This window comes from Salmonella sp. 741265116_PST (assembly GCF_046567715.1).
Lineage (GTDB): Bacteria > Pseudomonadota > Gammaproteobacteria > Enterobacterales > Enterobacteriaceae > Salmonella > Salmonella enterica.
In genome coordinates, this window is record NZ_JBKFPH010000001.1 from 57,672 (window position 1) to 114,530 (window position 56,859).

Genomic DNA, 56,859 nt, shown 5'->3' on the forward strand with positions numbered 1-56,859 from the left:
GTGCAACAACCGTTACACGTCGAGATCTGCGAGATCGCCTTTTTCCTGTAGCCAGTTGCGTCGATCTTCAGAACGTTTCTTCGCCAGCAGCATATCCATCATCGCGTTAGTACGCTGATCGTCTTCATCGCTAATGGTGAGCTGCACCAGGCGGCGAGTATTTGGATCAAGCGTGGTTTCGCGTAACTGCATCGGGTTCATTTCACCCAGGCCTTTGAAACGCTGTACGTTCGGCTTGCCTTTCTTACGCTTCAGTTGTTCCAGTACGCCCGCCTTCTCTTCTTCCGTCAGCGCGTAATAGACCTCTTTACCCAAATCGATACGGTATAGCGGCGGTAGCGCGACATAGACATGACCATTCTTCACCAGCGCGCGGAAATGTCTGACAAACAGCGCGCAAAGCAGAGTAGCGATATGCAAACCATCGGAGTCCGCATCCGCCAGGATACAGATCTTGCCGTAGCGCAGCTGACTCAGATCGTCGCTGTCCGGATCGATACCGATCGCCACGGAAATATCATGCACCTCTTGCGAGGCAAGCACTTCATCGGAAGAGACTTCCCAGGTGTTAAGGATCTTACCTTTGAGCGGCATGATCGCCTGATATTCGCGATCGCGCGCCTGCTTGGCGGAACCGCCTGCCGAATCCCCTTCCACAAGGAACAGCTCGGTCCGATTAAGATCCTGCGCGGTACAGTCCGCCAGTTTCCCCGGCAACGCCGGACCGCTGGTGAGCTTTTTGCGCACCACTTTTTTTGCGGCACGCAGTCGCCGCTGCGCGCTGGCAATCGCCATCTCTGCCAGTTGTTCCGCCGCCTGCACGTTCTGGTTCAGCCACAGGCTGAAAGCATCTTTCACCACGCCGGAAACAAATGCCGCACATTGACGCGACGACAGACGCTCTTTAGTCTGCCCGGCAAATTGCGGGTCCTGCATTTTCACGGAGAGCACATAAGCGCAGCGATCCCAGATATCTTCCGCCGACAGTTTGACGCCGCGCGGCAAAATATTGCGGTATTCGCAAAATTCGCGCATCGCGTCGAGCAGGCCCTGGCGCAGACCGTTGACGTGCGTCCCCCCCTGCATGGTCGGGATCAGGTTGACGTAGCTTTCCGTCAGTAATTCGCCGCCTTCCGGCAGCCACAATAGCGCCCAGTCAACCGCTTCCGTTTCACCGTTAAAATTACCGATAAACGGCTTTTCCGGCAGCGTCGGCAGGCCGTTTACCGCTTCGCCCAGATAGTCGTTCAGGCCATCCTGGTAGCACCAGCGCTGCTCGCTGTTATTCACTTCATCTTTAAAAGTGATTTCTACGCCGGGACACAACACCGCTTTTGCTTTCAGTACGTGCATTAAGCGAGAGACAGAAAAACGCGGGCTGTCGAAGAAACTTTCGTCCGGCCAGAAATGCACGCTGGTGCCAGTATTACGTTTACCGCAGGTGCCGACAACCTGCAAATCCTGCACTTTTTCGCCGTTTTCAAACGCGATGTTATAGACCTGACCGTCGCGGCGCACGGTCACTTCCACGCGCTTTGACAGGGCATTCACTACCGAAATCCCCACCCCATGCAGACCACCAGAGAACTGATAGTTCTTATTGGAGAATTTACCGCCGGCATGAAGTCGACAGAGGATCAGTTCTACCGCCGGAACCCCCTCTTCCGGATGGATATCCACCGGCATCCCGCGTCCGTCGTCAATCACTTCCAGCGATTGATCGGCATGTAAAATGACATCCACGCGTTTGGCGTGACCTGCCAGTGCTTCATCCACACTATTATCAATCACTTCCTGACCCAAATGGTTGGGACGGGTCGTATCGGTGTACATTCCCGGGCGGCGGCGTACCGGCTCAAGCCCAGTGAGTACCTCAATGGCATCAGCGTTATAAGTTTGCGTCATGGTTTAATTAGCAATTCGAATTGATTGTCAGCAACTGTGCAGTCCAAGAAAATCGACAATCTGGTTGAAATAATCTTCGAAGCCCGTGAATGCGTGATTACCACCCTCGGTCACTGTCTGACGGCAGGAGGCGTAATATGCCACCGCCTGGCGGTAATCCAGCACTTCATCGCCCGTCTGTTGCAGTAGCCAGATCAGGTCCGGCGCTTCCAGCGGGTCAATCTGCATGACTTTAAGATCATAAATATGGCGAGACTCTAGCACATATTGCTGCCCGGTGTAGGGGTTCTCGTTCTGACCGAGATAGTCGGTTAGTAATTCAAAGGGCCGCACGGCGGGATTCACCACCACAGCCGGCAGCATAAAACATTGCGACAGCCAGGTGGCGTAATAACCACCCAGCGACGATCCTACCAGCCCTAATGGCGCACCGCCATGCTCAAGCACGAGAGATTCCAGCAACTCCGCCGCATCGGCAGGATACGGCGGCAGCTGAGGGACGATCATCTCAACATGCGGATGACGCTCCGCCAGCCAGTTTTTTAGCTGGCACGCTTTTGCCGAGCGAGGGGAACTGTTGAATCCGTGCAAATAGAGAAGCGTAGACATCAGTATCCTTCCGAAGCGGTATCGGGTCGGAACCGGGTATCCTGCAGGCGATGCACTTCCGTCTCCAGGACGCCGTTCGCCCGGAGCTCCAGCGTACGCCAGCCCGGCGCGATAGTATCCAGCGTAAAGTTCGCGCAGTGTGGTTTGAACTGTACGCAGGTTGACGGCGACGCCAGCAGACGGCGACCGTTCCAGTCAAGATCCAGCTCCTGGTGAATATGTCCGCATAACAGATATTTTACACGCGGGAAATTCGCCAGCACGCTATCCAGCTCACCGGCATTACGCAAGCTGTGCTGATCCAACCAACTGCACCCTGCCGGCAACGGATGGTGGTGCAAAAGGAGCAATGTCTGTCTCTCTGGCGCATCGGCGAGCTTACGCTCAAGCCATTCCAGTTGGAACTCGCTCAGTTCGCCATGCGGTACGCCAAACACCTGGCTATCCAGCAACAAAATCTGCCATTGTTCACCGATTAACACGCGTTTAGCCGGGGAAATCCCCGCCTCTTGCAGCGCGCTGTACATTGCCGGCTGAAAATCATGATTGCCCGGTAGCCAAACGCAAGGCGCGCGAAAGCTTGCGATACCCTCAGCAAAATGCTGATAAGCCGCAGCGGATTGATCCTGCGCCAGATCGCCGGTCGCCACGATCAGATCATATTCATACTGTTGCGCCCGAATAGCCTCCAGCACGGCCTGGTAACTTTCCCAGGTATTGACGCCTAACAGCGTTTCATGCTTTTCGGCAAACAGGTGAGTATCTGTAATTTGTAAAATCCTGACTCGGGCCTCACCAGCCAGAGGTAGGGTTAACAGGCTTTCCAAATGGTGTCCTTAGGTTTCACGACGCTAATAAACCGGAATCGCCATCGCTCCATGTGCTAAACAGAATCGTAGCCAGTCGGCCAGAAACTGATTAATTTGATGCTTTTCGTCGCGTTGATGCAACTTTTTATTTGGATAATCATACCGCGCTTTGAAGCGAAAGATCTGCTGGCTTGAACACACTTCAGCCACCATCGCATCATGGTAGAGGCGCACCGTCAGCGACGGCAGGCTCCAGTAGGTGATGGCTGGCGCCGTTTGCTCGATCGTTACAAGCGTAGTGTATCGGGTCGATTCCACAATCGTTAACCGATATTGTACGTTGCCCACCTGATAGCTCACCATTTCACCGGGGGCGTCATTGCGCGGCAGCAGGCGGCGCAATTGCGAAAAATTGGTTTCGCACAAACGCATCATTTCTGGGAAGTCAGGTGTATAACGCTTCATTTTTTCCACTCGTTTTTTAACTCTTGATGATGCAACTGAAGCCATTGCAAAGCGATGACTGCGGCTGCGTTGTCGATTTTCCCCTCTTCTACCCACTGGTATGCCTGTTCCCGGCTTACCACATGAACCCGAATATCTTCGTTTTCATCCGCCAGACCATGAATACCTGCCGCGGTCGTGGCGTCCACTTCACCCACCAGAATAGATGAGCGCTCGCTGGTTCCTCCTGGACTCGCCAGGTAACTGATGACCGGTCGGGTGCGGCCTACGGTCAGCCCCGCTTCTTCCATCGCCTCCCGCCGAGCGACCGCCTCAATGGTTTCGCTTTCTTCTATCATGCCAGCGACCATCTCCAGCAGCCACGGCGTAACGCTTGTGTCATACGCGGCAATACGAATCTGTTCGACCAGCACCACCTCGTCGCGTTCAGGGTCAAAGGGTAGCAAGACGGCGGCGTGCCCGCGCTCAAAAATTTCGCGCTTTACCTCGCCACTCATTTCTCCGTTGAATAAACGATGGCGGAATCGATACATATCCAATGAAAAAAAACCGCGATAGCGCGTTTCCCGTGCAATAATTTCTACATCGCTTTTGGTGAAAGTAACTGGCAAGTTGTCTGATTTACGCATTGTGCTGCCCTGCTAGCAATAATGATTAAATGATGAATTTCAAGGGTGGTTGACTGCTGTTTTATCACCCTTGTGGTAAATTGGTGCCAATTAAGGCTCGTATGGCACGTAACGCCAACTTTTTGCAGTGGCAGATTCTGCTAGAATCAGCAATTATTTTTACAAATTGATCAGCGCTAAATACTGCTTCACAACAAGGAATGCAAATGAAGAAATTGCTCCCCATCCTTATCGGCCTGAGCCTGTCGGGGTTCAGCACACTAAGCCAGGCAGAGAACCTGATGCAAGTTTATCAGCAAGCACGCCTGAGCAACCCGGAATTGCGTAAATCCGCTGCCGATCGCGATGCTGCATTCGAAAAAATTAACGAAGCGCGTAGTCCTTTACTGCCGCAACTGGGTTTAGGTGCCGACTACACCTACAGCAACGGTTATCGCGATGCGAACGGTATCAACTCCAATGAAACCAGCGCTTCTCTGCAATTAACGCAAACGCTATTTGATATGTCGAAATGGCGTGGGCTCACCCTGCAAGAAAAAGCAGCAGGCATTCAGGATGTTACCTATCAAACCGATCAGCAGACGCTGATCCTCAATACCGCGAACGCATATTTTAAGGTATTGAACGCTATTGATGTGCTTTCCTATACCCAGGCGCAAAAAGAGGCTATCTACCGTCAGTTAGATCAAACGACGCAACGTTTTAACGTGGGTCTGGTCGCCATTACCGACGTGCAAAACGCCCGTGCGCAATATGATACCGTACTGGCGAATGAAGTGACCGCCCGCAACAACCTAGATAACGCGGTAGAAGAGCTGCGCCAGGTAACCGGCAATTATTACCCGGAGCTGGCGTCGCTTAACGTCGAGCATTTTAAAACCGACAAACCTAAAGCTGTGAATGCGCTGCTGAAGGAAGCGGAAAACCGTAACCTGTCGCTGTTGCAGGCGCGTTTAAGTCAGGATCTGGCGCGCGAGCAAATCCGTCAGGCGCAGGATGGTCATCTGCCGACGCTGAATTTAACGGCCTCAACCGGCGTTTCTGATACCTCTTATAGCGGTTCTAAAACCAACTCCGCCCAGTACGACGATAGCAACATGGGGCAGAATAAAATCGGCCTGAACTTCTCCCTGCCGCTGTATCAAGGCGGAATGGTTAACTCGCAGGTAAAACAGGCGCAGTATAACTTCGTCGGCGCAAGCGAACAGCTGGAAAGCGCGCATCGTAGCGTGGTGCAGACCGTACGTTCTTCCTTTAACAATATTAACGCCTCCATCAGCAGCATCAACGCGTATAAACAGGCGGTCGTTTCCGCGCAAAGTTCTTTGGATGCAATGGAAGCCGGTTACTCGGTCGGTACACGTACCATTGTTGACGTACTGGATGCCACCACCACTCTGTATGATGCCAAGCAGCAACTGGCCAACGCGCGTTATACCTATTTGATTAATCAGTTAAATATCAAATATGCGCTCGGTACGCTGAACGAGCAGGATCTGCTCGCGCTTAACAGTACGTTGGGTAAACCTATCCCGACGTCGCCGGAAAGCGTAGCGCCGGAAACGCCAGAGCAGGATGCTGCCGCAGACGGTTATAATGCCCATAGCGCCGCGCCGGCAGTACAGCCGACCGCCGCTCGCGCCAACAGCAATAACGGCAATCCATTCCGGCATTGATAAGTTATTCGCTGGCGCTGTGCTTATCAGACCTGTGCCCTTGTAGGTCTGGTAAGCGCGGCGCTACCTGCCATAAAGCCGCACCTGAACGTAAGACAACGTAAAGATCCTGCTATTCCGCCGCATTCTCGCCTTTTCTCGCTTCAATTTCGACCAGTCATCCTCTATTCTGAACGCATGTTGTATTTACCACTGGGTCCTGGAAGACAAATATGAAACGGACAAAATCTATACATCACGCCTCGTTCCGCAAAAGCTGGAGCGCGCGGCATTTAACGCCGGTCGCCCTGGCGGTTACGGCTGTTTTTATGCTGGCTGGCTGTGAAAAAAGCGATGAAACCGTATCGCTGTATCAAAACGCTGATGACTGTTCAGCGGCGAATCCGGGCAAAAGCGCGGAGTGTACAACCGCGTATAACAATGCGCTGAAAGAAGCTGAACGTACCGCACCAAAATACGCCACTCGTGAAGACTGTATCGCTGAATTCGGCGAAGGCCAGTGCCAGCAGGCTCCTGCGCAAGCGGGAATGGCACCGACCGGTGAAGGCCAGGCTCAGGCGCAGAATCAAAGCAGCGGCAGCTTCTGGATGCCGCTGATGGCGGGCTACATGATGGGCCGACTGATGGGCGGCGGAATGGGCGCTCAGCAACCGCTGTTTAGCTCGAAAAACCCGGCCAGCCCTGCATACGGCAAATATACCGATGCAGCAGGTAAAAACTACGGCGCGGCGCAACCGGGCCGGACAATGACCGTACCGAAAACCGCGATGGCGCCGAAACCAGCCACCACCACAACCGTTACCCGCGGCGGTTTTGGCGAATCCGTCGCCAAACAGAGCACCATGCAGCGTAGCGCTGCCGGTACTTCAACACGTTCGATGGGCGGCTGATACGCATGGAAAGAGTCAGTATTACCGAGCGCCCGGACTGGCGCGATAAAGCGACTGAATACGGGTTTAATTTTCACACTATGTATGGTGAACCGTACTGGTGTGAAGACGCTTATTACAAGTTAACGCTCGCCCAGGTGGAAAAACTGGAAGACGTTACCGCCGAGCTGCACCAGATGTGCCTCAAGGTAGTAGAACGCGTCATCGCCAGCGATGAGCTGATGACGAAGTTTCGTATTCCAAAACATACCTGGGGTTTTGTTCGTCAGTCCTGGCAAACGCAACAACCGTCGCTCTATTCCCGCCTCGATCTGGCCTGGGACGGTATCGGCGAGCCTAAGCTACTCGAAAATAATGCCGACACGCCAACATCGCTGTATGAAGCGGCGTTTTTTCAGTGGATTTGGCTGGAAGATCAGATCAACGCGGGCAATCTGCCGGAAGGCAGCGATCAGTTTAATAGCCTGCAGGAAAAGCTGATTGAACGCTTTGCTGAACTTCGCGAGCAATACGGTTTTCAGTTGCTGCATCTCACCTGCTGTCGCGATACGATTGAGGATCGCGGCACCATTCAGTATTTACAGGATTGCGCGGCCGAAGCGGAAATCGCCACCGAGTTTCTCTATATCGACGATATTGGTCTGGGGGAAAAAGGCCAATTTACGGATCTGCAGGATCAGGTCATTGCGAACCTGTTCAAGCTCTATCCGTGGGAATTTATGCTGCGCGAGATGTTTTCCACCAAGCTGGAAGATGCCGGCGTGCGCTGGCTGGAACCGGCCTGGAAAAGCATTATCTCCAATAAAGCGTTATTGCCGCTGTTGTGGGAGATGTTCCCGGACCATCCGAATCTGTTGCCTGCGTATTTCGCCGAAGACGAACATCCGCAAATGGATAAATATGTTGTGAAACCGATCTTCTCCCGCGAAGGGGCGAACGTATCGATTATTGAGAACGGTAAAACGATCGAATCCGTGGAAGGCCCGTATGGCGAAGAGGGTATGATCGTGCAACAGTTCTATCCGCTGCCAAAATTCGGCGACAGTTACACCCTGATTGGTAGCTGGCTGATTAACGATCAGCCCGCCGGAATTGGTATCCGTGAAGATCGGGCGCTGATCACCCAGGATCTCTCCCGCTTCTATCCGCATATTTTTGTCGAAGGATAGATTTTCCTGTAAGCCCGATGCGCGTAGCGCCATCGGGCAATCATTCAGCGCCTTATCCGGCCTACCCCACCTGCACCGACAACATACTTATACTGCCCATCTCAATACCGTCGACCGGGATGGTGATAGGTTCTTTGCCATCCCAGGCGCCAAGTACATACAGCAAAGGCAAAAAGTGCTCCGGCGTCGGGTTTGATAAGGCCCCCCCTTCATGTTGCAGATAATTCACCAGCGGGTGCTGTTCTACCTGCCCCTGCCACGTCAGATTGGCTTTCACAAAGTCATTAAATGACGCCGCCCAGGGATACGGTATATTGTCACCGTGCCAACGCACAGTCCGCAGGTTATGAACTACATTCCCGCTGGCCACCAGCATCACGCCTTCGTCACGCAGCGTCGCCAGCTTACGACCCACCTCAAAATGCCATGCCGCCGGTTTGGTACTATCAACACTAAGCTGCACCATCGGGATATCCGCATTCGGGTACATCTTGATCAATACGCCCCAGGAGCCGTGATCAAATCCCCACGCCTCTTTATCGAGCGCGACGGGAACGGGAGCCAACAGTTCAACCAGACGCTGCGCCAACGCAGGCGATCCAGGGGCCGGATAATGCGTGTCATACAGCGCCTGCGGAAAACCGCCAAAATCATGGAGAGTTTGCGGCCTTTCCATCGCTGTGACGCCCGTCCCGCGGGTATACCAGTGCGCCGACACCACCACTATCGCCTGTGGTCGCGGCAGGGCTTCCCCCAATCGCCGCCAGGCGCGGGTATAATCGTTATCATCCAGCACGTTCATCGGGCTGCCATGCCCCAAAAACAATGCTGGCATACACGTTAAAGACATGATGTTATCCTTACAGGAAAGACATTTTGTTAACATCACCATACGCTTTCTTCACAGAGGAAGAACTCAGATAACTATGATGAAGATCATCAGTTATTTTGAAGGTCAGGTTCGGACGGCAAATTGATAAGGAGTAATGGATGTCAGTACCACTTATTCTGACCTTAGTGGCGGGCGCCGCCACCTTTATTGGCGCGTTTCTTGGCGTTCTCGGCCAAAAACCGTCTAACCGCGTGCTGGCTTTTTCGCTGGGCTTCGCCGCAGGGATCATGCTGCTCATCTCGCTGATGGAGATGCTGCCCGCCGCGCTTGATACCGAGGGAATGTCGCCCGTACTGGGCTACGGGATGTTTATTATCGGCCTGTTGGGCTACTTCGGGCTGGACCGCCTGCTTCCTCACGCTCATCCGCAGGATCTGGTGCAAAAAAGGCAGCAGCCGCTTCCCGGCTCGATAAAACGCACTGCGATTTTATTGACGCTCGGCATTAGCCTGCACAACTTTCCGGAAGGGATCGCCACCTTTGTCACTGCCAGCAGCAATCTTGAACTGGGCTTCGGCATCGCACTGGCGGTGGCGTTGCACAATATTCCTGAAGGTCTGGCGGTCGCCGGCCCGGTTTATGCCGCGACGGGCTCAAAACGTACCGCGATTTTTTGGGCCGGTATCTCCGGCATGGCGGAAATTCTTGGCGGCGTGCTGGCGTGGCTGATTTTGGGCAGTCTGGTTTCGCCGATCGTTATGGCGGCTATCATGGCGGCAGTCGCCGGCATTATGGTGGCGCTCTCCGTCGATGAACTGATGCCGCTGGCAAAAGAGATCGATCCTAACAATAACCCCAGTTATGGCGTGCTTTGCGGTATGTCCATCATGGGGCTCAGCCTCGTCATTTTGCAGACGATAGGTATCGGTTAAGAGAAACGTCGCGCCGGATGCAGGCCTTTAGCCAGGCAACATCCGGCTGCCCGGCAAGGATATGCGCTATTTCTGCTCATTCATCACGCTGTCGCCTTCGTTCGTCTGGCGAAAACGTTTCGTTCGCGCTTCAAGTAATGCATCTCTGTCTTGCCGAAACGCTCTGCAATAACGCTTCATATGGCAAATATACCCTACCGCCACCAGAACGATTAATATTATCCAATACCAGGCAATAAACATCCTTTTTACCCTTAAAATTTAACATCACTAAACATTTAACGTTAAAATTTTACATACCCTTATTTTGACGTATTCATATACTGGCATATTTGTGGAACAAATAAATGATTTTGATCATATAAATCAGTGGTGAAACCCAATAATGAAAGAGGTATTAAGCAGAAAACAATGTCGATAAGATCACACTTCGTACTAATTTATATTGTTCTTAAAATATCACCCTCCTACTATCGACTTATTAAGGTAATTAAAAAATATTGATGCAGAGTATATTTTAAAATAAGCAATAACATCATTAGTTATATTTAAAGACCAATCATTTACCTCATTTATCATTCATAAAAACATAGTATATTCAGAAGTATTATATTTAGAAGTTGTATATAAGGAGATATATCCATGTTTAATCAATACCGGAAAACAATACTTGCCGGCGCTGTCGCACTGACATGCGGACTCACCGCAGCCAGTACGTTTGCCGCAGGTTTTCAACCGGCACAGCCCGCAGGGAAATTAGGCGCAGTCGTTGTCGATCCTTACGGAAACGCCCCTCTCACCGCACTGGTGGAATTAGATAGCCATATTATTTCAGACGTTAAAGTTACTGTACATGGCAAAGGGGAAAAAGGCGTTCCTGTTACTTATACCGTTGGGAAAGAGTCTTTAGAAACCTATGACGGTATTCCGATTTTTGGCCTTTATCAGAAATTTGCCAACAACGTCACGGTAGAATATAAAGAAAACGGCAAAGCCATGAAGGATGACTATGTGGTGCAGACGTCCGCCATCGTCAACCATTATATGGATAACCGTTCTATTTCAGATCTCCAGCAAACGAAAGTTATTAAAGTCGCGCCAGGATTTGAAGATCGCCTTTATCTGGTAAATACCCATACTTTTACGCCGCAGGGCGCTGAATTTCACTGGCACGGCGAAAAAGATAAAAATGCGGGCATTCTTGATGCCGGTCCGGCGGGTGGGGCTTTGCCTTTCGATATCGCCCCTTATACGTTTGTGGTCGACACCCAGGGTGAATACCGCTGGTGGCTGGATCAAGATACCTTCTACGACGGCCACGATATGAATATCAACAAACGCGGCTACCTGATGGGTATTCGTGAAACGCCTCGCGGCACCTTTACCGCGGTGCAGGGCCAACACTGGTACGAGTTTGATATGATGGGGCAAATTCTTGCCGATCATAAACTGCCGCGCGGGTTCCTGGATGCGTCTCATGAATCCATCGAAACCGTGAACGGCACCGTACTGCTGCGCGTCGGCAAACGCGATTACCGCAAAGAAGATGGCATACATGTTCACACTATTCGCGACCAAATCATTGAGGTCGATAAGTCTGGCCGCGTAGTGGACGTTTGGGATTTAACCAAAATCCTCGACCCTATGCGTGATGCGCTGCTCGGCGCTCTGGATGCGGGCGCAGTATGTGTGAACGTCGATCTGGCCCATGCCGGACAGCAGGCGAAACTCGAACCGGATACGCCGTATGGCGATGCGCTTGGTGTCGGTGCTGGCCGTAACTGGGCGCACGTCAACTCTATCGCTTATGACGCGAAAGATGACTCCATTATCCTTTCTTCCCGCCATCAGGGTATTGTAAAAATTGGTCGCGATAAGCAGGTGAAATGGATACTGGCGCCGTCTAAAGGCTGGAATAAACAACTAGCCAGTAAATTGCTGAAACCAGTAGACGATCATGGTAAGCCGTTGACCTGTGACGAAAACGGCAAGTGTCAGAACACCGATTTCGATTTCACCTATACCCAACATACGGCATGGCTTTCCAGCAAAGGCACGTTAACGGTCTTTGATAACGGCGATGGTCGCGGCCTGGAGCAACCGGCCCTACCGACCATGAAATATTCCCGTTTTGTCGAATATAAGATCGATGAGAAGAAAGGCACCGTACAACAAGTTTGGGAATACGGTAAAGAGCGTGGATATGATTTCTATAGTCCTATCACCTCGGTTGTTGAATACCAAAAAGACCGCGACACCATGTTCGGCTTTGGCGGTTCTATTAATCTGTTCGACGTTGGTCAACCAACAGTCGGCAAACTTAATGAGATTGACTATAAAACGAAAGAAGTGAAAGTTGAAATTGATGTGCTGTCGGATAAACCCAACCAGACTCACTATCGTGCGTTACTGGTTCATCCAACGCAAATGTTTAAATAAATCACGAGAAGGAATTAATATGTCATCTAAATGGATTACCTCTTTATTTAAAAGCGTAGTATTAACCGCGGCATTGGTCACTCCTTTTGCGGCCTCGGCTTTTACCGAGGGCACAGATTATATGGTTCTGGAGAAACCGATTCCTAATGCGGATAAAACGCTGATTAAGGTATTTAGCTACGACTGCCCTTTCTGCTACAAATATGACAAAGCCGTAACAGGTCCGGTTTCTGATAAAGTAGCCGATCTCGTTACGTTCACTCCGTTCCACCTGGAAACAAAAGGCAAATATGGCAAACAGGCCAGCGAAGTATTTGCAGTCCTGATCGCCAAAGATAAAGCTGCCGGGATTTCGTTGTTTGATGCTAAATCACAATTCAAAAAAGCGAAGTTCGCCTGGTACACGGCTTACCATGATAAGAAAGAGCGCTGGTCAGATGGGAAAGATCCGGCGGCATTTATTAAAACCGGGCTGGACGCCGCAGGCATGAGCCAGGCTGATTTTGAAGCGGCGCTGAAAGATCCTGCCGTTCAGGAGACTCTGGAAAAATGGAAAGCCGCCTATGACGTTGCCAAAATTCAGGGTGTTCCGGCTTACGTCGTCAACGGCAAGTACCTTATCTACACCAAAAACATCAAATCCATCGATTCTATGGCTGAACTCGTTCGGGAACTGGCCACTAAAAAATAAGCAGGAAAACGATTATGGATTTTATTAAGGGATTATGGCGAGACCTACGCGCAAGACCAGTAGATACGCTGGTGAGATGGCAGGAACAGCGCTTTCTGTGGCTGTTAATGGCCGTCGCGATGGGAGGGTTGATTATCCTGGCGCACTCGTTCTTCCAAATCTACCTCTACATGGCACCGTGCGAGCAGTGTGTTTACATCCGTTACGCGATGTTTGTGATGGTAATTGGCGGGGTGATTGCGGCGATAAATCCCAAAAATATCGTGCTGAAGCTGATTGGCTGCATCGCGGCGTTTTATGGCAGCATTATAGGCATTAAGTTTTCTATTAAGCTTAATGGTATCCATCATGCGGTACATAATGCGGACCCCGATTCACTTTTTGGCGTGCAAGGATGTTCGACTGACCCGACCTTTCCTTTCAACTTACCGTTGGCGGAATGGGCACCGGAGTGGTTTAAACCTACCGGAGACTGCGGTTATGACGCACCTATCGTCCCTGATGGCGTGACGCTCAGTAACGTACAGCAGTGGTTTGTCGATCTCTACCAGCAGTCCGAAGGCTGGTATCTGCTTCCGCCCTGGCATTTTATGAACATGGCGCAGGCATGTCTGTTGGCCTTTGGGCTGTGCCTGGTTCTGCTGCTGGTCATGAGCGGTGCCTGGGCATTGAAACTGGCCAGAGGCAAATAACCTGAATAGATAAACCAAAGCAGAGGTCTGCATTCAGACCACTGCTTTTCTCACAATAATTCTACCATTCAGCTTATTCGTCGTTCTTTGAAACTGAACAATATGACACCAGAGGTGACTAGTCCTGATATAGGTTGACAGTTTTTTGTCTGTAAAACGCCTGATGAACATCATCGGCTTTTTTCAACCATGATCCGTTCGATCAGCTGGCTTTGCGCTCATGCGCCTGGCGGTAAGCCACCAGATCTTCAATCGTGACCACCGCCATATTATGCTGGCCTGCAAACGCGATACACTCCGGCGCGCGCGCCATCGTCCCATCGTCGTTAGTCAACTCGCACAGTACACCTGCAGGTTTAAAACCGGCCAGCGTCATCAGATCGATGGTCGCCTCCGTATGACCGCCGCGCGTCAGCACGCCGCCCGCCTGAGCGCGCAGTGGGAAAACGTGCCCCGGACGGTTAAGATCGGACGGTTTTGCGCCATCCTTAATTGCCGCACGCACCGTAGTGACACGGTCAGCGGCGGAAACGCCGGTGGTCACGCCTTCTGCGGCTTCAATGGTCACGGTAAAACCGGTGCCGTAGGCGCTGGTGTTGTTTTCCACCATCATTGGCAAGTCGAGCTGCTTACGACGGTCTTCAGTAATGCACAGGCAAACAATACCGCTACCGTGACGAATGGTTAACGCCATCTGTTCTACGGTCATCGTCTCTGCGGGGAAAATCATATCGCCTTCGTTTTCACGATCTTCATCATCAAGCACCATCACACCGCGTCCTTCACGCAGCGCATCCAGTGCAAGTTCAACACGTTCAAAAGGCGTACCAAAAGAGGAAAGTAGCGTCTGATTCATGGTAAAAAAACCTCATTAACATTATGGTTACCAGAATCAGGGCAGTCTTAGGAGTGCCGACAAGCGGCAAAAAAATAACGTGAGCGGGTCCATGCCCGACTGGATCGTTACCCTCTCCCATCCGGACTTTAACCGTCGGCCCCGGAATTACACCGGATCTGCTGACCTTTTCGCTATGGCAAAAAGCGCTCGCGGGCTTTCAACCTGCTCTCCGCGTTCCGTCACGGCGCGCCGTGATGAGAAATGCGTTAAACATCGCTGATTTACCGCCGGTGGGGAATTTCGCCCCGCCCTGAGAATAAGCGGGTTAACTATAACGCTATTGATTACCTTCATCAACGCCTTTACTCCGTATGACGTCACACAATTCTGGTTTATGGCGTCCACATATCGCACTACAATAAGAGCTAACACTTACCAGTTCAGGGAAACCACAATGATTGACCCGAAAAAAATTGAGCAAATCGCACGCCAGGTTCATGAGTCAATGCCGAAAGGTATTCGCGAGTTCGGGGAAGATATCGAGAAAAAAATCCGTCAAACGCTGCAATCTCAGCTAACGCGTCTCGATCTGGTGAGCCGCGAAGAGTTTGATGTCCAGACTCAGGTCTTGCTGCGCACCCGGGAAAAACTGGCGCTGCTGGAGCAACGCCTCAGCGAACTGGAAGCTCGCGACAAACCTGAAGGAGTAAAACCTGCGCCCGCCATCCCGCCAGTCGATCCACAAGAGTAAAAACGTGAACGGGCCTGACGGCCCGCTCATATAAGATCTGAATAATGTCCTGCACCTGTAAAGGGAGCCTGCATTAGTGTTCTAATTCTAACCTTTTCGCCTGAGTCGCCTGCTGGCAGTAAAGCGCGTAACGCTTGCAAAACCAGTCGCGGTGCTCCTCGTCCATATTGCCGGTTACCGCCTGGATATCAACAGGACGCCCCTCCGCCTGCATTCTGGCAAAACTGCGCGCCAGAAAATCGAAATTATTTAATGAATAGACGTTATTGTTGTTCATCAGCATACCCTCCAGTTATTGAATTCTGTTAAGGCTATATGCTTTTTCTAATTTCAGTATTTCCCTATATGTACGGCGGCTTTATACATAACGTGCGCAAATTTAATGCGCAAAATCACAATATTAACCAAAGATAACGACGGATAAATCGCTTTTCGGACTTAAGGAGATATGGGTCACATGATATTGTAACGCAATGAAATAACAAGCATGAAAATTATCACGAGAACACTCTTCTGAAGGCGGCGACAAGGATAGAAAATATGACCTTATTTGCGGAGTATAACAGCCCCTATCTGTTTGCCATCGCGTTCGTTTTCTTTATCGGCGTGCTGGAGATGATTTCTCTGATTTTTGGCCACTTTCTTTCAGGCGCGCTCGACGCCCATCTCGATCATTATGACGCCCTGTCATCCGGCCCTGCGGGCCAGGCGCTTCATTATCTGAATATTGGACGCGTTCCCGCACTGGTCGTCCTCTGTCTATTGGCCGGTTATTTCGGCCTCTTCGGTATCCTCATCCAGCATGGCGGGATCATGCTCTGGCAAGCGCCGCTCAGCAATCTGCTGCTGGTCCCGTTGAGCATTGTCCTGTCGGTCTTTGCCGTGCATTACAGCGGAAAAATCCTCGCGCCGTGGCTACCCAGAGATGAAAGCTCCGCCCTCAGGGAAGAGGAATTTATCGGCGGCATGGCGATTATTACCGGCCACGCCGCCGTTGCCGGTACACCTTGCGAAGGAAAATTTACCGATAAGTTCGGCCAGATTCACTATTTACTGCTGGAACCCGAAACGGGAAAAGAATTTAAAAAAGGAGACAAAGTGCTGATTGTCTGCCGACTTTCCGCAACGCGTTATTTGGCTGAGCGTACCTTCTATGTCTAATTGAGAGGAACTTACATAATGGATGATGTTTTTGGCATATTGCCATCATGGATGTTTACCGCCATCGTGGCGGTTATCGTCTTACTAATTATCGGGATCATTTTTGCTCGCCTTTATCGCCGCGCATCTGCGGAACAGGCGTTTGTCCGTACCGGGCTTGGCGGGCAAAAAGTGGTGATGAGCGGCGGCGCTATTGTGATGCCAATCTTTCACGAAATTATTCCGATCAATATGAATACCCTAAAACTTGAAGTCAGCCGTGCTACCGTCGACAGCCTGATCACCAAAGATCGTATGCGCGTTGACGTGGTCGTTGCTTTCTTCGTGCGTGTAAAACCCTCTGTTGAAGGTATTGCCACCGCCGCACAAACGCTTGGTCAGCGAACGCTGTCGCCGGAAGATCTGCGTATGCTGGTTGAGGATAAATTCGTTGACGCCTTACGCGCTACCGCAGCCCAGATGACGATGCATGAGCTACAGGATACGCGTGAAAACTTCGTTCAGGGCGTACAAAACACCGTTGCGGAAGATTTGTCGAAAAACGGCCTGGAGCTGGAAAGCGTCTCCTTAACCAACTTTAACCAAACGTCCAAAGAGCATTTCAACCCAAACAATGCCTTTGATGCCGAAGGTCTGACGAAACTGACGCAGGAAACCGAACGCCGCCGTCGTGAACGTAATGAAGTGGAACAGGATGTGGAAGTAGCGGTGCGCGAAAAGAACCGCGACGCGCTTGAGCGCAAGCTGGAAATCGAGCAGCAAGAAGCCTTTATGACTCTGGAGCAGGAGCAACAGGTTAAAACCCGCACCGCCGAACAAAACGCCAAAATTGCCGCTTTTGAGGCCGAGCGCCATCGCGAAGCAGAACAGACGCGCATTCTTGCTGAGCGGCAGATCCAGGAGACGGAGATCGAACGTGAGCAAGCAGTACGGTCCAGGAAAGTTGAGGCCGAGCGTGAAGTACGTATTAAAGAGATCGAACAGCAGCAGGTGACAGAAATCGCCAACCAGACGAAATCTATCGCCATTGCCGCCAAATCCGAGCAACAATCGCAAGCGGAAGCACGCGCCAACGACGCGCTGGCCGATGCGGTTCGCGCCCAGCAAAACGTAGAAACCACCCGCCAGACCGCCGAAGCGGATCGCGCCAAGCAGGTCGCTCTGATCGCCGCAGCGCAGGATGCGGAAACCAAAGCGGTCGAACTGACCGTTCGGGCAAAAGCAGAGAAAGAAGCGGCAGAATTGCAAGCCGCCGCCATCATCGAACTGGCGGAAGCAGCGCGTAAAAAAGGTCTGGCGGAAGCCGAAGCACAACGGGCGCTGAATGACGCTATCAACGTGCTTTCTGACGAACAAACCAGCCTCAAATTTAAACTAGCGCTCTTACAATCGTTGCCTGCTGTTATTGAGAAGTCTGTTGAACCGATGAAATCCATCGACGGCATTAAGATTATTCAGGTCGATGGCCTCAATCGCGGCGCGACGGCGGGCGACGTCGCCGCTGGCGGCGCTAACGGGGGAAACCTGGCGGAACAAGCGTTATCTGCCGCGCTCACCTATCGTACCCAGGCGCCGCTGATCGATTCGTTGTTAAACGAGATTGGCATCGCTGGCGGCTCGCTAAAGGCGCTGACCACACCGTTGGTTTCATCGGCAACGGATGAGATTAATCACGAAGCAACGGTAAAAGAGCAATAACCCCCGCCATATCTCCTGTCCCTGGTCATAAGACCGGGGATTTTTTATCTTTTTTCCACCTTGTCTGTACAAAGCGTTATGACCAGCAGGCCATTTTGCGTGGGCGATCCAGTAACGCAAAATCGGCGGGAGAAAGCCCTTGCGCCAGACAGGCCACCCACCAACAATCGCGATGTCAGCAAGGAGCTGAAACGGGAAAGCCCCTCCCGAGGAAGGGGCTTTAATAAGGAAAGGGTTATGATGCAACAGGTCATCATACTGATTGTTCTGTTACTGATAAGTTTCCCAGCTTACTAACAGCCAATCAGAGGGGGGAGAGATCCCCTCTCACCCTTATTCCTTTACTTTAGGTCGAAAAAAAAGCAGCGTCAACCGCGAGATACGCGTCGAAACAAAATGTCCGACGCGCCTTCAAAATCGGCGCCCGCAGCGTCTGTAACGCCTGATGTCGCGGTTTTACTTCTCGCTCTCGGTCTGGATCTTTTTGATGATATTGGTCGTGGAACAACCATCTTCGAAGTTCAGCACCATGACTTCGCCGCCGTTGGCCCAGACCTCTTCGCTGCCCGCGATCTCTTCCGGCTTATAGTCGCCGCCTTTTACCAGCAGATCCGGCAGAATACCGGCAATCAGTCGTTGCGGCGTATCCTCTTCAAAAGAGACAACCCAGTCGACTGACTCCAGCGCGCCCAGCACGATCATACGCTGTTCGAGCGGATTAACCGGACGGCTTTCGCCTTTCAGACGTTTAGTCGAGGCGTCACTATTGACCGCAACAATCAGGCGGTCGCCCAGTTTGCGCGCGTTCGCCAGATAAGAGACGTGGCCCGCGTGCAGAATATCGAAAACGCCGTTGGTCATGACCACTTTCTCGCCACGCTTACGCGCGCTGGCGACGGCCTGTCTCAGCTCCTCTTCGGTCATGACGCCGAAGCCGGTATCCGCGCGTCCGCGCACTGCGTTTTCTAGCTCAATAGGGGAAACCGTTGACGTCCCGAGTTTACCTACCACTACGCCCGCCGCCGCATTGGCGAAATAACACGCCTCCTCCAGGGTATTTCCCGCCGCCAGCGTCGCCGCCAGCACGCCGATCACCGTATCGCCCGCACCGGTAACATCATAAACTTCCTGCGCCTGCGTCGGCATATGTAGCGGCGCTTTATTCGGTTGCAGCAGCGTCATTCCCTGTTCGGAACGCGTGACCAACAGCGCGGAAAGGTCGTAATCGGCAATGAGCTTCATACCACGTTCAACCAGTTCGTCTTCGCTTTTACATTTCCCCGCAACCGCCTCGAATTCAGAAAGGTTTGGCGTCAGCAGCGTGGCGCCGCGGTAACGTTCAAAATCCGTTCCTTTCGGATCGATGAGCACCGGCACGCCCGCCTGGCGCGCCAGGGAAATCATAGTCTGCACGCTGGTCAGAGCGCCTTTGGCATAATCGGACAATACCAGCGCGCCGATCGATCCCAGCGCCTGGTTGATACGCTCATGCAACGGCTGCGGGTCCACCCCCTCAAAGCCTTCTTCAAAATCAAGACGAATGAGCTGCTGATTACGTGATAGCACGCGCAGTTTGGTAATCGTCGGATGCGTCGGCACAGAAACGAAGTCGCACTTCACATTGACCTCTGCCAGCGTTTTGCTCAGCGCGCGCGCGGCGTCATCAATACCCGTCAGGCCGACCAGACGGGCGTTCGCTCCCAGAGACGCAATGTTCATCGCCACGTTCGCCGCGCCGCCCGGGCGTTCCTCAACGGTATTTACCTTAACCACGGGCACCGGCGCTTCCGGTGAAATACGGCAAGTGGGGCCATACCAATAGCGATCCAGCATTACATCACCCACAACCATGACGCCTGCACGTTCAAACGCTGGCAGATTTACTTTCATTCCTGTCTCCTGAGAGATTCAAAATTTGCGCGCGATAATAGCATAATTCAAAGGGCTACCAGCCACTTCCGCCAGCTAGCCTGCACCAGCGCGCGCTCTTTGCTAAAACACGTCTGCGCCACATGACCGGGAAGCTCCTGCAACGCCAGATGGTGCAGTTCATCACGCAGTGTGGTGTAGGCGACCGTCAGCGTCTGCGCCTCGTGATCATCCATAATGCCGTTTTGCGCCAGAAGCTCCAGGATGCGCACGTTATCAGACCAGCGCGTTAATTTAGGTTTTTCATGAGCGTAGCGCAGTACCAGATATTGCGCGATAAACTCAATATCCGTAATACCGCCTTCATCAGCTTTAATATCAAAACGATCGCGATGCTTATTGCCGAGATGCGCCCGCATTTTCTCACGCATTTCACGCACTTCAGTCTGCAATGTCTTGCCGTCGCGCGCCGTCGTCATGATAGTGCGGCGCACCGCATCAAACTGTGAGGTAAGCTGCGGGTCGCCATATACCACGCGAGCGCGTACCAACGCCTGATGTTCCCAGGTCCAGGCTTCATGCTGCTGATAATCGGCAAACGCGTCCGCTGAAGTCACCAGCATTCCCGCCGCGCCAGAGGGGCGTAGACGCGCATCTACCTCATACAAAATGCCGGAGGAGGTGCGCGTACTGAACAGATGCATAATGCGCTGCGCCAGGCGCAGATAAAACTGCCGCCCGTCGATTTCGCGTTCGCCGTTGGTCATGACGTCCATCGGACAGTCATGCAGGAAGATGAGATCCAGATCGGAACTGTAGCCCAGCTCCCATCCGCCCAACTTGCCATAACCGACAACCGCAAACCCCCGCCCCTGGCGTTCGTCCAGATGCGCTGGCTGACCATAACGCGCAACCATTTGCGTCCACGCCTGCTGCACCACAGCATCAATCATCGCCTCCGCCAGCCATGTGAGGTGATCGCTCACTTTCATCACCGGCAGCGTACCGGCAATATCCGCCGCCGCAATCCGCAAAAGCTGTGCCTGTTTAAACTGGCGTAATGCCTCCAGTTGTTGCTCTTCGTCCTCTTCCGGCACGCGCAGTAAATATTGGCGTAATTCGTCGCGGTAAGCGTCGGTAGCCGTCGGCTGATAAAGCGTGCCGGGGTCGAGCAGTTCATCCAGCAACAACGGATAACGCGCCAGTTGGCTCGCTATCATTGGCGAAGCGGCGCAGAGCATAATCAGGTGTTTCAGCGCGCCGGGAAATTCGCTCAGCAGCTCCAGATAGGTGGTACGAGTGACAATCCCCGCCAGCAACGGCGTTATCCGCGATAGCGTAACAGCGGCGTCTTCGCGGGAACAGACGTCAGCAAGCAGGTGCGGCATCAGTTGGTCCAGCACTTGCCGCCCGCGCGGGCCGATAGGGCGTTTATCCAGTTCCTTACGGAAGTCAGCGATGAGGGTCAGAACCTGTCGCCGATCCTCATCGGCTAAATGCGCCAGCACTGGCGTCGAATCATCCTCCTGTAGCGCATCCTGCCATACTTCACGCCACGGCTCTGAACGTTCTTCCTCCTGCGGGGTATCGGCTTCATCATCGCCAATTAATTCGTTGAATACGCGGCGTACATTAGCCATATGATCCGTCAGTTTGCCAACAAGCTGCGGCCAGTTCTCCGCCTTCATCCCCCAGGCCAGCCGCGCCCGATTCAGATCGTCGGCAGGCAGTGTTTGCGTCTGTTCGTCATTGATGCTTTGCAGCAGATTCTCCAGACGACGTAGAAAAAGATAGGCCACGCGCAGTTGCGCCACGTCATTCTCAGGCAGCAAATGCAGCGCAGCGATAGCATCCAGCGTCGGCAGTAACGAACGCGACTGTAGCGACGGCTCGCGTCCGCCGCGGATGAGCTGGAATACCTGCACGATAAACTCAATTTCACGAATACCGCCCGCGCCAAGTTTAATGTTGTCTTTCAAACCGCGGCGTCGCACTTCGCGGGCGATCATCCCTTTCATATTGCGTAGCGACTGGATGACGCTGAAATCGATATAGCGGCGGAAAACGAAAGGCCGCAGCATGGCGCGTAACTCACGAGACCAGGCGTCGTCGTTATCGCCCATTAGCCGCGCTTTCACCATAGCGTAGCGTTCCCAGTCGCGTCCTTGCTCCTGATAGTAATCCTCCAGCGCGGCAAAACTCAGTACCAGCGGGCCGCTGTCGCCAAACGGTCGCAGGCGCATGTCCACCCGATAGACAAAGCCATCCATTGTGGGCTGATCGAGCGCTTTGATCAGCCGCTGCCCGAGACGCGTAAAAAACTGGGCGTTATCGAGTTCACGACGCCCGCCCCGGGTCTCGCCATGTTCCGGCCAGGCGAAAATCAGATCGATATCAGACGAAAAATTCAGTTCGCCGCCGCCCAGCTTGCCCATGCCTAAAATCAGCAGCGGCTGCGGAACGCCCTGCGGGTTACAGGGGGTTCCCCATTCGCGGCAACAGGCGGCATACAGCCAGTCGCGCGCCCCCACGATGAGCGTCTCCGCCAGATGGCTCAACTGTTGTAAAATAGTCTCGTCGTCCACCAGCGACAGCGTCTGCGCCCAGGCGATGCGTACCATGATGCGACGACGAAAAAGCCTCAGTTCACGCATCAGCGAGGCGTCGTCACAGACACCTGCCAACGCCTCCTGTAACCAGCCAGCATAATGTCGCCATTCATCAGCCTGCGGCGATGCGGATTCCAGTTCGGCAAGCCACTCCGGATGCGCTATCACGCTATCCAGCGCAAAATCGCTAAATGTAAGTACTGACTTCGCCTGCGCGCTAAGCGATGTCTCAGTAAATCCTTCTGGTAGGCGATCAACAACGGTCTGCCAGTACTGCGATAAGGGTGAAGAGAGCGGCGTCATTTAGGGGATATCCTTTAAATAATGCCGGATGACGGCGTTTCGCCTGATCCGGCCTACAAGTCCGCATACCGTAAGCCTGATAAGCGCAGCATCATCAGGCGCTTTCTACGGTTCTGATTATCGTTTTCCGCTGTGCAACCAGAACGGCTGCTGGTTAATGGCCTCATTACGGAAATGTTCAATTTCAATACGTTGTCCGGTAATAATGGCGTGACGCAATCCCTGCCAGTTCTCCAGCCATGCCTGCGCGACCATCGCATCATAATACCCGGCCAGCAGTAAAACGCTGTCAATATCGCGAGTCAAACGCGGCAACTGGTCGCGATACTTATCACCCAGCGGTTGTCCAAAAACTTTTTTTAATTCAGCAGCATGACGAGAAAGATGAATGTCGGCGAAACGCTTAAAAGAATCGGCCATTTTGGCCTGCGCCTTCGCGTCCAGAAATGGCTGCCAGGCTTTCGTCACCAGCCATTCCGTCAATGCCAGTTTCGCCATCGCCGTTTGCGTACTATAAACGGCTGTGACGGCGGACACCGCGGATGTCATCGTCGCTTCCGCCTGGGTAAGTAGATCACGTAAGTGAGCGCTCGCTTTACGCGGAACAATGCCACCAAAGAGCATTAAAGCATGGCGCACCAACCCCATAGCATCCAGCACGTGTTCTTTCGCCGACTCGTCGCCGCGCAGCCAGAGCTCTTCATGGTACTGCCACTGTGACAACGCCAGATCCAGCGAGGCCTCCAGCCCTTGCTCTACCGTGGCTTTCGCGGCAGTCCGCAGAATTGCCGTTGGTGTATTCTCTCGCGGCGCATTCCCCTGCGCCAGGTGATAACCTCGCGCCGCCTTACTCAGACTGCCCTGACGCAAACCGGTTTGCGACAGCAGTTGCTTCGCCAGTTTTAACACGGCGCGCGTATCGCCGCGAAGCAACTCAAGCTCCAGCTCACAAATCGGTTCGGCAAACTCGCCCGCTTTTACGTCGCCGAGATCGAGCGCAATTTCAATCCTGCTGCCGTCAACGTCCAGACACCATTTTTCCCGGTAAAAATCGGTACTGAACAGCGGCTGTACGCTTGATGCCAGGCCGGCGGGCAGGTTGCCATCCGGCCAGACCTCCGCCGGAAGTTGCGTCAGATCCAGCACGGGTTCGCTTAGCGCGACATTGTATTCGGGTCGCTGGTGCAGCCCGCCCGTTACCCGGCCGGCAATTTTCATGGTCATTTCATAGCGCCCATTTTCACCACGAATACGCAGCCCCATATCATGGCGGCGTAGCCAGTTATCAGGCGTTTCGAAGTAGATATTCAGCAACTGGCTGGGTGCATGATGCTCGCCGCCGAGCGTATGAAGATGATTTCGCAGCGCATCTACGGCGTCGTGATTGACGATAAACTTTAATTCGATTTCCTGAGCCATGGCCTTGTACTTATGGGTTATGTCACATCTGGGAAGATTCTTGGCGAACTTACCCGCATTATTTTTGTCAGTAGATAGTATTTTGCGCCAAATTGCCATGCAACGAGCAATTTGACGGGCGTAAAAGTTTGACGTAGCGGCAAAGGCGACACAGATGATTCCGATTGATGTCGACTACTTTGCGTAGCGACACTGATGCCGTTACTATCGTTCCACTTTCTCTGACAATAACGACAGCCTGATGCCAAAATTACGCCTGATTGGACTAACTTTACTTGCGCTTAGCGCCACCGCCGTCTCTCATGCTGAAGAGACGCGTTACGTTTCTGATGAACTGAATACCTGGGTCCGCAGCGGTCCGGGAGATAATTATCGCCTTGTGGGTACCGTCAACGCCGGCGAGGAAGTCACGCTCTTACAGAGCGATGCCAACTATGGTCAAATCAAAGACAGTTCTGGTCGTACTGCCTGGATACCGTTAAAAGAACTGAATACCACGCCAAGCCTGCGTACCCGCGTGCCGGATCTGGAAAATCAGGTCAAAACGTTGACCGATAAACTCAACAATATTGATACCACGTGGAATCAGCGCACCGCCGATATGCAGCAGAAAGTGGCGCAAAGCGACAGCGTCATCAACGGGCTAAAAGAAGAAAACCAGAAGCTGAAAAACGAGCTGATTGTCGCGCAGAAAAAAGTTAGCGCCGCGAATCTGCAACTGGATGACAAACAGCGCACCATTATTATGCAGTGGTTTATGTATGGCGGCGGCGTATTGGGTATTGGCTTGCTGTTAGGGCTGGTGCTGCCGCATATGATCCCAAGTCGTAAACGCAAAGACCGCTGGATGAACTAAATCGCCTTCTCTGCGGCACTGTCTTATCATTAGAGGATGCTCGTTTTTAAAAGGAAAGTGGCGTGAAGATTTATCTGGTCGGTGGTGCGGTTCGGGATGCGTTGTTAGGGCTACCGGTTAAAGATAAAGATTGGGTCGTTGTCGGCGCCACGCCGCAGGAGATGCTTGATGCGGGCTACCAGCAGGTAGGCCGTGATTTTCCTGTGTTTCTCCATCCGCAAACTCACGAAGAATACGCGCTGGCGCGTACTGAGCGTAAATCCGGTTCCGGCTACACGGGCTTCACCTGTTATGCCGCGCCGAACGTTACCCTGGAAGCCGATCTCCAGCGTCGCGATCTGACCATTAATGCTCTGGCGCGCGACGATGATGGCCAGATTATCGACCCTTACCACGGGCGCCGGGATCTGGAGGCGCGTCTACTGCGCCATGTCTCTCCCGCGTTTGGCGAAGATCCCTTGCGCGTATTGCGCGTGGCGCGTTTTGCCGCCCGTTACGCTCATCTTAGTTTCCGTATCGCCGATGAAACACTGGCGCTAATGCGCGAAATGACCGCAGCAGGCGAGCTGGAACATCTGACGCCGGAACGGGTATGGAAAGAGACGGAAAATGCGCTTACCACCCGCAATCCGCAGGTTTACTTCCAGGTATTGCGCGACTGCGGCGCCCTGCGCGTCCTGTTTCCGGAAATCGACGCCCTGTTTGGCGTACCCGCGCCGGCAAAGTGGCATCCGGAAATTGATACCGGAGTTCATACGCTGATGACGCTGTCGATGGCCGCTATGCTCAGTCCGCAGCTTGATGTCCGTTTCGCCACGCTTTGTCATGATCTGGGCAAAGGCTTAACGCCGAAAAACCTCTGGCCGCGCCATCATGGCCACGGCCCGGCGGGCGTGAAACTGGTCGAACAGTTATGCCAGCGTTTGCGCGTCCCCAATGACCTGCGTGATTTAGCTAAACTGGTCGCCGAATACCACGATCTGATCCACACCTTTCCGATACTCCAGCCGAAAACGATCGTTAAGCTGTTTGACGCCATTGATGCATGGCGTAAACCGCAGCGCGTCGAGCAGATTGCGCTGACCAGCGAAGCCGATGTCCGTGGACGTACCGGCTTTGAAGCGTCGGATTACCCGCAGGGGCGCTGGCTGCGCGAAGCCTGGCAGGTGGCGCAGGCGGTACCGACGAAAGAGGTGGTGGAGGCCGGATTTAAGGGCATTGAGATTCGCGAGGAGCTGACGAAGCGACGAATTGCAGCGGTCGCCAACTGGAAAGAGAAGCGCTGCCCGAAACCCGCCAGCTAAACGCCATCCGGCACGATAAATTGCCTGATGGCGCTGCGCTTATCAGACCGACAAAACAGTTAGTCTGGACAAGGCGGTACGCCGCCATCCGGCACGGTCAATCATCAGAAGAAGACAACGTAAACGGCAGCCGCCACCACAAAGCGGTAAATCGCAAACGGAATAAACGAGATACGCTTAATCAGTTGCAGGAAGGTCTTGATGGCGATCAGCGCCACCACAAACGCCGTCACAAAGCCCACCGCGAACATTGGAATATCCGCTGCGGTCAGGAATGACCAACTTTTGTAGAGATCCAGAACCGTTGCGCCCATCATCATCGGCACAGCCAGTAAGAACGAGAACTCAGAGGCGGCGTAACGGCTGACGCCCATCAGCATCCCACCGGAAATGGTCGCTCCGGAACGCGAGAAGCCCGGCCACAGCGCCAGACACTGGAAACAGCCAATCATAAAAGCCTGACGATACGTCATATCATCCAGCCCCGGCGCGCGCGGTTCTTTCGGCTTCAGGCACTCGGCGGCAATCAGCAACAGACCGCCTACCACCAGCGCGTACATCACGTTAATCGGGTTAAATAGCGACTTGATCGTGTCATGAAAGACTAACCCCAGCACCACCGCCGGAATCATGCCCAGCAGGATGTGAATCAACGTTAATCGACCTTTACTTTCACCTTCACGCTGTAGCGGGCGGCCAAAGTGAATACCGATGAGACCAAACAACCGCCGCCAGAACATCACCACGACCGCCAGAATAGATCCAAGTTGAATCACCACTTCGAATGTCTTGGCCGTATCGCCTTCAAACCCCAGCAGATGACCCACAATAATCATATGGCCCGTGCTGGATACCGGCAAAAACTCCGTCAATCCTTCGACCACACCCAAAATTGCCGCTATCAGCAGCGAGTGCATATCGCTCATCAATAAACCCCTAAAATGAAAAACACTGCAAAAATGGATCTCGCGTTAAGACCCCATATATAACCGTTTGGTTTAAAAAATATAAAATTATTTATTTTTATTTCAGATTATTGCCACGCTCAATAATTACCCCTACGTTCGCCGCGCGCGCGACGGCGCCAGGCTTGCTCAGTTTGATGCGAACCCACGGAGAATTGAATCGGCTAAGCAGCAGATCCGCCACCTCTTCCGCCACACGCTCGACCAGAGCAAAACGCCCGCCTTCAACATGATTTATCACCGTGTCGGCGATATCCGCGTAACTTAGACAATCTGCGACATCATCGCTTTTCGCCGACTTGCGGTTATCCCATGCCATTTCGATATCGAACACCAGTTTTTGCTCGATAGTCTGTTCCCAGTCGTAAACACCGATAGTGGTGATTACCGAAAGTTGCTCTATAAATACAATATCCATCACGACCTGCCTGCTTTTTGGCTAACCCGGATACCACTTCCGGCGAAATGTGCGTATTATCCACAGAAATAGTAAATAAAACGACACTTTCAATACGGAACAGCTTATGAGTGCAATCGCGCCTGGAATGATCCTCTTCGCGTATCTCTGCGGCTCAATTTCCAGTGCCATTCTGGTTTGCCGCATCGCCGGGCTGCCCGATCCGCGAGAAAGCGGCTCCGGCAACCCGGGCGCGACGAACGTATTACGAATCGGTGGCAAGGGAGCGGCTGTCGCGGTACTTATTTTTGACATCCTTAAAGGCATGTTGCCCGTCTGGGGCGCGTATGCGTTAGGCGTTACCCCTTTCTGGCTGGGGCTTATCGCTATCGCCGCCTGTCTGGGGCATATCTGGCCGGTCTTTTTTGGCTTTAAAGGTGGGAAAGGCGTAGCAACCGCATTTGGCGCCATTGCGCCCATCGGCTGGGATTTAACCGGCGTCATGGCTGGCACCTGGCTGCTGACGGTCCTGTTAAGCGGTTATTCATCGTTAGGAGCGATTGTCAGCGCCTTGATTGCGCCGTTTTACGTCTGGTGGTTTAAACCGCAGTTCACCTTCCCGGTGTCGATGCTGTCATGTCTCATTTTGCTGCGCCATCATGACAACATCCAGCGTCTGTGGCGTCGCCAGGAGACGAAAATCTGGACGAAGCTGAAAAAGAAACGCCAGAAAGATTCGGAGTAGTTTTTTTGCGCTATGCCGTGCCTGCGCATCGCCGGATAAATAGCTCGGTGATAGGCGTACATATCGAATCCGCCGCGCGTCACCCTTCCACCATTGGCGTGGTTAGGCGCGATTTTCGGCCTGATCTTCCTGGTGCTGCTGATCGTCACCGGGCTGTTGTGGATGCCCGTCGTTTTACTGTAAACCCGTTGGGGCGGCATGATGTCGCCCCCTTTTTTCCGCTTTTACGCCGCCGGCAGCTCGGCCAGCGGCCAGCGCGGACGTACCGTTACGCCAAGATCCGCCGTAACGCCCGCCTTAAACCGCACCATTCCGGCATAAGCGATCATCGCCCCGTTGTCAGTACAAAACTCCGGACGCGCATAGAACACTTCGCCGCGGCGTTTTTGCATCATTTCGGCAAGCTTCGCGCGCAGCGTGCGGTTAGCGCTGACGCCGCCCGCCATGACCAGACGCTTAAAACCGGTGCTTTCCAGCGCGCGCTTGCACTTGATCATCAGCGTATCCACGACCGCATCTTCAAAAGCGCGCGCGATATCAGCGCGAGTTTGTTCGTCGTCGCCATTACTACGAATGGTGTTAGCGGCAAAGGTTTTCAGACCGGAAAAACTAAAATCCAGCCCCGGGCGATCGGTCATCGGGCGCGGAAAGACAAAACGTCCCGCCGTCCCCTGCGACGCCATTTTCGACAGCATCGGGCCGCCAGGATAATCCAGCCCCAACAATTTGGCGGTTTTATCAAACGCTTCACCGGCGGCATCGTCAATCGACTCTCCCAGCAGTTCGTACTGACCGATTCCGGTCACGCTAATGAGCTGCGTATGCCCGCCGGAGACCAGTAGCGCCACAAACGGGAAATCCGGAGGGTTATCTTCCAGCATCGGCGCCAGCAGATGACCTTCCATATGGTGTACAGGAATGGCCGGCACATTCCAGGCAAATGCCAGCGAACGCCCGACGGTTGCGCCGACCAGCAGCGCGCCGACCAGGCCCGGGCCTGCGGTATAGGCCACCGCGTCGATATCGCTCGCCGTCAGACCGGCTTCTTTTAATGCCGCCTGAATCAGCGGCACGGTTTTACGCACATGATCGCGGGAAGCCAGTTCAGGCACTACGCCGCCGTAGTCAGCATGTAATTTCACCTGACTATACAATTGGTTGGCTAACAGACCTTTTTTGTCGTCGTAAATAGCGATGCCGGTTTCATCGCAGGATGTTTCAATACCCAGTACACGCATGACTTGTTTTACCTCGCTCTAATACCGCGCAGTGTAGGTCGAATGCGGGTGGATGTATACCCTCAGTCCCGACTTCGTGTATACTCCCTCACCTTATAAAAGTCCCTTTCAAAAAAGGCCGCGGTGCTTTACAAAGCAGCAGCAATTGCAGTAAAATTCCGCACCATTTTGAAATAAGCTGGCGTTGATGCCAGCGGCAAACCGAATTAATCAAAGGTGAGAGGCACATGCCGGTAATTAAAGTACGTGAAAACGAGCCGTTCGACGTAGCTCTGCGTCGCTTCAAGCGTTCCTGCGAAAAAGCAGGTGTTCTGGCGGAAGTTCGTCGTCGTGAGTTCTATGAAAAACCGACGACCGAACGTAAGCGCGCTAAAGCTTCTGCAGTGAAACGTCACGCGAAGAAACTGGCTCGCGAAAACGCACGCCGTACTCGTCTGTACTAATCTTTTGAGAGCGGGCTGCTCTCAATTCAGATCGAGTTGTAGTTGTAAGGCCGTGCTTCCGAAAGGAATGCGCGGCTTGTTTTCGTTTATGCATTAGCATATACACAAAATCATTCATGCTGCGTCCAGGCGGCAAGAGAGCAAGTCCCCGGCGCTTACGCAAGTCAGCGACAGGGGTGAGCGAACGTAGCCAACACTACGGCAGCCTGAAGAATGACGTGTATAAAAGGGGCATATGGCTGGACGAATCCCACGCGTATTCATTAATGACCTGCTGGCGAGAACCGATATCGTCGATCTGATCGACGTGCGCGTAAAACTCAAGAAACAGGGCAAGAACTATCACGCGTGTTGTCCATTCCATAATGAGAAAACCCCTTCTTTCACCGTAAACGGTGAAAAACAGTTTTATCACTGCTTTGGATGCGGCGCGCATGGCAATGCGATCGACTTTTTGATGAATTACGACAAGCTCGAATTTGTCGAAACCGTCGAAGAATTAGCGGCCATGCATAACCTGGAAATTCCCTATGAAGCAGGCACCGGGCTTAGCCAGATAGAGCGCCATCAACGGCAAAACCTCTATCAGTTGATGAATGGTCTGAATGACTTTTATCAGCAGTCGCTAACCCATCCTGCGGCAAAACCTGCGCGTGACTATCTGCAAAAGCGCGGTCTGAGCGCTGAAATTATTCAGCGTTTCGCCATTGGCTTCGCGCCGCCTGGTTGGGATAACGCGTTAAAGCGCTTCGGTAATAACAGCGATAACAAGGCATTGTTGCTGGATGCCGGAATGCTGGTCAATAACGAGCAGGGCAGCACTTACGATCGTTTCCGTAATCGGGTCATGTTCCCTATTCGGGACAAACGCGGCAGGGTGATTGGTTTTGGCGGCCGAGTTCTGGGGAACGACACGCCGAAATACCTTAACTCTCCGGAAACGGACATTTTCCATAAAGGCCGCCAGCTATATGGTCTTTATGAGGCTCAGCAATATAGTGCTGAACCGCAACGCTTGCTTGTGGTCGAAGGTTATATGGATGTCGTCGCACTAGCGCAATACGACATTAACTATGCGGTCGCCTCGCTGGGTACCTCAACCACGGCAGACCATATGCATATGTTATTCCGGGCGACGAACAACGTGATTTGCTGTTACGACGGCGACCGGGCTGGCCGTGATGCCGCCTGGAGAGCGCTGGAAACAGCAATGCCTTATATGACCGACGGTCGGCAGGTACGCTTTATGTTTTTACCTGACGGCGAAGACCCGGATACGCTGGTGCGTAAAGAAGGCAAGGCGGCTTTTGAAGCGCGGATGGAGCAGGCGCAGCCGCTCTCTACGTTTCTGTTTAATAGCCTCCTGCCGCAGGTGGATTTAAGCTCGCCGGATGGCAGCACGCAGTTAGCCGCGCTGGCGCTGCCGCTCATTAATCAGGTGCCTGGCGACGCGCACCGTATTCAGCTGCGCCAGACGTTGGGGCTGAAGTTAGGCATTTTCGATGATAGTCAGCTTGATCGTTTAGTGCCAAAACAGGCGGAAAGCGGCGTTTCCCGCCCGGCTCCGCAGCTAAAACGCACGACCATGCGTATACTGATAGGATTACTGGTGCAAAATCCGGATCTCGCGCCGTTAGTGCCGCCCTTAGACGCGCTGGATCAGAATAAGCTGCCTGGACTTGGCTTATTTAAAGAATTGGTCAAAACTTGTTTGGCTCAGCCAGGTCTTACTACCGGACAACTTCTGGAACTCTACCGTGGCACAAATGATGCTGCGACCCTTGAAAAATTATCGATGTGGGACGATATAGCAGATAAGGCGATTGCCGAAAAGACCTTTACCGACTCACTCAACCATATGTTTGATTCGCTGCTGCAACTGCGACAAGAAGAGCTGATCGCTCGCGATCGCACTCACGGTTTAAGCAGCGAAGAACGCCGAGAGCTCTGGACGTTAAACCAGGAGCTGGCCAGAAAATGAATTTAACGGCTTAAATGCCGCATATCGATCGGGAAGCCCCCGACAGCCGCAGTGAGAGGCAGCGGCCAAAATATAAGTATGCCCTCGCTTTAAATGTCGACAGCTATACCGTCGACACCAATCAAACGAATAAGTGTGGATACCGTCTTATGGAGCAAAACCCGCAGTCACAGCTGAAACTTCTTGTCACCCGTGGTAAGGAGCAAGGCTATCTGACCTATGCTGAGGTCAATGACCATCTGCCGGAAGATATCGTCGATTCAGATCAAATTGAAGATATCATCCAAATGATCAACGACATGGGTATTCAGGTAATGGAAGAAGCGCCTGATGCCGATGATCTGCTGCTGGCTGAAAATACCACCAGCACCGATGAAGATGCGGAAGAAGCTGCTGCACAAGTTCTGTCCAGTGTTGAGTCTGAAATCGGTCGTACGACTGACCCGGTACGCATGTATATGCGTGAAATGGGCACTGTTGAACTGTTGACCCGGGAAGGCGAAATCGACATCGCTAAACGTATCGAAGACGGGATCAACCAGGTTCAATGCTCCGTTGCCGAATACCCGGAAGCCATTACCTATCTGCTGGAACAGTACGATCGCGTTGAGGCTGAAGAGGCTCGTTTGTCCGATCTTATCACCGGCTTTGTCGATCCGAACGCGGAAGAAGAGATGGCGCCGACCGCAACTCACGTCGGTTCTGAACTCTCCCAGGAAGACCTGGATGATGACGAAGACGAAGATGAAGAAGACGGCGACGATGACGCCACCGATGACGACAACAGCATTGACCCTGAACTGGCACGCGAAAAATTCGCTGAGCTGCGCGCGCAATACGTCGTTACGCGCGACACCATCAAAGCGAAAGGCCGCAGCCATGCTGCCGCGCAGGAAGAGATTCTGAAGCTGTCTGAAGTGTTCAAACAGTTCCGTCTGGTACCGAAGCAATTCGACTATCTGGTCAACAGTATGCGCGTGATGATGGATCGCGTGCGTACTCAGGAACGTCTGATCATGAAGCTCTGCGTCGAGCAGTGCAAAATGCCGAAGAAGAACTTTATCACGCTGTTTACCGGTAACGAAACCAGCGAAACCTGGTTCAACGCCGCTATCGCGATGAACAAACCGTGGTCGGAAAAACTGCACGATGTCGCGGAAGAAGTGCAACGCTGTCTGCAAAAACTGCGGCAGATTGAAGAAGAGACCGGTCTGACCATCGAACAGGTGAAAGACATCAACCGTCGCATGTCCATCGGGGAAGCGAAAGCCCGCCGTGCGAAAAAAGAGATGGTTGAAGCGAACTTACGTCTGGTTATTTCTATCGCCAAGAAATACACCAACCGTGGTCTGCAGTTCCTTGACCTGATTCAGGAAGGCAACATCGGTCTGATGAAAGCGGTAGATAAGTTTGAATACCGTCGCGGCTACAAGTTCTCCACCTACGCTACCTGGTGGATCCGTCAGGCGATCACCCGCTCTATCGCGGATCAGGCGCGCACCATCCGTATTCCGGTGCATATGATTGAGACCATCAACAAACTCAACCGTATCTCCCGCCAGATGCTGCAAGAGATGGGCCGCGAGCCAACGCCGGAAGAGCTGGCCGAGCGCATGCTGATGCCGGAAGATAAGATCCGCAAAGTGCTGAAAATCGCCAAAGAGCCAATCTCAATGGAAACGCCGATCGGTGACGATGAAGATTCGCATCTGGGTGATTTCATCGAGGATACCACCCTCGAGCTGCCGCTGGACTCTGCCACTACCGAGAGTCTGCGCGCCGCCACTCACGACGTTTTGGCTGGCCTGACCGCTCGTGAAGCGAAAGTGCTGCGTATGCGTTTCGGTATCGATATGAACACCGACCACACGCTGGAAGAAGTGGGTAAACAGTTCGACGTTACCCGCGAACGTATCCGTCAGATCGAAGCGAAGGCGCTGCGTAAACTGCGCCACCCGAGCCGTTCTGAAGTGCTGCGCAGCTTCCTCGACGATTAATTCGCCGTACACGTATACGCCGCCGCAAGGCGGCGTTTTTTTATCAGGTCATGCGCGAGTGCCCTATTTGGCCTGCAGAATTTCTACACAGCGCGAGTATTCGCGCCCTCATTCCCCATTGCTATAGCCCACGCATAATGAGCGCTTGATCCAGTTCGCGATAGGCCTCGACCAGTTTTTCCGTTTTAATTCGGTTTAAGCCGCTGGGATTCGGCAACACCCACACCATCGTCGCGCCAATGGCGATCTTTTGTTTACCCCAGGCGATACCGCGCTGGCTGAATCCCTGTTCAAAAGCCTGTTTACCAAGCACCGCCAGCGCCGCGGGCTGGTAGTCCTCTATCTTTTCAATCAGGTTGCGTCCGCCGCTACGTAATTCATGCAACTTCACCTCAGTCGCTTGTACCGTCGGTCGGTCGACGAGTTTCGTTACCCCGCAGCGAAAATCCAGTAATTTTTCCGCCTCTTCCGGTTTCAACTGTCGATCGGTGAAACCGCCCAAATGAATAACTTTCCAAAAACGATTCGCGGGATGCGCAAACGGAAAGCCAGTATTCGCCGAGGAGAGTCCCGGATTGATGCCGCAAAAAACCACCCGTAGCCCTGGCGCCAGTATGTCCTTAACCATTATTACTCCTGAGCAATACAACGTTCTTTAAGTATAACGGGTTGAAAACACATTGTTTATAAAAACAGCACCCGCGCGGTTACGGCTGGATTACAGCGTAAAGTTACATTATAATCCACCGCCACGGCCCCTTAGCTCAGTGGTTAGAGCAGGCGACTCATAATCGCTTGGTCGCTGGTTCAAGTCCAGCAGGGGCCACCAAATTTTAGCTTTAAAATCATATAATTAAGCCACTCTAGCGAGTGGCTTTTTTGTTTCTGACAGGGCTCGCCCCATACCGCTATTTACGATGCCAATAGGCTGCCGCACGTACCAGGTGTGGATCAAACCCCTTTTCAAAGCACTGACTTAAACATTTTACCGTTTTGCCTTCGCCAGCAATCCAGATGAAATAGTCTGATTCTGGTATTGTCAGCTGCGACAGGCGCGTTTGTATTGCCTGTTCATCGCCGCCAACAACATATTCCACAGTAATATCCGTCAAATGGGCGAGATAATCGCGATATGCGGCATCCTGAATGCTCACCAGCGTGGTTACCGCAGGGCGCGCAGGCAGACGGCTAAGCGATTCCAGACGACGACGCAGCGCAGGCATACCGGACTCATCGCAGACATAAACCTGACAGGCATAATCCTCCGGCACCACCAGCGAACCGCGCGGCCCGCCAATCGTCAGTGTATCGCCTTCACGAGCTTCCATTGCCCAACGGCTGGCTACGCCGCCATCGTGGATAAAGAAATCCAGCGCCAGCTCGCGACGCGCCTCGTCATACAGCGGCGTGTAATCCCTGGAGACCGGACGAACGCCCTCCCCCCAGATAATGCCTTCCTCAGTGACTGTCGGGGGCGTAAAGCGACATCCTGGCGCAGGGAAAAAAACTTTCGTGTGATCGTCAAAACCCAGGGAGATGAAACCGTCCAGCGCCTCGCCGCCAAGTACGATCCGCTGAAATCCTGCGCTAATACGTTCTACCCGCAGAACGGTCAGCTCGCGAAAACGCAGTTCATTACGAACACGCTGTGGGTAGCGTGCGGATGATGTCGTCATTTTTTGCCTTCGTAAAGTAATACGATATATCTAAATTAAAGCTTTAAATGATAATGATTGTTAATCATGAAAAATGCAACTGTTTTTTGATAGTGTTCTTGCTGTGCTTCGTTACTCGCACTTAAAAATAAATCTTTATAAATTAATAAATTATAATAAAAAACAATCTTAGCCTTGCTAAAAGTTAACATTTAGATATAAATTAGATATATCTAAATAAGCAGGAGGCAATGATGCAAAATCAACATGAAGGGTGTTGCAAAAACCGGGATCATAAGCACGATGGCTGCTGTAAAGATCGGGGACATCAGCATGAAGGCTGCCATAGCGCGCATCAGCATGAGAACGCCAGTTGCGGCGGCGAACACCGTCACGGACACGGCTGTGGTCGGCATGGACAGGGCGGTGGTCGACGTCAGCGATTTTTTGGCCACGGGGAACTTCGGCTGGTCATTCTTGATATCCTGACCCGGGACGCCAGCCACGGCTATGAACTGATTAAAGCGATAGAAAATCTGACGGGGGGCGGCTATACGCCAAGCGCTGGTGTGATCTACCCTACGCTGGATTTTTTACAGGATCAGCAATTTATCACGATTAGCGACGAAGAAGGCGGGCGGAAAAAAATCGCGATTACCGCGAACGGCGCGCAATGGCTTGATGAAAATCGCGAACATCTGACGCATATTCAGGCGCGGCTAAAAGCCCGTTGTGTGGGCATGGAATTACGTAAAAATCCGCAGATGAAGCGGGCGCTGGATAACTTCAAGGCCGTGCTGGATCTGCGGATAAACCACAGCGATATCAACGACGCGCAAATCAAACGCATTATCGGCGTGATTGATCGCGCGGCGCTGGAAATCGCCGAACTGGATTAAGCGGACTGCGTGTCCTCTTCGCGGACGCGGAACACGTTAACCAGCTCTTTTAAATGTAACGCCTGTTCGTTCAGCGACGCCGCGGCGGCAACAGACTCTTCCACAAGGCAGGAGTTTTGTTGCGTGGCGGCGTCAATCAGGCCAATCGCGCTGTTAATCTGCGAAATACCGTCAGTTTGCTCGCGGCTGGCCTGCCCAATCTCACGTAATATCACATCCATCTCTTCGACGTTATCCACCATGCCATTAATCAGAGCGCTGGCTTTCTCCACCAGTTGCATCCCTTCCTGAGTCTGACTGGTTGAATCTTCAATCAAATTACGGATTTCACTGGCCGACGAGGCGCTCTTTTGCGCCAACTGGCGAACCTCTCCGGCGACAACGGCAAAACCACGTCCATGTTCGCCCGCGCGCGCCGCTTCAACCGCCGCGTTCAGCGCCAGAATATTGGTCTGAAAAGCAATGGAATCAATGATATTGATAATATCCGACATACGATTTGCCGTATCGTTAATGACGCGCATTTTCTGCGTCACTTGATTCATCATCTCACCGTTGTTTTTCACCACGCTGGCGGCTCCGGCAGAGAGTTTGGTCGCTTCACTGGTATGGTCAGCCGTATTTTTAACCGTGGCGGTAATCTGTTCCATCGACGCCGCCGTTTCTTCAACTGAGCTGGCCTGCTCTTCCGTACGCGCCGCCAAATCCTGGTTACCGGCGACAATTTGCGACGCCGCCGTGGAGATACTCTCCGAACCGTTTTGCACTTCCTGTACGATATCCAGCAGACGCGTTTTCATCGCCATTAACGCTTGCAGTAGTACGCCTGTTTCATCTTTATAGTCGGTGGTGATATGGCGAGTCAGATCGCCATCGGCAATCGCCTCGGCAAATCGTACCGCTTCATCAAGCGGCCGGGTAATGGAACGTACGATATACCATCCCATTACGCATCCGGCGGCGATGCTTATCAGCGCCAGGGTAATTAACAGCGTCCGGTTAGTTTTAAAATCTCCTTCGACCTGCACGCCCGCGTTGTGCATCTGCGCATCTTGAACGGCGATAAGCTCCTGAACTTTATCCTTATAGACCTTTTGCACCTGCACCGTTCTGGTCATCATCTCCTGAATGGCCGCCTGACGATTATTGCTTTGAATATCTTGCAAAATACGGAATCTGGACTCCAGGTATTGCTGACGCGCTTCACGGATCTCGGTAATGATTTTCTGCGAAGCCGCATCGTGACGATTGCTGGAAAGCTCATCCAGTAACGCCGTAATACGCTGGCTTATTTCATCCAGCTCTTTCTGCGAACTCTGGCTCCAGCGCCCCTCCTCATCCAGTAGCATGAGCTGCTGCGCGATGATGAAATCATTAAAATTATCGATTAACAGATTGGCTTTCACCGTGGTGGGATAATCATTGGTAATAATGTTCTGCATACCCGTATTAGCCCGATCAAGGCTAAACAAAGACAGAGCGGAACTGACCACCATGAGAACAATGAATAAGCCAAAGGCCATAAATAATTTTGAACGTATTTTAATGTTATGCAAAAACATATTTTCTCCCTGGGATTGCATATCCTCATACAGGAAGATTTATCGGCAATAATGTTACTAACTTTATGATATTGATCGCTTTTTATTTCGGAACATTATTAGTAAATAATATTTATTGTTCACAGAAAGATGAACCAAAAGTGACATAAATTGGCACTAATAATGAAAGAAATACGCTAAAAGGTTAACCATTTCTTATTTATTAACTGAGTTTATACCTATTAATAGGTAGACAAGGGAGAAGGAATAAATATCACTTTATTTTTAACAGCACAGGCCACTGGTACTCTCTATGATGGCAGGCACCGCCTTCTATCAGAGCGCATCCGCCCGGTAAGTTTGTTGCTACCGGGCGGATGTCATTACCGTTGCTACCTACAAGTAAACTTAATGCAGTACCGTGACCGCATCCTCCAGCCGGCTGGCACGGTGTTTTACCATTGCGGAGACTTGTGCGCTCTCTTCCACCAGCGCCGCATTTTTCTGGGTTATGCGGTTCAACTCGTCCACGGCGCGGGTCAGACTGGAAAGTCCATCTGTCTGTTCCTGCGTCGACTGACTGATACGTGCGATAAGCAGGGTGACATTCTGCACCTGGGCTACAATGTCATCCATGGTACGGCCTGCGGCGTGAACCTGCTCGGAGCCTGACTGCACCTTTGTTGCGCTGGCATCAATTAATTTACGAATATCGTTCGCCGCATTAGCGCTGCGGCTGGCAAGATGGCGTACCTCACCAGCAACCACGGCAAACCCTTTCCCCTGCTCGCCCGCTCTCGCCGCTTCTACCGCCGCATTCAGCGCCAGGATATTCGTCTGAAAAGCGATATCGTTAATTAGCGTGGTGATCGTCCCGATACGTTGCGTACTGTGAGCGATATCATCCATCGTTTTAATCACCGTATCCATCGCCTCACCTCCCTGAGTCGCCGCACTACTGGCCGCCATAGAAAGCTTATCCGCAGCGGAAGCCGTCTCGGAATTGAGCTTCACGGACTCCGCCATCTGGTTCATGGTCGTTACCGTTTCCTGAACATTCTCCACGGTCTGACGGGTGTGTTCGTTCAGATCATTGTTACCCTTCGCCAGCCTTTCACTGCCGTTTCTGACGCTGGATACCTGACTTGATACGTCATTGATCAGCCAGCGGCACATCAAGCCAAGCTGCCCTACGGCCCTCAGCGTCAGCCCCAACTCATCGCTACGATTAAGATGTTGTACGCTGTTGCGTTCGCCGGTCGCCACTTTCAGCGCCTGCGTCGCCACATTTTCAATGGGACGCACAATTTGCCATTCCAATAGCGCCGTACCTGCCAGCATCGCCAACGCGCCCAACAACAACGCCTGCCATGACGCATCCGTACCGAACAGCGCCAACGCCAGCATTACGGCCATTAGCCCCATAATGCTACGCACTCGCCAGCGAACAGGCATAGCGGGCAGTTTGCCCAGTAAGCCCTGACGAACCACCAGGCCTTTATGAATACGTTTACTACACCGCCCTTCATTTAGCGCCTGATATAAAGGCTCGACGGCGGCAATCTCATCATCCGTGGCGCGGGTACGGATCGACATATATCCCGTCACACGCCCTTCACGTATCATCGGTACCGCGTTGGCCCGCACCCAGTAATGGTCGCCGTTTTTACGCCGGTTTTTCACAATGCCGCTCCACGGTTCGCCCTGTTTTAGGGTGTACCACATATCTGCGAAGGCAGCTTTCGGCATATCCGGATGGCGCACCAGATTATGTGGCTGCGCCAGTAACTCGTTTAACTGATAGCCGCTCACCTGGACAAAAGTGTCATTGGCGTGAGTGATATAGCTTTCCAGGTCGGTCGTAGACATCAGAGTGGTATCATCATCCAGCGGGGTATTTAGCTGGCTGACGTAGGGATGAGAAGACATGATAGCGTCCTGTGCAGGTTATCTGGATGTTAATTTTTCGCTCAGATGTTATTTCGGCGCTAATCTATTTATCTTTAATTGTTAAAATTGATCTGGATCGCAATTTGCGATTACTCCTTAATATTTGTACGATTTTCACCTCATCCCGCGCCTTATTTTCATTATGAAATTGTTTAGCGTGGACAACCTTTTTCTTTAAAATCTGCCCTGGCTCACCTTTTTCTCACGCCGCCGCTAACGCAACACACCGTAAACCGTAAAACAAGATCTGCTCAAAATGCATCCAATTGTTAATGAATAATATTAAATGTTGTGTGAATGTGATTACCCCTGGTGTTTATCCCGATTTTCACTATGGGCGTAGACCCCCGCTAATCCCTGCAATACTTAATTCAGTATCATGTGATACACGGCCCTCTGGAGCTCATTTTGAACAGGTTACCTTCCAGCGCATCGGCTTTGGCCTGTAGCGCGCACGCATTGAATCTCATTGAGAAGCAAACGCTAAACCATGAGGAAATGAAAGCACTAAACCGAGAGGTCATTGACTACTTTAAAGAGCATGTAAATCCAGGATTTCTGGAATACCGGAAATCTGTTACCGCCGGCGGGGATTACGGAGCCGTAGAGTGGCAAGCGGGCAGTTTGAATACGCTTGTCAACACCCAGGGGCAGGAGTTTATCGACTGTCTTGGGGGGTTTGGCATCTTTAACGTGGGGCACCGTAATCCTGTTGTGGTATCCGCCGTCCAGAATCAACTCGCAAAACAACCTCTCCACAGCCAGGAGTTACTTGATCCCTTGCGGGCGATGCTGGCAAAAACGCTGGCGGCGCTGACACCGGGGAAACTCAAGTACAGCTTTTTCTGTAACAGCGGCACCGAATCCGTCGAAGCGGCGCTAAAACTGGCAAAAGCGTATCAGTCGCCGCGCGGCAAGTTTACCTTTATCGCCACCAGCGGCGCATTTCACGGCAAATCATTGGGCGCGCTCTCCGCCACGGCCAAATCCACCTTCCGCAGACCCTTTATGCCTTTACTGCCGGGCTTCCGCCATGTGCCGTTTGGCAATATCGACGCGATGAGCATGGCATTTAGCGAAGGCAAAAAAACGGGCGACGAGATAGCAGCCGTGATTCTGGAGCCTATTCAGGGCGAAGGCGGCGTGATCCTGCCGCCGCAGGGATACCTGACAGAGGTACGTAAGCTCTGTGATGAATTCGGCGCACTGATGATTCTGGATGAAGTACAAACCGGCATGGGGCGTACCGGCAAGATGTTTGCCTGCGAGCACGAAAATGTGCAGCCTGATATTCTGTGCCTGGCGAAAGCCCTGGGCGGCGGCGTGATGCCGATTGGCGCCACCATCGCGACTGAAGAGGTGTTTTCGGTTCTGTTCGACAACCCCTTCCTGCATACCACCACTTTTGGCGGTAATCCACTGGCTTGTGCTGCCGCGCTGGCGACCATTAACGTCCTGCTGGAGCAAAATCTCCCGGCCCAGGCGGAACAAAAAGGCGATACGCTCCTGGATGGTTTTCGACAACTTGCGCGTGAGTATCCCAATCTGGTACACGATGCGCGCGGCAAAGGTATGTTGATGGCCATTGAATTTGTCGATAACGAAACGGGCTACCGTTTTGCCAGTGAGATGTTCCGTCAACGCGTGCTGGTCGCTGGTACGCTGAATAATGCGAAAACAATTCGTATTGAGCCACCGCTCACGCTAACCATTGAACTGTGCGAACAGGTATTGAAATCAGCGCGTAATGCGCTGGTAGCGATGCAGGTGAGCGTTGAAGAGGTTTAAAAACGATGCCGGATGGCGCTGTGCTTATCCGGCCTGTTTTCCCCGGGTCGCAGCCTCTTTTTTGAATCCCATCACAATCACCACATTCCCCTTTTCCCTTTTACCTCGCGACGGCTACAGTAGTAACTCATCCGACCACATAACAATAATTTTACATACTGGATACGCTTATGAGCTACCCGTCGCTGTTCGCCCCGCTCGATCTGGGCTTTACTACTCTCAGAAACCGTGTGCTGATGGGATCGATGCACACGGGTCTGGAAGAACATCCTGATGGCGCTGAGCGCCTGGCGGCATTTTATGCCGAGCGCGCGCGACACGGCGTAGCGTTAATCGTCACCGGCGGTATTGCGCCCGTTCCCTCCGGGGTCGTGATGACCGGCGGCGCGATGCTGAACGACGCCAGCCAGTTAACGCCTCACCGCGTGGTGACCGATGCCGTACATGCGGAAGGAGGTAAAATCGCGCTGCAAATTCTGCACACCGGGCGTTACAGCTATCAGCCGCACCTGGTCGCGCCGTCGGCAATTCAGGCGCCAATCAACCGCTTTATGCCGCATGAACTGACGCATGATGAAATCATGCAGTTAATCGACGACTTCGCGCATTGCGCGCAGCTGGCGCGGGAAGCAGGCTACGACGGCGTAGAGGTGATGGGATCAGAGGGCTATCTGATTAATGAATTTCTCACCCGGCGAACTAACCATCGCGATGACGAGTGGGGCGGCGACTATACCAGCCGTATGCGCTTCGCGGTTGAGGTAGTACGCGCGGTACGCCAGCGGGTAGGGAACGACTTTATTATTATCTATCGCCTGTCGATGCTCGATCTGGTGGAAAATGGCGGCACGTTCGACGAAACGGTACAACTGGCGCAAGCCATTGAAGCCGCAGGCGCAAGCCTAATTAATACCGGCATTGGCTGGCATGAGGCGCGAATCCCGACCATCGCCACGCCAGTACCGCGTGGCGCCTTTAGCTGGGTGACGCGGAAACTCAAAGGTCATGTGTCGGTTCCTCTGATCGCGACCAATCGCATTAACGATCCGCAGGTCGCCGAGACGATCCTGACGCGCGGCGATGCCGATATGGTGTCGATGGCGCGTCCCTTCCTTGCCGATGCCGAATTCCTGACTAAAGCGCAATCCGGACGCGCAGATGAGATCAACACCTGTATCGGCTGTAATCAGGCCTGTCTGGATCGGATCTTCATCGGCAAAGTGACCTCCTGTCTGGTGAACCCACGCGCCTGTCACGAAACCCACATGCCGATAACGCCGGCCATACGCAAAAAGAACCTGGCCGTTGTCGGCGCTGGCCCGGCGGGGCTGGCTTTCGCGATTAACGCCGCGTCGCGCGGCCATCATGTCACGCTGTTTGACGCCCAGAGTGAAATTGGCGGTCAGTTTACTATCGCCAGGCAGATCCCGGGTAAAGAGGAGTTTTACGAAACGCTGCGCTACTACCGTCGAATGATCGATGTTACTGGCGTTACGCTGAAACTGAACCAACGGGTGAACGCAGAGGATCTTCAGCCGTTTGACGAAGCGATCCTCGCCTGTGGAATAGTACCGCGCCGCCCGCCGATAGACGGTATCGATCATCCAAAGGCATTGACCTACCTGGAGGTATTGCGCGATAAGGCGCCGGTTGGTAAGCGAGTGGCGATCATCGGCTGCGGCGGGATCGGTTTTGACACGGCCATGTATCTTAGCCAGCACGGCGAATCCACCAGCCAAAATATTGCTGAATTTTGTACGGAATGGGGAATTGATACCAGCCTGCAACAGGCAGGCGGTCTGCGCCCGGAAGGCCCGCGCCTGGCACGTAGTCCACGGCAAATCGTCATGCTGCAACGCAAAGCCAGCAAGCCGGGCGAAGGGTTAGGTAAAACCACCGGCTGGATCCATCGCGCGACGTTACTGGCGCGCGGCGTGAAGATGATCCCGGCGGTCAGTTACCAGAAGATCGACGACGACGGATTACATCTCTTGATCGGCGGCGAACCGCAGTTGCTGGAAGTGGATCATGTGGTGATCTGCGCCGGACAAGAACCCCGCCGCGAACTGGCGGACCCGTTACGCGCCGCAGGTAAAACGGTACATCTTATCGGCGGATGCGATGTCGCGATGGAGCTGGATGCCCGACGGGCGATTGCCCAGGGCACCCGACTGGCGCTGGAAATTTAACGACTTTACCTGATGGCGCTGCGCTTATCGGGCTTACGCCGTCATACCGGTTTTATAGGCCGGTATGACGCTTGAGCGCCTTATCGACGGCGTCCCTGCTTCACCGCTTTCAAAATAACAAACTTATTGTTGGTTGCTATCGTCGCGCAATTACCGAAAATCTTCTTCAGCTTGTGGAAATAGTCCAGATGGCGGTTCGCCACAATATACAGTTCGCCGTTGATTTTCAGGCAGCGGCGGGCGTGATGGAACATCTCCCAGGCGATATTATCCGTCAGCGCATGTTTCTGGTGGAACGGCGGGTTGCAGAATACAGCGTTAAAACGGAACGGCTCCACGCCGGAGAGCGCGTTGTTGATCATAAATTCGCAGCGTTCGAACGCTTCCGGCAGGTTCGTTTCTACATTCAAACGGCTGGAATCTACCGCCATCGGCGATTCATCGACAAATACCACGTTCGCCTGCGGATTTTTCGCCAGTAAGCTCAGGCCAATCACCCCATTGCCGCAGCCGAGATCGACAATCTCCCCGTCGAGGTTTTCCGGCAAATGCTGCATAAAGAAGCGCGCGCCAATATCCAATCCGGTACGAGAAAACACATTCGCGTGGTTGTGAATCGTCCAGCCTGTATCTTCCAGTTTCCAGCTTAGCGTTTGCGGCGCGTCGGCCAGTTGCGGATGACTGAAGGTACAGTTAATCAGGCGCGCTTTCTTCCACGCCAGCGTCGTCGTGGTTGGGCCCAGCACTTTTTCAAACAGTTCCAGCGTAGAGGTATGAATATCACGCGCTTTCGCGCCGGCGATAATACGCGTTTGCGCCGTAACGACCTTACGCAAAGCGCGTAACTGCTGTTCCAGCAACGCCAGTGTTTTCGGTACCTTAATCAATACCACGCCCGGCGCCTGCGGGTAGTCAGCGGTACTGTCGAGAAACGTTACGCTGGACTCCGCGATGCCGTTATGGCGTAAATTCTCTCGCGTACCCAGTTCGCTTAAATACGAATCGCCAATACTGTATGGCGAATGCTCCGCCAGCGCACAGCTTAGCGCGCCAAACGTATCATTCAGGATCAGCACCGGGCCGCGAATTTCCGTCTCATCCAACTGTTGCAGCAGATACTCATCGGCCGCCTCCCACGCCAGAAGCGGGTTAACATCATCCGTTTGCGGAAAACGTTTCAGCGTCAGTGAACGGAAACCGTCGTCTACGTGGCTCATTAGGCCTCCTGAATGGTAAAATTGCGGCGTTATCCCTGAAAAGGGTGCGTGAGTATACACTTTTTATCAGCAACATGGAGCTTTGATGACCTCACTAACTTACCTTCAGGGGTATCCGGAACATCTCCTTGCCCAGGTGCGCACCTTAATCGCCGAGCAGCGCCTGGGAGCGGTGCTGGAAAAACGTTATCCCGGCGCGCATGATTACGCCACTGACAAAGCGCTATATCACTATACTCAGGAACTGAAAAGTCAGTTTCTGCGCAATGCGCCGCCCATCAATAAAGTGATGTATGACAGCAAGATCCATGTGCTGAAAAATGCGCTGGGACTGCATACCGCTGTCTCGCGCGTTCAGGGCGGCAAGCTCAAGGCAAAGGCGGAGATCCGCGTCGCCACCGTGTTTCGCAACGCCCCGGAGCCATTCTTACGAATGATTGTGGTTCACGAACTGGCGCACCTGAAAGAGAAAGATCATAACAAAGCGTTTTATCAGCTCTGCTGCCATATGGAGCCACAGTACCATCAACTGGAGTTTGATACGCGCCTGTGGCTGACGCATCAGGCGCTGTCGGCACAATAAATTCTGAAAATGCCCCTTCCCCCGTATCTTTTTAACGGCGTGGGCATAAAATCGGCACGTTCACATTTCGCTCATTGCCTGCCGCCACGTCAAGGATGACGATCTGTAGAGGGTATTTTTTATCCACCGCCAACGGAACCGCGCAACAACCATGCTCTCACAATGTGCCCCTTTTATCCGCCGCCTCTGTTTTACACGCCGGGCGTTAACAGTGGCGTGTTTTCTGCTTGTCGCAGCAGGCGTCGCGCTTTTCTATTCCAACTGGCTTATCGTCAACGCCTCACAGCATCTGACATGGAATGACATTCAGACCGTTCCCGCCCGCAACGTCGGGCTGGTGTTAGGCGCTAAACCCGGCAATCGGTATTTTACCCGGCGAATTAATACTGCCGCCGCGTTGTATCACGCCGGTAAAGTGAAGTGGCTGTTAGTCAGCGGCGATAATGGCAAAAAAGAGTACGATGAACCTTCGGCGATGCAGCAGGCGCTGATAGCGAAAGGTGTGCCGGAAGCGGCCATTTTTTGTGATTATGCCGGATTCTCCACGCTGGACTCCGTAGTTCGCGCCCGGAAAGTGTTTGGCGAAAGCCGCATTACGATTATCTCGCAAGCATTTCATAATCAACGGGCGATCTGGCTAGCGCAACAATATGGCATTGACGCTATCGGCGTTAACGCGCCGGATCTGAATAAAAGGCACGGAACCTACACACGACTTCGGGAAAAGCTGGCGCGGGTTAGCGCGGTGCTGGATGCCAAAATTTTGCACCGTCAGCCTAAATATCTGGGCGCTGGCGTCACTATTGGGGCTGATAGCGCACACGGGTGCCCTTCTCGCCAGTAAAATGCCAGAGTGCGTCGCAGCGCACTGGCAAGGGCGGAAAGGCGTGCTACATTGACGAAAATCCCTTTCTGGAGTCCGCTGACGTTTATGATACGTTTCGCTGTAATTGGGACTAACTGGATCACGCGCCAGTTTGTCGACGCCGCCCATGAAACCGGCAAATTCAGGCTCGCCGCCGTTTACTCCCGTAGTCTTGAACAGGCGCAGTCTTTCGCAAATGATTATCCCGTCGAGCATCTGTTTACCTCGCTGGAAGCGATGGCGCAAAGCGACGCGATTGAGGCGGTTTATATCGCCAGCCCGAATTCCCTGCATTTCTCCCAGACGCAGCGCTTTTTGCAGCATAAAAAACATGTCATGTGCGAAAAGCCGCTGGCTTCTAACCTGGCGGAGGTTGATGCCGCTATCGCCTGCGCGCGCGATAATCAGCGGGTACTGTTTGAAGCCTTTAAAACCGCCTGCCTGCCCAATTTCCTGCTGCTGCGGGAATCGTTGCCGAAAATCGGCAGAATGCATAAAGCATTCCTAAATTACTGCCAATACTCTTCTCGTTATCAGCGCTATCTGAACGGTGAAAACCCGAATACGTTTAATCCGGCCTTCTCCAATGGTTCGATTATGGATATCGGGTATTACTGTCTGGCGTCGGCGATCGCGCTATGGGGCGAGCCGCGCAGCGTTCAGGCGTCGGCGAATTTATTGGAAAGCGGAGTAGATGCGCACGGCGTCGTGGTTATGGATTACGGCGATTTTAGCGTCACACTACAGCATTCCAAAGTCAGCGACTCGGTACTGGCCAGTGAAATTCAGGGCGAGAGAGGATCGCTGGTCATTGAAAAGCTGTCGGAATGCCAGAAAGTGTGTTTTGCGCCGCGCGGCGCGCTGATGCAGGATCTGACCCAGCCTCAGCATATTAATACCATGCTGTATGAAGCCGGGGCGTTTGCCCAGCTTATTGAAAACCACGCCGTGGAACATCCGGGGTTGTCGCTAAGTCGCGCCACGGCAAAATGGCTGACAGAAATACGCCGTCAAACCGGGGTCATCTTCCCGGCGGACGATCTGACCCATCCCCTTACTGCGTAAAATTGTGTAAATCATATGTTACAGGTCATTGACTCTACGCGTGGCCTGTCATACTTTGTTACGCGCAAAGGGGAGTAACTTCATTGCCGGTCGATCGTCATTACGATGTGTGCAAAACCACATCCGGTCACCGGGCAGCCATAAAGGAATGCGTCAGCGTATTCCTTTATTGTTGTAAGTGAGACCTTGCCGAATGGCAAGGTCTATGCATAAAAGCAGCGGCTAATGCCATTCGGCGTTAGCCGTTTTTTTTTTGCATAGGGAGAAATAATGAATACTGTTGGTACGCCATTATTATGGGGTGGATTCGCGGTTGTTGTGGTGATAATGCTATCCATCGACCTGTTGTTGCAGGGACGCCGTGGCGCACATGCTATGTCGATGAAACAAGCGGCAGGATGGTCAATCCTGTGGGTAACGCTCTCGCTACTGTTTAACGCCGCTTTCTGGTGGTATCTGGCTGAAACGCAAGGGCGCGAAGTTGCTGACCCGCAGGCATTGGCGTTCCTTACCGGCTATCTGATTGAAAAGTCGCTGGCCGTAGATAACGTCTTTGTCTGGCTGATGCTGTTTAGCTATTTCTCCATCCCTCCGGCTCTGCAACGCCGGGTGCTGGTGTATGGGGTTCTTGGCGCGATCGTGTTGCGTACTATCATGATTTTCGCCGGTACCTGGCTTATCACTCAGTTCGAATGGCTGCTGTATGTGTTCGGCGCCTTCCTGCTGTTTACCGGCGTAAAAATGGCGCTGGCGAAGGAAGACGAATCCGGCATTGGCGAAAAACCGATGGTGCGTTGGCTACGCGGGCATCTGCGCATGACCGATACGATCGAGAACGAGCACTTTTTCGTACGTAAAAACGGCCTATTGTATGCCACGCCGCTGCTGCTGGTACTGATTATGGTTGAGCTCAGCGATGTAATCTTCGCCGTTGACAGTATTCCGGCGATCTTTGCGGTCACCACCGACCCGTTCATCGTACTGACCTCTAACCTGTTTGCCATCTTAGGGCTGCGCGCGATGTACTTCCTGCTGTCCGGCGTGGCGGAACGCTTCTCGATGCTGAAATATGGTCTGGCGGTCATTCTGGTCTTTATCGGCATTAAGATGCTGATCGTCGACTTCTACCATATTCCTATCGCGATTTCGCTGGGCGTAGTGTTTGGCATTCTGACCATTACGCTGGTGATTAACGCCTGGGTTAACCATCAGCGCGATAAGAAACTGCGAGCGCAATAATCTTTTATCGGGGTAAACCTGCCCCGTCAAAAACGCCCGGCAGCGCACACCTGTCGGGCGTTTTTGTTTAACATGTCACAATACTGTTAATATAAAGTTATAAAACATGATCACAGCAAAAAATCCAGGATATTTCGCTTCCCGAACCTTCAACTTTCCTTATACTCAACCAGGCAAATACTTTGTTACATCCTGAAAGATGCGCCGTAAGAGCGTACAGGGGATGACCAGCAACACAATACAAGGAACATGAAATGGCTACGCAACGAGCATCAGGGCTACTGCAGCGTTTAGCGCAAGGCAGTCTGGTTAAACAAATTTTAGTGGGTCTGGTACTGGGGATTTTACTGGCATGGATTTCTAAGCCTGCGGCAGAAGCGGTTGGCTTGCTTGGCACCCTGTTTGTCGGCGCCTTAAAAGCGGTCGCCCCCGTTCTGGTGCTGATGCTGGTAATGGCCTCGATCGCCAACCACCAGCACGGTCAAAAAACCAATATTCGCCCTATTCTCTTTCTTTACCTGCTAGGCACCTTTTCAGCCGCGCTGGCGGCCGTTGTGTTCAGCTTCGCCTTCCCTTCAACGCTGCATCTGTCCAGTAGCGCCCAGGATATCGTGCCACCGTCCGGCATTGTAGAAGTCTTGCGCGGTCTGCTGATGAGTATGGTGTCGAACCCCATCGACGCGCTGCTGAACGCTAACTATATCGGGATTCTGGTGTGGGCCGTCGGTCTGGGATTTGCCCTGCGTCATGGCAATGAAACCACCAAAAACCTCGTGAACGATATGTCTAACGCCGTGACCTTTATGGTGAAACTGGTGATCCGTTTCGCGCCAGTCGGTATTTTTGGTCTGGTTTCATCAACGCTTGCAACCACCGGCTTCTCCACCCTGTGGGGCTATGCGCACCTGCTGGTCGTCTTGATTGGCTGTATGCTGCTGGTCGCGCTGGTGGTCAACCCGCTGTTGGTATTCTGGAAAATTCGTCGCAACCCTTATCCGCTGGTGTTCGCCTGCCTGCGTGAAAGCGGCGTTTATGCCTTCTTTACCCGCAGCTCTGCCGCCAATATTCCAGTAAATATGGCGCTGTGCGAAAAGCTGAATCTGGACAGGGATACTTACTCCGTTTCCATTCCGCTGGGTGCCACTATCAATATGGCCGGCGCGGCAATTACCATTACGGTTCTGACGTTGGCGGCAGTCCATACGTTAGGCGTCCCGGTGGATCTGCCTACAGCGTTGCTGCTGAGCGTGGTGGCCTCGCTGTGTGCTTGCGGCGCCTCCGGCGTGGCAGGCGGTTCATTGCTGCTGATCCCGCTGGCGTGCAACATGTTTGGCATCCCGAACGATATCGCGATGCAGGTAGTAGCGGTCGGCTTTATTATCGGCGTATTGCAGGATTCGTGTGAAACGGCGCTGAACTCGTCTACCGATGTTCTGTTCACTGCGGCAGCCTGCCAGGCAGAGGACGAACGTCTGGCGAATAACGCCTTGCGTAGCTAAGTGATTATCGATGCCGGATGGCGCGTGCCATCCGGCGTGACGATAGATCTGAATCTCCCAATCCATAGGCTTTGACCTAAAGCGAATTGATGTTCACGCGCGACATCCTCGCGTAACGTTATATGTAGATGGCGTCTGCCGCGGCGCTCGGTCAGCGTAAAGTATAAAGTGTCAGCCTGTGTAAATCCTCTCGCCACCCTCCCTTGCGATAAGCAAAATCAAAGTTCAACGACGCGTAATTTCTATAACGGACTTCGTTGACCTTTGTTACAATTAGATGCATTTTGAATTTTTGTGTGTTAGTGCTTGCTTACTTCACAACTTAACAAGGAATAGTTCAGGCCGCGAATTTGCCGTTTCCGCAACGCTGATAAAAACTCCAACTCTGTTGCGGCAGTGCAAACCTCAGATCACCGGCGTGACGTTAACCGATTCTCCAGGAATACTGAATGGAACTACTGACTCAATTGCTGAATGCCCTGTGGGCTCAGGACTTTGAAACACTGGCCAATCCTTCCATGATTGGCATGTTGTATTTTGTGTTATTTATGATTTTGTTTCTGGAAAATGGGCTGCTCCCTGCCGCCTTTTTGCCTGGCGACAGCCTGTTGATCCTGGTCGGCGTGCTGATCGCCAAAGGCGCGATGGGTTTTCCACAAACCATTTTGCTGCTTACCGCCGCGGCCAGCCTGGGTTGCTGGGTGAGCTATATTCAGGGCCGCTGGCTGGGGAATACCCGCACCGTGCAAAACTGGCTCTCTCATCTCCCCGCACATTATCATCAACGCGCCCATCACCTTTTCCATAAACACGGCCTGTCGGCATTATTGATAGGCCGTTTTATCGCGTTTGTCAGAACGCTGCTGCCCACCATTGCCGGCATATCCGGCCTGAATAACGCGCGCTTTCAGTTTTTCAACTGGATGAGCGGCTTGTTGTGGGTGCTTATCCTGACGTCGCTGGGCTATCTGCTGGGCAAAACGCCCGTCTTTATGAAGTATGAAGATCAGTTAATGTCATGCCTGATGCTGCTGCCCGTGGTGCTGCTCTTTTTTGGCCTGGCGGGTTCACTGGTCATGCTGTGGAAAAAGAAGTATGGGAGCCGGGGATAACTTATGCTTAAACCACGCATAACTGCCCGACAACTCATTTGGATCAGCGCTTTTCTACTGATGCTGACCATACTCATGATGACGTGGTCAACGCTGCGTCAGCAAGAGTCGACGCTGGCCATTCGCGCGGTGAACCAGGGTGCCAGTATGCCAGACGGCTTCTCAGTTCTGCATCATCTGGATGCGAACGGCATTCATTTTAAAAGCATTACGCCTAAAAATGACATGTTGCTCATTACCTTCGATTCCCCTGCGCAAAGCGCCGCAGCAAAAACAGTGCTTGATCAAACGTTACCACACGGTTATGTCGTCGCTCAGCAGGACGATGACAACGAAACGGTACAGTGGCTGTCCCGCTTACGGGAAAGCTCACACCGCTTTGGCTAATCTCCAGGAATCCGAATCATATCACTCACTTTGGTGATTTCATTGTTTAATGACTATGATTAATAAAGCGGTGTTTAACCCACCGCGTTATTATCGGGATCACCGCCCCGGACAACGGGTCCGAACATAAGGGAAAGTTCAGGAATGAAATACCGCATCGCTTTGGCTATCACACTTTTTACGCTTAGCGCCGGTAGCTACGCTAATTCGCTTTGTCAGGAAAAAGAGCAGGATATACAAAAGGAAATTAGCTACGCTGAAAAGCACAACAATCAGCGCCGTATTGAGGGTCTGAACAAGGCGCTCAGCGAAGTGCGCGCCAATTGTACTGACAGCAAGCTACGCGCCGAGCATCAGAAAAAGATCGCTGAGCAAAAAGAAGAGGTAGCCGAACGCCAACGTGATTTAGCCGAGGCAAAAGCAAAAGGCGATGCGGATAAAATAGACAAACGTGAACGTAAGCTGGCCGAGGCTCAGGATGAGCTAAAAAAACTTGAGGCCAGTGACTACTAAATTAACGCCGAACGTAAATACTCACTCACCTGGAGAAAACTATGTCGAAAGATAACACTACGGAACATCTGCGCGCTGAGTTGAAATCCCTGACCGATACGCTTGAAGAAGTGCTGAGCTCTTCGGGCGAAAAGTCGAAAGAAGAGTTGAGTAAGATTCGTAGCAAAGCCGAGCGCGCGCTGAAAGAGAGCCGTTACCGCCTGGGCGAAACGGGTGATGTGATTGCCAAACAGACTCGCGTCGCCGCCGCCCGCGCCGATGATTATGTGCGCGAAAATCCCTGGACAGGCGTAGGTATTGGCGCCGCTGTCGGTCTGGTGTTGGGCGTACTGCTGACGCGTCGTTAATTATGGCGGACTCTCGACAGGCACAAGGACCAGGCAAAAGCGTACTGGGTATCGGGCAGCGGATTGTCACCATTATCGTTGAGATGGTGGAAACCCGGCTGCGACTGGCGGTAGTAGAACTGGAAGAAGAGAAAGCGAACCTCTTTCAGCTTTTGCTGATGGTAGGTCTTACCATGCTCTTCGCGGCGTTTGGCTTAATGAGCCTGATGGTTCTGGTCATCTGGGCTATCGATCCTCAGTACCGTTTGAACGCGATGATCGCTACCACTGTTGTGCTGTTAGTGCTTGCGCTAATCGGCGGCATCTGGACTTTGCGCAAAGCGCGTCAGTCCACGCTATTGCGCCATACGCGGCACGAACTGGCTAACGATCGGCAAATTCTGGAGGACGATCAGTCGTGAGCAGCAAAGGCGAACGCGAGAAACGTAAAGCGCTGCTTCTCAGTCAGATCCAGCAGCAACGGCTGGATCTGTCCGCCAGCCGTCGCGACTGGCTGGAGACCACCGGCGCGTACGATCGCGGCTGGAATACGGTGTTAAGCCTGCGCTCCTGGGCGCTGGTCGGTAGCAGCGTAATGGCCATCTGGACCATCCGTCATCCTAATATGTTGGTACGCTGGGCGAAACGCGGCCTGGGTATCTGGAGCGCCTGGCGCCTGGTAAAAACTACCCTCCGTCAACAACAGCTCCGCGGTTAATATCTTTTCTTTTATAGCATCGCGCCATCAGGTTATCGCCCGATTACACCTGGTGGCGCGATACTTTTATGCATATCGTCTCTTTATCAATCACTCAAATTTTTTGAAAAAATTTGGCAATTTTCCTTGCTAACAATTCCTGTTCGCCACGTTTATGATTCTCTCCAGCGATAAAAATGACGCGCCAAACCGCGTCATTGCTCATGAAAATAGCAGCAGCCGCCGAATCGGCCTCCTGGAGAATAAAATGAAAAAATTAGAAGATGTTGGTGTACTGATAGCGCGTATTTTAATGCCAGTTCTGTTTATTACCGCAGGATGGGGAAAAATTAGCGGCTATGCGGGCACACAACAGTATATGGAAGCGATGGGCGTACCAGGATTCCTGCTGCCGCTCACCATACTGCTTGAGTTCGGCGGCGGTCTGGCGATTCTGCTGGGGTTCCTCACCCGCACCACTGCGCTTTTCACCGCTGGTTTTACGTTGCTGACGGCATTGATCTTCCATAGCAATTTTGCAGAAGGTGTAAACTCGCTGATGTTCATGAAAAACCTGACCATTGCCGGCGGATTCTTATTACTGGCGTTAACCGGGCCTGGCGCGTTCAGCCTTGACCGTCTGCTGAATAAAAAGTGGTAAGCAATCTATACTCAATTAAAAAAGCGAGGGAATAGCGCCTCGCTTTTGTCATCTGAAGGAGAGAGACATGGGACAACTGATCGATGGCGTCTGGCACGATACCTGGTATGACACCAAATCTTCCGGGGGGAAATTTCAGCGTTCAGCGTCGGCTTTCCGCAACTGGCTTACCGCTGACGGCGCGCCCGGACCTTCCGGCGAAGGCGGATTCGCCGCAGAAAAAGATCGTTACCATCTGTACGTTTCCCTTGCCTGCCCCTGGGCGCATCGCACGCTCATTTTCCGTAAACTGAAAGGTCTGGAGCCATTTATTCCGGTTTCCGTCGTGAATCCATTGATGCTGGAAAACGGCTGGACGTTTGATGATAATTTTCCGGCGGCCACCGGCGATACTCTCTATCAGCATGAATTTCTCTACCAGTTGTATCTGCACGCCGATCCACACTACAGCGGCCGCGTCACCGTACCGGTCTTATGGGATAAAAAAAATCATACTATCGTCAGCAACGAGTCCGCCGAAATTATTCGTATGTTTAACTCCGCCTTCGATGGGCTGGGCGCTAAAGCCGGTGATTACTATCCCCCCGCGCTGCAAAGCAAAATTGACGAGTTAAACGGCTGGATTTATGACAACGTTAATAACGGCGTTTATAAAGCAGGCTTCGCCACCAGCCAGCAAGCGTATGATGAAGCGGTAGAAAAGGTGTTTACTGCGCTGGCGCGCCTGGAGCAGATTCTCGGACAGCACCGCTATCTGACGGGCGACCAGTTGACCGAGGCGGATATCCGCTTATGGACGACCCTGGTACGCTTTGATCCGGTTTACGTGACTCATTTCAAATGCGACAAATACCGAATCAGCGACTACCTGAATCTGTACGGTTTCCTGCGCGATATCTATCAAATACCGGGCATTGCTGAAACCGTTAATCTTGACCATATTCGTCACCACTATTTCCGTAGCCATAAAACGATTAACCCCACAGGTATCATTTCTATCGGACCGTGGCAGGATCTGCTCGAACCTCACGGGCGCGACGTGCGCTTTGGCTAATTTCAGGCGTCCTCCGGGATGCCTTATTAATTAATACCACAAATATTTACCAGCATTTCATTCGCGGCTATTCTTAGTTTGATTACTTTAAAAACAAGTGATTGAACCATTATTGAGGCGAAAATGGATTGGTATTTAAAGGTTTTAAAAAATTATCTGGGATTTGGCGGCCGCGCGCGACGCAAAGAGTACTGGATGTTTATTCTGGTCAATATCATCTTTACCTTTGTGTTGGGCCTGCTGGACGCCATGCTTGGCTGGCAACGCGCCGGGGGTGAAGGCGTTCTGACCACCATTTACGGCGTTCTGATCTTTTTACCGTGGTGGGCCGTGCAGTTCCGTCGTCTGCATGACACTGACCGCTCCGCATGGTGGCTACTGTTGCTACTTATCCCCATTATCGGCTGGCTTATCATCATCGCGTTCAACTGCCAGAATGGTACGCCGGGCGACAACCGCTTCGGCCCCGATCCGAAACGTTTTTCCTGATGGCGGCGCGGCGCTGCTTTTAAAGCGCCGCGCGCTATTTATTTTCCGGCGAATAGCTTAGGTATTTCCCGCAGGCACCAGGCTTTTGCCTCCCCCATACTGTCGCGCCGCCAGGCCATAATAATATCGATTTCGCTGGTCGATTCCGGGCTGACCACGCGTAGCCGCCCTTCGGCAATATCCTGTTCCACCATCGAATATGGCATGGTCGCGACGCCAAGCCCGGCCAGCAGCGCCTGACGTTTATCTTCAATCGTGCTTACCGTCAGACGTGGCTGCTTATCCAGCAGTTGCACCGTTAATACCGGCCGCTCGCGCGCGGTATCCGCTACCGCTACGCCGCGGTATTTAACCCGCGTCACTTCCGAAAGCGGCTCCGGCTCCTGATGAATAGGGTGGTCAGGCGCGGCGACATACACATTCATTAACGTATACAACTTACGGGAGTTAATTTCCGACGACGATCGAAAATGCATATCCGGAGCGATGACGATATCCGCCCGTCCCTGCTCAAGCCGCTCCCATGCACCAGCCAGTACTTCGGTAATCAATGAAAGCTGCGTATTGGCTTTAGCGGCCAGCCGGTCGATCAGCGGAAAAAAAGCAGGCGTCGGTACCAGAGCTTCAGTGACCAGCGTCAGATGCGTTTCCCAACCGCGGGCCAACGCTTCAGCATCCGTCGTTAACTTGTCTGCCGCTTCCAGCAATACCCGCCCGCGTTCCAGCAGCATACGCCCGACGTTGGTGAATTTTGTACGATGCCCGGAGCGATCGAACAGTACAACGTCCAACTCTTCTTCCAGCTTCTGCATGGTGTA

The 56,859-nt window shown here is 52.7% G+C and carries 55 protein-coding genes, 1 tRNA gene, 1 pseudogene and 1 riboswitch (1 of these 58 cut by a window edge); of the genes and pseudogenes, 36 read left to right on the plus strand and 21 right to left on the minus strand.

The annotated features are described in order from the left end of the window. Positions 1-12 precede the first annotated feature (12 nt). The 5 genes from parE to nudF are packed head-to-tail and all read right to left on the minus strand — an operon-like array spanning position 13 to position 4,417. Positions 13-1,905, minus strand: a complete 1,893-nt coding sequence (gene parE / locus ACLD11_RS00285; protein ID WP_000195318.1) for a DNA topoisomerase IV subunit B — start codon at positions 1,903-1,905, stop codon at positions 13-15. A 27-nt stretch (positions 1,906-1,932) separates the two neighbouring features. Beyond that, positions 1,933-2,514 (minus strand): esterase YqiA, encoded by a 582-nt coding sequence (gene yqiA, locus ACLD11_RS00290; RefSeq protein ID WP_000105725.1) that lies wholly within the window; start codon positions 2,512-2,514, stop codon positions 1,933-1,935. Continuing rightward, the gene (gene cpdA / locus ACLD11_RS00295) at positions 2,514-3,341 is read right to left on the minus strand and encodes a 3',5'-cyclic-AMP phosphodiesterase (protein ID WP_000444735.1); all 828 of its coding nucleotides are present in this window, start codon (positions 3,339-3,341) and stop codon (positions 2,514-2,516) included. Before cpdA ends, yqiA begins: the two co-directional genes overlap by 1 nt. A 24-nt stretch (positions 3,342-3,365) precedes the next feature. Continuing rightward, positions 3,366-3,788, minus strand: coding sequence for a DUF1249 family protein (locus tag ACLD11_RS00300; protein WP_024797616.1), 423 nt, complete (start codon positions 3,786-3,788; stop codon positions 3,366-3,368). Continuing rightward, a complete protein-coding gene (gene nudF, locus ACLD11_RS00305) occupies positions 3,785-4,417 on the minus strand; it encodes an ADP-ribose diphosphatase (protein ID WP_411014386.1) in 633 nt (210 codons plus the stop codon). Before nudF ends, ACLD11_RS00300 begins: the two co-directional genes overlap by 4 nt. A gap of 200 nt (positions 4,418-4,617) precedes the next feature. Here nudF and tolC point away from each other — a divergent pair, with 200 nt between their 5' ends. From tolC to ACLD11_RS00320, 3 genes are all read left to right on the plus strand, one after another. Then, entirely contained in the window at positions 4,618-6,093 is a 1,476-nt protein-coding gene (tolC, locus tag ACLD11_RS00310; protein WP_072157388.1) for an outer membrane channel protein TolC, read from the plus strand. 212 nt (positions 6,094-6,305) lie between these two features. Continuing rightward, positions 6,306-6,983, plus strand: a complete 678-nt coding sequence (locus tag ACLD11_RS00315; protein WP_411014387.1) for a DUF1190 family protein — start codon at positions 6,306-6,308, stop codon at positions 6,981-6,983. A 5-nt stretch (positions 6,984-6,988) separates the two neighbouring features. Further along, positions 6,989-8,152, plus strand: coding sequence for a glutathionylspermidine synthase family protein (locus ACLD11_RS00320; RefSeq protein ID WP_411014388.1), 1,164 nt, complete (start codon positions 6,989-6,991; stop codon positions 8,150-8,152). A 61-nt stretch (positions 8,153-8,213) separates the two neighbouring features. Here the strand turns inward: ACLD11_RS00320 and ygiD are convergent, their stop codons facing one another. Next, complete coding sequence (gene ygiD, locus ACLD11_RS00325; protein ID WP_183052216.1) at positions 8,214-9,002, minus strand: 4,5-DOPA dioxygenase extradiol; 789 nt, start codon at positions 9,000-9,002, stop codon at positions 8,214-8,216. A gap of 140 nt (positions 9,003-9,142) precedes the next feature. Between ygiD and zupT the strand changes: the two genes are divergently transcribed. Next, a complete protein-coding gene (gene zupT / locus ACLD11_RS00330) occupies positions 9,143-9,916 on the plus strand; it encodes a zinc transporter ZupT (RefSeq protein ID WP_411014389.1) in 774 nt (257 codons plus the stop codon). Positions 9,917-9,982: 66 nt separating this feature from the next. On the opposite strand, the gene ACLD11_RS00335 is transcribed toward zupT, so the two are convergent. Continuing rightward, entirely contained in the window at positions 9,983-10,159 is a 177-nt protein-coding gene (locus tag ACLD11_RS00335) for a hypothetical protein (RefSeq protein ID WP_183059486.1), read from the minus strand. Positions 10,160-10,558: 399 nt separating this feature from the next. On the opposite strand from ACLD11_RS00335, the gene ACLD11_RS00340 reads away from it, so the two are divergent. From ACLD11_RS00340 to dsbI, 3 genes are read left to right on the plus strand one after another with little or no spacing between them, the layout of a single operon-like run. Beyond that, positions 10,559-12,355 (plus strand): aryl-sulfate sulfotransferase, encoded by a 1,797-nt coding sequence (locus tag ACLD11_RS00340; RefSeq protein ID WP_411011879.1) that lies wholly within the window; start codon positions 10,559-10,561, stop codon positions 12,353-12,355. A 19-nt stretch (positions 12,356-12,374) separates the two neighbouring features. Then, positions 12,375-13,046: a thiol:disulfide interchange protein DsbA/DsbL gene (locus ACLD11_RS00345; RefSeq protein ID WP_023219225.1), complete on the plus strand. Its 672-nt coding sequence runs from the start codon at positions 12,375-12,377 to the stop codon at positions 13,044-13,046. Between the two features lie 14 nt (positions 13,047-13,060). Further along, the gene (gene dsbI / locus ACLD11_RS00350; RefSeq protein ID WP_023219226.1) at positions 13,061-13,738 is read left to right on the plus strand and encodes a protein-disulfide oxidoreductase DsbI; all 678 of its coding nucleotides are present in this window, start codon (positions 13,061-13,063) and stop codon (positions 13,736-13,738) included. A gap of 202 nt (positions 13,739-13,940) precedes the next feature. Here the strand turns inward: dsbI and ribB are convergent, their stop codons facing one another. After that, a complete protein-coding gene (gene ribB, locus ACLD11_RS00355; RefSeq protein ID WP_001076978.1) occupies positions 13,941-14,594 on the minus strand; it encodes a 3,4-dihydroxy-2-butanone-4-phosphate synthase in 654 nt (217 codons plus the stop codon). 105 nt (positions 14,595-14,699) lie between these two features. Beyond that, a riboswitch (FMN riboswitch) is annotated at positions 14,700-14,898 on the minus strand. 132 nt (positions 14,899-15,030) lie between these two features. Between ribB and ubiK the strand changes: the two genes are divergently transcribed. After that, entirely contained in the window at positions 15,031-15,327 is a 297-nt protein-coding gene (gene ubiK / locus ACLD11_RS00360) for a ubiquinone biosynthesis accessory factor UbiK (RefSeq protein WP_411011878.1), read from the plus strand. A gap of 73 nt (positions 15,328-15,400) precedes the next feature. On the opposite strand, the gene glgS is transcribed toward ubiK, so the two are convergent. Further along, positions 15,401-15,610, minus strand: coding sequence for a cell surface composition regulator GlgS (gene glgS, locus ACLD11_RS00365; protein WP_000928927.1), 210 nt, complete (start codon positions 15,608-15,610; stop codon positions 15,401-15,403). Positions 15,611-15,867: 257 nt separating this feature from the next. Between glgS and ACLD11_RS00370 the strand changes: the two genes are divergently transcribed. The 3 genes from ACLD11_RS00370 (at position 15,868) to ACLD11_RS00380 (ending at position 18,483) form a co-directional block, all read left to right on the plus strand. After that, the gene (locus ACLD11_RS00370; RefSeq protein WP_411014390.1) at positions 15,868-16,488 is read left to right on the plus strand and encodes an OB-fold-containig protein; all 621 of its coding nucleotides are present in this window, start codon (positions 15,868-15,870) and stop codon (positions 16,486-16,488) included. 18 nt (positions 16,489-16,506) lie between these two features. After that, on the plus strand, positions 16,507-18,186 hold the full coding sequence (locus ACLD11_RS00375; RefSeq protein WP_183059483.1) for a flotillin family protein: 1,680 nt from the start codon (positions 16,507-16,509) through the stop codon (positions 18,184-18,186). 237 nt (positions 18,187-18,423) lie between these two features. Further along, complete coding sequence (locus tag ACLD11_RS00380) at positions 18,424-18,483, plus strand: type I toxin-antitoxin system Ibs family toxin (protein WP_197400330.1); 60 nt, start codon at positions 18,424-18,426, stop codon at positions 18,481-18,483. Between the two features lie 159 nt (positions 18,484-18,642). Here ACLD11_RS00380 and hldE read toward each other — a convergent pair whose 3' ends face one another. From hldE to ACLD11_RS00395, 3 genes are all read right to left on the minus strand, one after another. Beyond that, entirely contained in the window at positions 18,643-20,076 is a 1,434-nt protein-coding gene (hldE, locus tag ACLD11_RS00385; protein ID WP_000867682.1) for a bifunctional D-glycero-beta-D-manno-heptose-7-phosphate kinase/D-glycero-beta-D-manno-heptose 1-phosphate adenylyltransferase HldE, read from the minus strand. 47 nt (positions 20,077-20,123) lie between these two features. Then, positions 20,124-22,967, minus strand: coding sequence for a bifunctional [glutamate--ammonia ligase]-adenylyl-L-tyrosine phosphorylase/[glutamate--ammonia-ligase] adenylyltransferase (glnE, locus tag ACLD11_RS00390; protein ID WP_411014391.1), 2,844 nt, complete (start codon positions 22,965-22,967; stop codon positions 20,124-20,126). A gap of 117 nt (positions 22,968-23,084) precedes the next feature. Next, positions 23,085-24,386: an inorganic triphosphatase gene (locus ACLD11_RS00395; RefSeq protein WP_000046223.1), complete on the minus strand. Its 1,302-nt coding sequence runs from the start codon at positions 24,384-24,386 to the stop codon at positions 23,085-23,087. 241 nt (positions 24,387-24,627) lie between these two features. On the opposite strand from ACLD11_RS00395, the gene ACLD11_RS00400 reads away from it, so the two are divergent. Both ACLD11_RS00400 and ACLD11_RS00405 read left to right on the plus strand, forming a co-directional pair. Next, a complete protein-coding gene (locus ACLD11_RS00400; protein ID WP_001125344.1) occupies positions 24,628-25,242 on the plus strand; it encodes a TIGR04211 family SH3 domain-containing protein in 615 nt (204 codons plus the stop codon). Positions 25,243-25,304: 62 nt separating this feature from the next. After that, positions 25,305-26,546 (plus strand): multifunctional CCA addition/repair protein, encoded by a 1,242-nt coding sequence (locus ACLD11_RS00405; RefSeq protein ID WP_411014392.1) that lies wholly within the window; start codon positions 25,305-25,307, stop codon positions 26,544-26,546. Between the two features lie 104 nt (positions 26,547-26,650). On the opposite strand, the gene bacA is transcribed toward ACLD11_RS00405, so the two are convergent. Further along, entirely contained in the window at positions 26,651-27,472 is an 822-nt protein-coding gene (gene bacA, locus ACLD11_RS00410; protein WP_001281933.1) for an undecaprenyl-diphosphate phosphatase, read from the minus strand. A 97-nt stretch (positions 27,473-27,569) separates the two neighbouring features. After that, entirely contained in the window at positions 27,570-27,929 is a 360-nt protein-coding gene (folB, locus tag ACLD11_RS00415) for a bifunctional dihydroneopterin aldolase/7,8-dihydroneopterin epimerase (RefSeq protein WP_000355776.1), read from the minus strand. A 106-nt stretch (positions 27,930-28,035) separates the two neighbouring features. On the opposite strand from folB, the gene plsY reads away from it, so the two are divergent. Beyond that, positions 28,036-28,653, plus strand: coding sequence for a glycerol-3-phosphate 1-O-acyltransferase PlsY (gene plsY, locus ACLD11_RS00420; protein WP_001272785.1), 618 nt, complete (start codon positions 28,036-28,038; stop codon positions 28,651-28,653). A 38-nt stretch (positions 28,654-28,691) separates the two neighbouring features. After that, positions 28,692-28,754 (plus strand): annotated as a pseudogene (locus ACLD11_RS00425) (hypothetical protein); the annotation flags it as partial. 123 nt (positions 28,755-28,877) lie between these two features. Here the strand turns inward: ACLD11_RS00425 and tsaD are convergent. After that, a complete protein-coding gene (gene tsaD, locus ACLD11_RS00430; protein WP_001264389.1) occupies positions 28,878-29,891 on the minus strand; it encodes a tRNA (adenosine(37)-N6)-threonylcarbamoyltransferase complex transferase subunit TsaD in 1,014 nt (337 codons plus the stop codon). 227 nt (positions 29,892-30,118) lie between these two features. Between tsaD and rpsU the strand changes: the two genes are divergently transcribed. The 3 genes from rpsU to rpoD all read left to right on the plus strand — a co-directional run bounded on the left by rpsU (position 30,119) and on the right by rpoD (position 34,312). Further along, positions 30,119-30,334, plus strand: coding sequence for a 30S ribosomal protein S21 (gene rpsU / locus ACLD11_RS00435; RefSeq protein ID WP_001144069.1), 216 nt, complete (start codon positions 30,119-30,121; stop codon positions 30,332-30,334). 235 nt (positions 30,335-30,569) lie between these two features. Further along, positions 30,570-32,315, plus strand: a complete 1,746-nt coding sequence (gene dnaG / locus ACLD11_RS00440) for a DNA primase (RefSeq protein WP_000918865.1) — start codon at positions 30,570-30,572, stop codon at positions 32,313-32,315. A gap of 14 nt (positions 32,316-32,329) precedes the next feature. Further along, entirely contained in the window at positions 32,330-34,312 is a 1,983-nt protein-coding gene (rpoD, locus tag ACLD11_RS00445; protein ID WP_411014393.1) for an RNA polymerase sigma factor RpoD, read from the plus strand. Positions 34,313-34,433: 121 nt separating this feature from the next. Here rpoD and mug read toward each other — a convergent pair whose 3' ends face one another. Next, a complete protein-coding gene (gene mug / locus ACLD11_RS00450; RefSeq protein WP_411011872.1) occupies positions 34,434-34,940 on the minus strand; it encodes a G/U mismatch-specific DNA glycosylase in 507 nt (168 codons plus the stop codon). Positions 34,941-35,065: 125 nt separating this feature from the next. Here mug and ACLD11_RS00455 point away from each other — a divergent pair. Then, positions 35,066-35,141 (plus strand) — tRNA-Ile (locus ACLD11_RS00455). A 79-nt stretch (positions 35,142-35,220) separates the two neighbouring features. Here ACLD11_RS00455 and ACLD11_RS00460 read toward each other — a convergent pair. Next, the gene (locus ACLD11_RS00460) at positions 35,221-35,988 is read right to left on the minus strand and encodes a siderophore-interacting protein (protein WP_411014394.1); all 768 of its coding nucleotides are present in this window, start codon (positions 35,986-35,988) and stop codon (positions 35,221-35,223) included. A gap of 230 nt (positions 35,989-36,218) precedes the next feature. Here ACLD11_RS00460 and ACLD11_RS00465 point away from each other — a divergent pair, with 230 nt between their 5' ends. Further along, entirely contained in the window at positions 36,219-36,866 is a 648-nt protein-coding gene (locus ACLD11_RS00465; protein WP_183059393.1) for a PadR family transcriptional regulator, read from the plus strand. On the opposite strand, the gene ACLD11_RS00470 is transcribed toward ACLD11_RS00465, so the two are convergent. Then, positions 36,863-38,428, minus strand: coding sequence for a methyl-accepting chemotaxis protein (locus tag ACLD11_RS00470; protein WP_183059392.1), 1,566 nt, complete (start codon positions 38,426-38,428; stop codon positions 36,863-36,865). The two genes, ACLD11_RS00465 and ACLD11_RS00470, sit on opposite strands and share 4 nt — an antisense overlap. A gap of 387 nt (positions 38,429-38,815) precedes the next feature. Next, entirely contained in the window at positions 38,816-40,336 is a 1,521-nt protein-coding gene (locus ACLD11_RS00475; RefSeq protein ID WP_001582503.1) for a PAS domain-containing methyl-accepting chemotaxis protein, read from the minus strand. A 429-nt stretch (positions 40,337-40,765) separates the two neighbouring features. Here ACLD11_RS00475 and ygjG point away from each other — a divergent pair, with 429 nt between their 5' ends. Further along, complete coding sequence (gene ygjG, locus ACLD11_RS00480) at positions 40,766-42,145, plus strand: putrescine aminotransferase (RefSeq protein ID WP_411014395.1); 1,380 nt, start codon at positions 40,766-40,768, stop codon at positions 42,143-42,145. Between the two features lie 170 nt (positions 42,146-42,315). Next, a complete protein-coding gene (locus ACLD11_RS00485) occupies positions 42,316-44,334 on the plus strand; it encodes an FAD-dependent oxidoreductase (RefSeq protein ID WP_411014396.1) in 2,019 nt (672 codons plus the stop codon). 80 nt (positions 44,335-44,414) lie between these two features. Here ACLD11_RS00485 and rlmG read toward each other — a convergent pair whose 3' ends face one another. Then, positions 44,415-45,551 (minus strand): 23S rRNA (guanine(1835)-N(2))-methyltransferase RlmG, encoded by a 1,137-nt coding sequence (gene rlmG / locus ACLD11_RS00490; protein WP_000019989.1) that lies wholly within the window; start codon positions 45,549-45,551, stop codon positions 44,415-44,417. A gap of 85 nt (positions 45,552-45,636) precedes the next feature. Here rlmG and ACLD11_RS00495 point away from each other — a divergent pair, with 85 nt between their 5' ends. The 14 genes from ACLD11_RS00495 to ACLD11_RS00560 all read left to right on the plus strand — a co-directional run bounded on the left by ACLD11_RS00495 (position 45,637) and on the right by ACLD11_RS00560 (position 56,041). Next, complete coding sequence (locus ACLD11_RS00495; protein ID WP_000202969.1) at positions 45,637-46,134, plus strand: M48 family metallopeptidase; 498 nt, start codon at positions 45,637-45,639, stop codon at positions 46,132-46,134. Positions 46,135-46,285: 151 nt separating this feature from the next. After that, positions 46,286-46,978, plus strand: a complete 693-nt coding sequence (locus ACLD11_RS00500; RefSeq protein ID WP_411014397.1) for a vancomycin high temperature exclusion protein — start codon at positions 46,286-46,288, stop codon at positions 46,976-46,978. An 87-nt stretch (positions 46,979-47,065) separates the two neighbouring features. Then, the gene (locus tag ACLD11_RS00505; RefSeq protein ID WP_000617682.1) at positions 47,066-48,064 is read left to right on the plus strand and encodes a Gfo/Idh/MocA family protein; all 999 of its coding nucleotides are present in this window, start codon (positions 47,066-47,068) and stop codon (positions 48,062-48,064) included. Between the two features lie 270 nt (positions 48,065-48,334). Then, the gene (locus ACLD11_RS00510) at positions 48,335-49,303 is read left to right on the plus strand and encodes a TerC family protein (RefSeq protein WP_076727230.1); all 969 of its coding nucleotides are present in this window, start codon (positions 48,335-48,337) and stop codon (positions 49,301-49,303) included. 254 nt (positions 49,304-49,557) lie between these two features. Further along, positions 49,558-50,802 carry a serine/threonine transporter SstT gene (gene sstT / locus ACLD11_RS00515; RefSeq protein WP_000235363.1) on the plus strand — a complete coding sequence of 415 codons (1,245 nt, stop codon included), beginning with the start codon at positions 49,558-49,560 and terminating at the stop codon, positions 50,800-50,802. 449 nt (positions 50,803-51,251) lie between these two features. Further along, complete coding sequence (gene yqjA, locus ACLD11_RS00520) at positions 51,252-51,914, plus strand: DedA family general envelope maintenance protein YqjA (RefSeq protein ID WP_411014398.1); 663 nt, start codon at positions 51,252-51,254, stop codon at positions 51,912-51,914. Between the two features lie 3 nt (positions 51,915-51,917). After that, positions 51,918-52,301 (plus strand): EnvZ/OmpR regulon moderator MzrA, encoded by a 384-nt coding sequence (mzrA, locus tag ACLD11_RS00525; protein WP_000917516.1) that lies wholly within the window; start codon positions 51,918-51,920, stop codon positions 52,299-52,301. 144 nt (positions 52,302-52,445) lie between these two features. Then, positions 52,446-52,814: a DUF1090 domain-containing protein gene (locus ACLD11_RS00530; RefSeq protein WP_080095220.1), complete on the plus strand. Its 369-nt coding sequence runs from the start codon at positions 52,446-52,448 to the stop codon at positions 52,812-52,814. A 41-nt stretch (positions 52,815-52,855) separates the two neighbouring features. After that, complete coding sequence (locus ACLD11_RS00535) at positions 52,856-53,161, plus strand: YqjD family protein (protein ID WP_000031219.1); 306 nt, start codon at positions 52,856-52,858, stop codon at positions 53,159-53,161. Between the two features lie 2 nt (positions 53,162-53,163). Beyond that, entirely contained in the window at positions 53,164-53,562 is a 399-nt protein-coding gene (locus ACLD11_RS00540; RefSeq protein ID WP_000785626.1) for a phage holin family protein, read from the plus strand. Continuing rightward, positions 53,559-53,858, plus strand: a complete 300-nt coding sequence (locus ACLD11_RS00545; protein ID WP_000095496.1) for a YqjK-like family protein — start codon at positions 53,559-53,561, stop codon at positions 53,856-53,858. Before ACLD11_RS00540 ends, ACLD11_RS00545 begins: the two co-directional genes overlap by 4 nt. A 247-nt stretch (positions 53,859-54,105) precedes the next feature. Beyond that, the gene (locus tag ACLD11_RS00550; RefSeq protein ID WP_001592732.1) at positions 54,106-54,498 is read left to right on the plus strand and encodes a DoxX family protein; all 393 of its coding nucleotides are present in this window, start codon (positions 54,106-54,108) and stop codon (positions 54,496-54,498) included. Positions 54,499-54,565: 67 nt separating this feature from the next. Further along, positions 54,566-55,552, plus strand: a complete 987-nt coding sequence (locus ACLD11_RS00555; RefSeq protein WP_000531150.1) for a glutathione S-transferase family protein — start codon at positions 54,566-54,568, stop codon at positions 55,550-55,552. A 123-nt stretch (positions 55,553-55,675) separates the two neighbouring features. Beyond that, positions 55,676-56,041, plus strand: coding sequence for a DUF805 domain-containing protein (locus tag ACLD11_RS00560; protein ID WP_000384139.1), 366 nt, complete (start codon positions 55,676-55,678; stop codon positions 56,039-56,041). A 38-nt stretch (positions 56,042-56,079) separates the two neighbouring features. Here ACLD11_RS00560 and yhaJ read toward each other — a convergent pair whose 3' ends face one another. Then, positions 56,080-56,859: the 3' portion of a DNA-binding transcriptional regulator YhaJ gene (gene yhaJ / locus ACLD11_RS00565; protein WP_001041026.1), read on the minus strand. The gene runs 117 nt beyond the window's last position; only the last 780 of its 897 coding nucleotides appear in the window; the start codon falls outside the window, past its right edge; the stop codon is at positions 56,080-56,082.

What these genes read in the sequence shown, in the direction of transcription:
- ACLD11_RS00470 (WP_183059392.1), bottom strand. Translation starts at nt 38,428, where the DNA reads ATGTTTTTGCATAACATTAAAATACGTTCAAAATTATTTATGGCCTTT.
- tolC (WP_072157388.1), top strand. Translation starts at nt 4,618, where the DNA reads ATGCAAATGAAGAAATTGCTCCCCATCCTTATCGGCCTGAGCCTGTCG.
- tsaD (WP_001264389.1), bottom strand. Translation starts at nt 29,891, where the DNA reads ATGCGTGTACTGGGTATTGAAACATCCTGCGATGAAACCGGCATCGCT.
- ACLD11_RS00540 (WP_000785626.1), top strand. Translation starts at nt 53,164, where the DNA reads ATGGCGGACTCTCGACAGGCACAAGGACCAGGCAAAAGCGTACTGGGT.
- ACLD11_RS00335 (WP_183059486.1), bottom strand. Translation starts at nt 10,159, where the DNA reads ATGTTTATTGCCTGGTATTGGATAATATTAATCGTTCTGGTGGCGGTA.
- sstT (WP_000235363.1), top strand. Translation starts at nt 49,558, where the DNA reads ATGGCTACGCAACGAGCATCAGGGCTACTGCAGCGTTTAGCGCAAGGC.
- ACLD11_RS00550 (WP_001592732.1), top strand. Translation starts at nt 54,106, where the DNA reads ATGAAAAAATTAGAAGATGTTGGTGTACTGATAGCGCGTATTTTAATG.
- ubiK (WP_411011878.1), top strand. Translation starts at nt 15,031, where the DNA reads ATGATTGACCCGAAAAAAATTGAGCAAATCGCACGCCAGGTTCATGAG.
- yqiA (WP_000105725.1), bottom strand. Translation starts at nt 2,514, where the DNA reads ATGTCTACGCTTCTCTATTTGCACGGATTCAACAGTTCCCCTCGCTCG.
- ACLD11_RS00315 (WP_411014387.1), top strand. Translation starts at nt 6,306, where the DNA reads ATGAAACGGACAAAATCTATACATCACGCCTCGTTCCGCAAAAGCTGG.
- rpoD (WP_411014393.1), top strand. Translation starts at nt 32,330, where the DNA reads ATGCCGCATATCGATCGGGAAGCCCCCGACAGCCGCAGTGAGAGGCAG.
- ACLD11_RS00555 (WP_000531150.1), top strand. Translation starts at nt 54,566, where the DNA reads ATGGGACAACTGATCGATGGCGTCTGGCACGATACCTGGTATGACACC.
- parE (WP_000195318.1), bottom strand. Translation starts at nt 1,905, where the DNA reads ATGACGCAAACTTATAACGCTGATGCCATTGAGGTACTCACTGGGCTT.
- dsbI (WP_023219226.1), top strand. Translation starts at nt 13,061, where the DNA reads ATGGATTTTATTAAGGGATTATGGCGAGACCTACGCGCAAGACCAGTA.
- ACLD11_RS00465 (WP_183059393.1), top strand. Translation starts at nt 36,219, where the DNA reads ATGATGCAAAATCAACATGAAGGGTGTTGCAAAAACCGGGATCATAAG.
- mzrA (WP_000917516.1), top strand. Translation starts at nt 51,918, where the DNA reads ATGCTTAAACCACGCATAACTGCCCGACAACTCATTTGGATCAGCGCT.
- ribB (WP_001076978.1), bottom strand. Translation starts at nt 14,594, where the DNA reads ATGAATCAGACGCTACTTTCCTCTTTTGGTACGCCTTTTGAACGTGTT.
- ACLD11_RS00485 (WP_411014396.1), top strand. Translation starts at nt 42,316, where the DNA reads ATGAGCTACCCGTCGCTGTTCGCCCCGCTCGATCTGGGCTTTACTACT.
- ACLD11_RS00460 (WP_411014394.1), bottom strand. Translation starts at nt 35,988, where the DNA reads ATGACGACATCATCCGCACGCTACCCACAGCGTGTTCGTAATGAACTG.
- ACLD11_RS00495 (WP_000202969.1), top strand. Translation starts at nt 45,637, where the DNA reads ATGACCTCACTAACTTACCTTCAGGGGTATCCGGAACATCTCCTTGCC.
- ACLD11_RS00535 (WP_000031219.1), top strand. Translation starts at nt 52,856, where the DNA reads ATGTCGAAAGATAACACTACGGAACATCTGCGCGCTGAGTTGAAATCC.
- ACLD11_RS00510 (WP_076727230.1), top strand. Translation starts at nt 48,335, where the DNA reads ATGAATACTGTTGGTACGCCATTATTATGGGGTGGATTCGCGGTTGTT.
- ACLD11_RS00560 (WP_000384139.1), top strand. Translation starts at nt 55,676, where the DNA reads ATGGATTGGTATTTAAAGGTTTTAAAAAATTATCTGGGATTTGGCGGC.
- ACLD11_RS00370 (WP_411014390.1), top strand. Translation starts at nt 15,868, where the DNA reads ATGACCTTATTTGCGGAGTATAACAGCCCCTATCTGTTTGCCATCGCG.
- yqjA (WP_411014398.1), top strand. Translation starts at nt 51,252, where the DNA reads ATGGAACTACTGACTCAATTGCTGAATGCCCTGTGGGCTCAGGACTTT.
- ACLD11_RS00475 (WP_001582503.1), bottom strand. Translation starts at nt 40,336, where the DNA reads ATGTCTTCTCATCCCTACGTCAGCCAGCTAAATACCCCGCTGGATGAT.
- ACLD11_RS00375 (WP_183059483.1), top strand. Translation starts at nt 16,507, where the DNA reads ATGGATGATGTTTTTGGCATATTGCCATCATGGATGTTTACCGCCATC.
- ACLD11_RS00530 (WP_080095220.1), top strand. Translation starts at nt 52,446, where the DNA reads ATGAAATACCGCATCGCTTTGGCTATCACACTTTTTACGCTTAGCGCC.
- dnaG (WP_000918865.1), top strand. Translation starts at nt 30,570, where the DNA reads ATGGCTGGACGAATCCCACGCGTATTCATTAATGACCTGCTGGCGAGA.
- rlmG (WP_000019989.1), bottom strand. Translation starts at nt 45,551, where the DNA reads ATGAGCCACGTAGACGACGGTTTCCGTTCACTGACGCTGAAACGTTTT.
- mug (WP_411011872.1), bottom strand. Translation starts at nt 34,940, where the DNA reads ATGGTTAAGGACATACTGGCGCCAGGGCTACGGGTGGTTTTTTGCGGC.
- plsY (WP_001272785.1), top strand. Translation starts at nt 28,036, where the DNA reads ATGAGTGCAATCGCGCCTGGAATGATCCTCTTCGCGTATCTCTGCGGC.
- folB (WP_000355776.1), bottom strand. Translation starts at nt 27,929, where the DNA reads ATGGATATTGTATTTATAGAGCAACTTTCGGTAATCACCACTATCGGT.
- hldE (WP_000867682.1), bottom strand. Translation starts at nt 20,076, where the DNA reads ATGAAAGTAAATCTGCCAGCGTTTGAACGTGCAGGCGTCATGGTTGTG.
- ACLD11_RS00320 (WP_411014388.1), top strand. Translation starts at nt 6,989, where the DNA reads ATGGAAAGAGTCAGTATTACCGAGCGCCCGGACTGGCGCGATAAAGCG.
- ACLD11_RS00500 (WP_411014397.1), top strand. Translation starts at nt 46,286, where the DNA reads ATGCTCTCACAATGTGCCCCTTTTATCCGCCGCCTCTGTTTTACACGC.
- rpsU (WP_001144069.1), top strand. Translation starts at nt 30,119, where the DNA reads ATGCCGGTAATTAAAGTACGTGAAAACGAGCCGTTCGACGTAGCTCTG.
- nudF (WP_411014386.1), bottom strand. Translation starts at nt 4,417, where the DNA reads ATGCGTAAATCAGACAACTTGCCAGTTACTTTCACCAAAAGCGATGTA.
- glgS (WP_000928927.1), bottom strand. Translation starts at nt 15,610, where the DNA reads ATGCTGATGAACAACAATAACGTCTATTCATTAAATAATTTCGATTTT.
- ACLD11_RS00505 (WP_000617682.1), top strand. Translation starts at nt 47,066, where the DNA reads ATGATACGTTTCGCTGTAATTGGGACTAACTGGATCACGCGCCAGTTT.
- ACLD11_RS00395 (WP_000046223.1), bottom strand. Translation starts at nt 24,386, where the DNA reads ATGGCTCAGGAAATCGAATTAAAGTTTATCGTCAATCACGACGCCGTA.
- bacA (WP_001281933.1), bottom strand. Translation starts at nt 27,472, where the DNA reads ATGAGCGATATGCACTCGCTGCTGATAGCGGCAATTTTGGGTGTGGTC.
- ACLD11_RS00300 (WP_024797616.1), bottom strand. Translation starts at nt 3,788, where the DNA reads ATGAAGCGTTATACACCTGACTTCCCAGAAATGATGCGTTTGTGCGAA.
- ygiD (WP_183052216.1), bottom strand. Translation starts at nt 9,002, where the DNA reads ATGTCTTTAACGTGTATGCCAGCATTGTTTTTGGGGCATGGCAGCCCG.
- zupT (WP_411014389.1), top strand. Translation starts at nt 9,143, where the DNA reads ATGTCAGTACCACTTATTCTGACCTTAGTGGCGGGCGCCGCCACCTTT.
- ACLD11_RS00340 (WP_411011879.1), top strand. Translation starts at nt 10,559, where the DNA reads ATGTTTAATCAATACCGGAAAACAATACTTGCCGGCGCTGTCGCACTG.
- glnE (WP_411014391.1), bottom strand. Translation starts at nt 22,967, where the DNA reads ATGACGCCGCTCTCTTCACCCTTATCGCAGTACTGGCAGACCGTTGTT.
- ACLD11_RS00400 (WP_001125344.1), top strand. Translation starts at nt 24,628, where the DNA reads ATGCCAAAATTACGCCTGATTGGACTAACTTTACTTGCGCTTAGCGCC.
- ACLD11_RS00345 (WP_023219225.1), top strand. Translation starts at nt 12,375, where the DNA reads ATGTCATCTAAATGGATTACCTCTTTATTTAAAAGCGTAGTATTAACC.